General features: G+C 60.8%; 58 protein-coding genes, 2 tRNA genes and 1 pseudogene (2 of these 61 running past the window's edge). 43 read left to right on the top strand and 18 right to left on the bottom strand.

Annotated elements, in window-relative coordinates:
• Window positions 1–586, top strand: partial view of a mechanosensitive ion channel family protein gene (locus NPS46_RS02690; RefSeq protein ID WP_274104842.1) — the 3' portion only. It extends 257 nt beyond the left edge of the window; 586 of the gene's 843 nt are visible here — the last part of the coding sequence; the start codon falls outside the window, past its left edge; the stop codon is at window positions 584–586.
• Between the two features lie 269 nt (window positions 587–855).
• Here NPS46_RS02690 and NPS46_RS02685 read toward each other — a convergent pair whose 3' ends face one another.
• The gene (locus tag NPS46_RS02685; RefSeq protein ID WP_274104841.1) at window positions 856–2,202 is read right to left on the bottom strand and encodes an OprD family porin; all 1,347 of its coding nucleotides are present in this window, start codon (window positions 2,200–2,202) and stop codon (window positions 856–858) included.
• A gap of 943 nt (window positions 2,203–3,145) precedes the next feature.
• Here NPS46_RS02685 and NPS46_RS02680 point away from each other — a divergent pair.
• Both NPS46_RS02680 and NPS46_RS02675 read left to right on the top strand, forming a co-directional pair.
• A complete protein-coding gene (locus NPS46_RS02680) occupies window positions 3,146–3,577 on the top strand; it encodes an HIT domain-containing protein (protein ID WP_274104840.1) in 432 nt (143 codons plus the stop codon).
• A complete protein-coding gene (locus NPS46_RS02675; RefSeq protein ID WP_274104839.1) occupies window positions 3,574–3,780 on the top strand; it encodes a SlyX family protein in 207 nt (68 codons plus the stop codon). The genes NPS46_RS02680 and NPS46_RS02675 overlap by 4 nt, the downstream gene beginning before the upstream one ends.
• A gap of 70 nt (window positions 3,781–3,850) precedes the next feature.
• On the opposite strand, the gene NPS46_RS02670 is transcribed toward NPS46_RS02675, so the two are convergent.
• Complete coding sequence (locus NPS46_RS02670; protein WP_274104838.1) at window positions 3,851–4,450, bottom strand: cold-shock protein; 600 nt, start codon at window positions 4,448–4,450, stop codon at window positions 3,851–3,853.
• Between the two features lie 397 nt (window positions 4,451–4,847).
• Between NPS46_RS02670 and NPS46_RS02665 the strand changes: the two genes are divergently transcribed.
• From NPS46_RS02665 to NPS46_RS02585, 17 genes are all read left to right on the top strand, one after another.
• Window positions 4,848–5,321 carry a Dps family protein gene (locus tag NPS46_RS02665; protein ID WP_274104837.1) on the top strand — a complete coding sequence of 158 codons (474 nt, stop codon included), beginning with the start codon at window positions 4,848–4,850 and terminating at the stop codon, window positions 5,319–5,321.
• 175 nt (window positions 5,322–5,496) lie between these two features.
• Window positions 5,497–5,718: an FmdB family zinc ribbon protein gene (locus tag NPS46_RS02660; protein ID WP_274104836.1), complete on the top strand. Its 222-nt coding sequence runs from the start codon at window positions 5,497–5,499 to the stop codon at window positions 5,716–5,718.
• A gap of 97 nt (window positions 5,719–5,815) precedes the next feature.
• The gene (gene aspS / locus NPS46_RS02655; protein ID WP_274104835.1) at window positions 5,816–7,591 is read left to right on the top strand and encodes an aspartate--tRNA ligase; all 1,776 of its coding nucleotides are present in this window, start codon (window positions 5,816–5,818) and stop codon (window positions 7,589–7,591) included.
• A gap of 113 nt (window positions 7,592–7,704) precedes the next feature.
• The gene (locus NPS46_RS02650; protein ID WP_274104834.1) at window positions 7,705–8,451 is read left to right on the top strand and encodes a YebC/PmpR family DNA-binding transcriptional regulator; all 747 of its coding nucleotides are present in this window, start codon (window positions 7,705–7,707) and stop codon (window positions 8,449–8,451) included.
• A 141-nt stretch (window positions 8,452–8,592) separates the two neighbouring features.
• Window positions 8,593–9,117, top strand: a complete 525-nt coding sequence (ruvC, locus tag NPS46_RS02645) for a crossover junction endodeoxyribonuclease RuvC (protein ID WP_274104833.1) — start codon at window positions 8,593–8,595, stop codon at window positions 9,115–9,117.
• A gap of 89 nt (window positions 9,118–9,206) precedes the next feature.
• Complete coding sequence (gene ruvA / locus NPS46_RS02640) at window positions 9,207–9,821, top strand: Holliday junction branch migration protein RuvA (protein ID WP_274104832.1); 615 nt, start codon at window positions 9,207–9,209, stop codon at window positions 9,819–9,821.
• Window positions 9,822–10,883: a Holliday junction branch migration DNA helicase RuvB gene (ruvB, locus tag NPS46_RS02635; RefSeq protein ID WP_274104831.1), complete on the top strand. Its 1,062-nt coding sequence runs from the start codon at window positions 9,822–9,824 to the stop codon at window positions 10,881–10,883.
• A gap of 136 nt (window positions 10,884–11,019) precedes the next feature.
• The gene (ybgC, locus tag NPS46_RS02630) at window positions 11,020–11,487 is read left to right on the top strand and encodes a tol-pal system-associated acyl-CoA thioesterase (protein WP_274104830.1); all 468 of its coding nucleotides are present in this window, start codon (window positions 11,020–11,022) and stop codon (window positions 11,485–11,487) included.
• Window positions 11,477–12,172 (top strand): protein TolQ, encoded by a 696-nt coding sequence (gene tolQ, locus NPS46_RS02625; protein ID WP_274104829.1) that lies wholly within the window; start codon window positions 11,477–11,479, stop codon window positions 12,170–12,172. Before ybgC ends, tolQ begins: the two co-directional genes overlap by 11 nt.
• 13 nt (window positions 12,173–12,185) lie before the next feature.
• Entirely contained in the window at window positions 12,186–12,638 is a 453-nt protein-coding gene (gene tolR / locus NPS46_RS02620; protein ID WP_274104828.1) for a protein TolR, read from the top strand.
• Window positions 12,638–13,693: a cell envelope integrity protein TolA gene (tolA, locus tag NPS46_RS02615; RefSeq protein ID WP_274104827.1), complete on the top strand. Its 1,056-nt coding sequence runs from the start codon at window positions 12,638–12,640 to the stop codon at window positions 13,691–13,693. Before tolR ends, tolA begins: the two co-directional genes overlap by 1 nt.
• Before the next feature lie 17 nt (window positions 13,694–13,710).
• On the top strand, window positions 13,711–14,991 hold the full coding sequence (tolB, locus tag NPS46_RS02610) for a Tol-Pal system beta propeller repeat protein TolB (protein ID WP_274105379.1): 1,281 nt from the start codon (window positions 13,711–13,713) through the stop codon (window positions 14,989–14,991).
• A gap of 52 nt (window positions 14,992–15,043) precedes the next feature.
• On the top strand, window positions 15,044–15,541 hold the full coding sequence (gene pal, locus NPS46_RS02605) for a peptidoglycan-associated lipoprotein Pal (protein ID WP_274104826.1): 498 nt from the start codon (window positions 15,044–15,046) through the stop codon (window positions 15,539–15,541).
• A 6-nt stretch (window positions 15,542–15,547) separates the two neighbouring features.
• Complete coding sequence (gene ybgF / locus NPS46_RS02600) at window positions 15,548–16,369, top strand: tol-pal system protein YbgF (RefSeq protein WP_274104825.1); 822 nt, start codon at window positions 15,548–15,550, stop codon at window positions 16,367–16,369.
• A 164-nt stretch (window positions 16,370–16,533) separates the two neighbouring features.
• The gene (gene queE, locus NPS46_RS02595) at window positions 16,534–17,181 is read left to right on the top strand and encodes a 7-carboxy-7-deazaguanine synthase QueE (protein WP_274104824.1); all 648 of its coding nucleotides are present in this window, start codon (window positions 16,534–16,536) and stop codon (window positions 17,179–17,181) included.
• 1 nt (window position 17,182) lies between these two features.
• On the top strand, window positions 17,183–17,872 hold the full coding sequence (gene queC, locus NPS46_RS02590) for a 7-cyano-7-deazaguanine synthase QueC (protein WP_274104823.1): 690 nt from the start codon (window positions 17,183–17,185) through the stop codon (window positions 17,870–17,872).
• Between the two features lie 60 nt (window positions 17,873–17,932).
• Window positions 17,933–18,008 (top strand) — tRNA-Lys (locus NPS46_RS02585).
• A 538-nt stretch (window positions 18,009–18,546) separates the two neighbouring features.
• Here the strand turns inward: NPS46_RS02585 and NPS46_RS25230 are convergent.
• Window positions 18,547–19,335: a methyl-accepting chemotaxis protein gene (locus NPS46_RS25230; protein WP_425312689.1), complete on the bottom strand. Its 789-nt coding sequence runs from the start codon at window positions 19,333–19,335 to the stop codon at window positions 18,547–18,549.
• Window positions 19,336–19,401: 66 nt separating this feature from the next.
• Window positions 19,402–20,187, bottom strand: a pseudogene (locus tag NPS46_RS25225) (MCP four helix bundle domain-containing protein); the annotation flags it as partial.
• Window positions 20,188–20,746: 559 nt separating this feature from the next.
• Here NPS46_RS25225 and nadA point away from each other — a divergent pair.
• Window positions 20,747–21,805, top strand: coding sequence for a quinolinate synthase NadA (gene nadA / locus NPS46_RS02575; RefSeq protein ID WP_274104821.1), 1,059 nt, complete (start codon window positions 20,747–20,749; stop codon window positions 21,803–21,805).
• A gap of 82 nt (window positions 21,806–21,887) precedes the next feature.
• Here the strand turns inward: nadA and NPS46_RS02570 are convergent, their stop codons facing one another.
• Window positions 21,888–23,318 (bottom strand): M48 family metalloprotease, encoded by a 1,431-nt coding sequence (locus NPS46_RS02570; protein WP_274104820.1) that lies wholly within the window; start codon window positions 23,316–23,318, stop codon window positions 21,888–21,890.
• Window positions 23,319–23,444: 126 nt separating this feature from the next.
• On the opposite strand from NPS46_RS02570, the gene NPS46_RS02565 reads away from it, so the two are divergent.
• Together NPS46_RS02565 and NPS46_RS02560 are read left to right on the top strand one after the other, a co-directional pair.
• Complete coding sequence (locus NPS46_RS02565) at window positions 23,445–23,684, top strand: sulfurtransferase TusA family protein (RefSeq protein ID WP_274104819.1); 240 nt, start codon at window positions 23,445–23,447, stop codon at window positions 23,682–23,684.
• A gap of 30 nt (window positions 23,685–23,714) precedes the next feature.
• Window positions 23,715–24,785, top strand: coding sequence for an AI-2E family transporter (locus tag NPS46_RS02560; protein ID WP_274104818.1), 1,071 nt, complete (start codon window positions 23,715–23,717; stop codon window positions 24,783–24,785).
• A 45-nt stretch (window positions 24,786–24,830) separates the two neighbouring features.
• Here NPS46_RS02560 and NPS46_RS02555 read toward each other — a convergent pair whose 3' ends face one another.
• Window positions 24,831–25,304 (bottom strand): peroxiredoxin, encoded by a 474-nt coding sequence (locus tag NPS46_RS02555; protein WP_274104817.1) that lies wholly within the window; start codon window positions 25,302–25,304, stop codon window positions 24,831–24,833.
• 10 nt (window positions 25,305–25,314) lie between these two features.
• Window positions 25,315–25,875 carry a glycine cleavage system protein R gene (locus NPS46_RS02550; protein ID WP_274104816.1) on the bottom strand — a complete coding sequence of 187 codons (561 nt, stop codon included), beginning with the start codon at window positions 25,873–25,875 and terminating at the stop codon, window positions 25,315–25,317.
• Between the two features lie 329 nt (window positions 25,876–26,204).
• On the opposite strand from NPS46_RS02550, the gene dapA reads away from it, so the two are divergent.
• The 5 genes from dapA (at window position 26,205) to NPS46_RS02525 (ending at window position 29,892) form a co-directional block, all read left to right on the top strand.
• Window positions 26,205–27,083, top strand: coding sequence for a 4-hydroxy-tetrahydrodipicolinate synthase (gene dapA, locus NPS46_RS02545; RefSeq protein WP_274104815.1), 879 nt, complete (start codon window positions 26,205–26,207; stop codon window positions 27,081–27,083).
• Between the two features lie 17 nt (window positions 27,084–27,100).
• Window positions 27,101–28,213: an outer membrane protein assembly factor BamC gene (gene bamC, locus NPS46_RS02540; protein WP_274104814.1), complete on the top strand. Its 1,113-nt coding sequence runs from the start codon at window positions 27,101–27,103 to the stop codon at window positions 28,211–28,213.
• Between the two features lie 4 nt (window positions 28,214–28,217).
• Window positions 28,218–28,976, top strand: coding sequence for an MBL fold metallo-hydrolase (locus NPS46_RS02535; protein WP_274104813.1), 759 nt, complete (start codon window positions 28,218–28,220; stop codon window positions 28,974–28,976).
• 28 nt (window positions 28,977–29,004) lie between these two features.
• Window positions 29,005–29,718, top strand: a complete 714-nt coding sequence (purC, locus tag NPS46_RS02530; RefSeq protein WP_274104812.1) for a phosphoribosylaminoimidazolesuccinocarboxamide synthase — start codon at window positions 29,005–29,007, stop codon at window positions 29,716–29,718.
• 84 nt (window positions 29,719–29,802) lie between these two features.
• Window positions 29,803–29,892: transfer RNA gene (locus NPS46_RS02525), tRNA-Ser, on the top strand.
• Window positions 29,893–30,097: 205 nt separating this feature from the next.
• Here NPS46_RS02525 and NPS46_RS02520 read toward each other — a convergent pair.
• Entirely contained in the window at window positions 30,098–31,927 is a 1,830-nt protein-coding gene (locus NPS46_RS02520; RefSeq protein WP_274104811.1) for an SLC13 family permease, read from the bottom strand.
• Window positions 31,928–32,105: 178 nt separating this feature from the next.
• Between NPS46_RS02520 and NPS46_RS02515 the strand changes: the two genes are divergently transcribed.
• From NPS46_RS02515 to NPS46_RS02485, 7 genes are all read left to right on the top strand, one after another.
• Entirely contained in the window at window positions 32,106–33,278 is a 1,173-nt protein-coding gene (locus NPS46_RS02515; RefSeq protein ID WP_274104810.1) for a low temperature requirement protein A, read from the top strand.
• 69 nt (window positions 33,279–33,347) lie between these two features.
• Window positions 33,348–33,713: a 5-carboxymethyl-2-hydroxymuconate Delta-isomerase gene (locus NPS46_RS02510; protein WP_274104809.1), complete on the top strand. Its 366-nt coding sequence runs from the start codon at window positions 33,348–33,350 to the stop codon at window positions 33,711–33,713.
• Between the two features lie 445 nt (window positions 33,714–34,158).
• Window positions 34,159–35,541 carry a glutamine synthetase family protein gene (locus tag NPS46_RS02505; protein WP_274104808.1) on the top strand — a complete coding sequence of 461 codons (1,383 nt, stop codon included), beginning with the start codon at window positions 34,159–34,161 and terminating at the stop codon, window positions 35,539–35,541.
• Window positions 35,542–35,691: 150 nt separating this feature from the next.
• Window positions 35,692–37,341 (top strand): phosphoethanolamine transferase, encoded by a 1,650-nt coding sequence (locus NPS46_RS02500; protein ID WP_274104807.1) that lies wholly within the window; start codon window positions 35,692–35,694, stop codon window positions 37,339–37,341.
• Window positions 37,342–37,477: 136 nt separating this feature from the next.
• Window positions 37,478–38,611, top strand: a complete 1,134-nt coding sequence (gene rnd, locus NPS46_RS02495; RefSeq protein ID WP_274104806.1) for a ribonuclease D — start codon at window positions 37,478–37,480, stop codon at window positions 38,609–38,611.
• Entirely contained in the window at window positions 38,608–38,901 is a 294-nt protein-coding gene (locus tag NPS46_RS02490) for a YcgL domain-containing protein (RefSeq protein WP_274104805.1), read from the top strand. The genes rnd and NPS46_RS02490 overlap by 4 nt, the downstream gene beginning before the upstream one ends.
• Window positions 38,902–39,017: 116 nt before the next feature.
• Complete coding sequence (locus NPS46_RS02485; protein WP_274104804.1) at window positions 39,018–39,950, top strand: D-2-hydroxyacid dehydrogenase; 933 nt, start codon at window positions 39,018–39,020, stop codon at window positions 39,948–39,950.
• Window positions 39,951–40,005: 55 nt separating this feature from the next.
• Here NPS46_RS02485 and NPS46_RS02480 read toward each other — a convergent pair whose 3' ends face one another.
• Window positions 40,006–40,599: a nitroreductase family protein gene (locus NPS46_RS02480; RefSeq protein WP_274104803.1), complete on the bottom strand. Its 594-nt coding sequence runs from the start codon at window positions 40,597–40,599 to the stop codon at window positions 40,006–40,008.
• Between the two features lie 287 nt (window positions 40,600–40,886).
• Here NPS46_RS02480 and NPS46_RS02475 point away from each other — a divergent pair, with 287 nt between their 5' ends.
• Both NPS46_RS02475 and NPS46_RS02470 read left to right on the top strand, forming a co-directional pair.
• On the top strand, window positions 40,887–41,336 hold the full coding sequence (locus tag NPS46_RS02475; protein ID WP_274104802.1) for a YcgN family cysteine cluster protein: 450 nt from the start codon (window positions 40,887–40,889) through the stop codon (window positions 41,334–41,336).
• Between the two features lie 27 nt (window positions 41,337–41,363).
• Complete coding sequence (locus NPS46_RS02470; RefSeq protein ID WP_274104801.1) at window positions 41,364–42,602, top strand: hypothetical protein; 1,239 nt, start codon at window positions 41,364–41,366, stop codon at window positions 42,600–42,602.
• A 58-nt stretch (window positions 42,603–42,660) separates the two neighbouring features.
• Here NPS46_RS02470 and NPS46_RS02465 read toward each other — a convergent pair whose 3' ends face one another.
• The 4 genes from NPS46_RS02465 to NPS46_RS02450 form a co-directional block, all read right to left on the bottom strand.
• On the bottom strand, window positions 42,661–43,005 hold the full coding sequence (locus NPS46_RS02465) for a YgaP family membrane protein (protein WP_274104800.1): 345 nt from the start codon (window positions 43,003–43,005) through the stop codon (window positions 42,661–42,663).
• 65 nt (window positions 43,006–43,070) lie between these two features.
• Window positions 43,071–43,541, bottom strand: coding sequence for an RNA methyltransferase (locus NPS46_RS02460; RefSeq protein ID WP_274104799.1), 471 nt, complete (start codon window positions 43,539–43,541; stop codon window positions 43,071–43,073).
• A gap of 55 nt (window positions 43,542–43,596) precedes the next feature.
• Complete coding sequence (locus NPS46_RS02455; protein ID WP_274104798.1) at window positions 43,597–43,968, bottom strand: YajD family HNH nuclease; 372 nt, start codon at window positions 43,966–43,968, stop codon at window positions 43,597–43,599.
• Between the two features lie 50 nt (window positions 43,969–44,018).
• A complete protein-coding gene (locus NPS46_RS02450) occupies window positions 44,019–44,705 on the bottom strand; it encodes a spermidine synthase (protein WP_274104797.1) in 687 nt (228 codons plus the stop codon).
• Between the two features lie 79 nt (window positions 44,706–44,784).
• Between NPS46_RS02450 and NPS46_RS02445 the strand changes: the two genes are divergently transcribed.
• The gene (locus NPS46_RS02445; RefSeq protein WP_274104796.1) at window positions 44,785–45,087 is read left to right on the top strand and encodes a hypothetical protein; all 303 of its coding nucleotides are present in this window, start codon (window positions 44,785–44,787) and stop codon (window positions 45,085–45,087) included.
• Here NPS46_RS02445 and NPS46_RS02440 read toward each other — a convergent pair.
• Entirely contained in the window at window positions 45,084–45,557 is a 474-nt protein-coding gene (locus NPS46_RS02440) for a cyclic nucleotide-binding domain-containing protein (protein WP_274104795.1), read from the bottom strand. The two genes, NPS46_RS02445 and NPS46_RS02440, sit on opposite strands and share 4 nt — an antisense overlap.
• A 96-nt stretch (window positions 45,558–45,653) precedes the next feature.
• On the bottom strand, window positions 45,654–47,705 hold the full coding sequence (locus NPS46_RS02435; RefSeq protein ID WP_274104794.1) for a S9 family peptidase: 2,052 nt from the start codon (window positions 47,703–47,705) through the stop codon (window positions 45,654–45,656).
• Between the two features lie 89 nt (window positions 47,706–47,794).
• Here NPS46_RS02435 and NPS46_RS02430 point away from each other — a divergent pair, with 89 nt between their 5' ends.
• Genes NPS46_RS02430 through NPS46_RS02420 form a run of 3 tightly spaced genes read left to right on the top strand, consistent with a single transcriptional unit; the run spans window position 47,795 to window position 49,637 of the window.
• A complete protein-coding gene (locus NPS46_RS02430; RefSeq protein WP_274104793.1) occupies window positions 47,795–48,280 on the top strand; it encodes an MFS transporter in 486 nt (161 codons plus the stop codon).
• Window positions 48,281–48,315: 35 nt separating this feature from the next.
• On the top strand, window positions 48,316–49,092 hold the full coding sequence (locus tag NPS46_RS02425; protein WP_274104792.1) for a class II glutamine amidotransferase: 777 nt from the start codon (window positions 48,316–48,318) through the stop codon (window positions 49,090–49,092).
• Window positions 49,093–49,103: 11 nt separating this feature from the next.
• Complete coding sequence (locus NPS46_RS02420) at window positions 49,104–49,637, top strand: DUF2937 family protein (protein WP_274104791.1); 534 nt, start codon at window positions 49,104–49,106, stop codon at window positions 49,635–49,637.
• 58 nt (window positions 49,638–49,695) lie between these two features.
• Here the strand turns inward: NPS46_RS02420 and NPS46_RS02415 are convergent, their stop codons facing one another.
• Both NPS46_RS02415 and NPS46_RS02410 read right to left on the bottom strand, forming a co-directional pair.
• Window positions 49,696–50,874 carry a vWA domain-containing protein gene (locus NPS46_RS02415; protein ID WP_274104790.1) on the bottom strand — a complete coding sequence of 393 codons (1,179 nt, stop codon included), beginning with the start codon at window positions 50,872–50,874 and terminating at the stop codon, window positions 49,696–49,698.
• A gap of 49 nt (window positions 50,875–50,923) precedes the next feature.
• Window positions 50,924–51,769, bottom strand: coding sequence for an AAA family ATPase (locus NPS46_RS02410; RefSeq protein WP_274104789.1), 846 nt, complete (start codon window positions 51,767–51,769; stop codon window positions 50,924–50,926).
• Between the two features lie 256 nt (window positions 51,770–52,025).
• Here NPS46_RS02410 and cysK point away from each other — a divergent pair, with 256 nt between their 5' ends.
• Window positions 52,026–53,000 carry a cysteine synthase A gene (gene cysK, locus NPS46_RS02405; protein WP_274104788.1) on the top strand — a complete coding sequence of 325 codons (975 nt, stop codon included), beginning with the start codon at window positions 52,026–52,028 and terminating at the stop codon, window positions 52,998–53,000.
• Window positions 53,001–53,167: 167 nt separating this feature from the next.
• Window positions 53,168–54,106 carry an aspartyl/asparaginyl beta-hydroxylase domain-containing protein gene (locus NPS46_RS02400; protein WP_274104787.1) on the top strand — a complete coding sequence of 313 codons (939 nt, stop codon included), beginning with the start codon at window positions 53,168–53,170 and terminating at the stop codon, window positions 54,104–54,106.
• Here the strand turns inward: NPS46_RS02400 and NPS46_RS02395 are convergent.
• A protein-coding gene (locus NPS46_RS02395) for a LysR family transcriptional regulator (protein ID WP_274104786.1) crosses the window boundary here: on the bottom strand, window positions 54,088–55,030 show its 3' portion. Its footprint extends 26 nt past the window's final position; 943 of the gene's 969 nt are visible here — the last part of the coding sequence; its start codon lies off the right edge, out of view — the gene reads right to left on this strand; the stop codon is at window positions 54,088–54,090. The two genes, NPS46_RS02400 and NPS46_RS02395, sit on opposite strands and share 19 nt — an antisense overlap.

Genomic DNA, 55,030 nt, shown 5'->3' with positions numbered 1-55,030 from the left:
CGGTGTGGAGACCACTTCGTTCGTTGCCGCCATTGGTGCCGCCGGCCTGGCCATTGGCCTGGCCTTGCAGGGTAGCCTGGCGAACTTCGCCGGTGGGGTGTTGATCCTGTTGTTCCGCCCGTTTCGTATTGGCGACTTTATCGAGGCCCAGGGTATCAGCGGTACGGTCGATACCATCCAGATTTTCCACACCGTGCTGCGCACCGGTGATAACAAGACGGTCATTGTGCCTAACGGCAATCTATCGAACGGCATCATCACCAACTACAACCGCCAGCCGACCCGCAAGGTCGTGTTCGATGTGGGGGTGGATTACGAAGCGGACCTGCAGAAGGCCCGGGAAATTCTCTTGAACCTGGCCCAAGACCCGCGCGTTTTGGCCGATCCTGCGCCGGTTGCGGTGGTTTCGACCCTGGGTGACAGCTCGATCACTCTGTCGCTGCGAGTGTGGGTGAAAACCGCCGACTACTGGGATGTGCTGTTTATGTTCAATGAAAAGGCGCGTGACAGTCTGAAGGCGGCGGGTATTGATATTCCCTTTCCGCAGCGGGTGATACGTGTGGTTCAGGAAGCAGCAGCGAGCTAAATAGAAGTTCGATACCTGGCCGAGTGGTCAGGTATCGAACTTGTCAGTTGCAGGATTAATGGTAATGACGTTATTCCCTGGCCGACTGGCACTGTCTTTCATTCCAGTCTTGTTGCGTATCTTTCGTCATTGACACTTAACTCTTAGCTTGCGAATAAGTTGTTAGCTAGCTATTAAAAGCGTCCGTTGCAAGTTGGCATAAAAAAACCGCTTACCTGATACCAGGCAAGCGGTTTTTTGTTAGCGCGAACGCTAGATCGACAGCGGTATTACAAGATGCTCAGCGGGTACTCGACGATCAGACGCAGGTCGTTCAGGTCGTCGTAGTTGCTTTCGCTGTAGGCGCTGGTGGAGCGGTAATGAGCGTAACGAACGCGCATCGACAGATCCTTGGCCGGGCCTTCCTGGATTACGTACTTGGCTTCGGTATCCCACTCGTTTTCCTTGCCCTTGCGAGCGTCGGCCACGCCAGTGTCCACGTCATAGCCGCTGATGTAACGGGTCATGAAGCTCAGGCCCGGAACGCCGTAGGATGCCATGTTGATGTCGTAGCGAGCGCCCCAGGACTTCTCGTCCTTGCCCACGAAGTCGGAGATCTGTACCGAGTTGTTCAGGAACACGGTGCCACCGCCATCAACGCCATAGGCGTAGCCGGTATCGCCGCTCGAGCGCTGGTGGCTGAGGGTGAATTTGTGGGCGCCAATGCTATAGGCAGCTGCCAGGCTCCAGACCTTGTTGTCTACGTCGCCACCCAGCTTCTTGCCGTCGTCATTGGTGCGGTAGGCGTTCAGGTCGAAGTTCAGCGCCTGATCGTCAGTGATTGGCAGGGTGTAGTTGGCGTTGATGTACTGCTTCTTCCAGTAGTCTTGGACATCGGAAGCGTGCAAGCCCAGGCTCAGGTTCTCAACACCGGTGTAGGTGCCGCCAATGATGTTGGCGGAAGTCAGGCCCGGATTCTGGCGCAGGGAGCCATCGCGGGAGCGACCGTTGATGCTGTCGCGGCCCATGCCGGTTTGGCCGCTCATGGCGGTGAAACGGCCGCCAATCAGGTTCAGACCAGGGATTTCGTCAACGGTGATCAGGGTGCCGGTGGCCACTTCAGGCAGCAGGCGGCCGTCATCGGTCGAGAAGACCGGGCTGGCGACAACCTGGTTACCGTACTTGAGCACGGTGTTGGACAAACGCAGTTTGACTGCGGCGCCCGCCTTGGATTGGGTGTCGGCTGGCTCGCCGTCCTTGTTGTTGGCGAACAGGCCGTTACCGGCACGGCCCGAGCCGCCGTCGATACGGGCGGCGCCCATGGCCATGGCATCGATACCGAAGCCGACGGTGCCTTGGGTGAAGCCGGACTCGTAGTTGAGGAGGGTGCTGATGCCGCTGTCTTCACGGTAGCCGTTGATCGGGTTGTTATCGCCCGAGCCATTGGTGCCGTTGGCGCGGCGCGTGTTGCCTGCACCGTTCTTGAAGTCACGGTTCATGTACATGGCGCGGGTTTTCAGGTCCAGCTTGCTGTCTTCGAGAAAGCCCTTGGATTCGTCCTGGGCGGACGCCATAGCGTACTGCGAGGTGCCTGCTGCTACAGCCAGGGCGATCATGCTCCACTTCATCACGCGCATCGTGATTTGCTCCTTTGGTTTTAGGAAGAGTACTGCCGTCCCACCTGTTTTATTATCTGGGCGGCTCTTTCTTTTTGTGTCGGCGCAAACTTATATCACGCTGACAATGTTGGCGATACTTACCAATCTTTCCTTTCAGCTTCTTTACGAGCATGTCGCAAAATGCGTGGCCCATGTCGCAATTCACAACCCTGATGTATAGGGTTGATCAACTTCGGCACTCTTTATTCATGTGCGTTGGATAGAGTAAGGCGCTCTTCTGTCCAGCCCTTGAATATTCCCTTCGGTGCCTCAGCCCGCTTTTATTTTTTTTGCCTTAGCGGACCTTCATCCAGATAGGTCTGTTATGACGTGCTGTGTAGGAATGCAACAAGCGTGCACAAATTCACTACTCGCAACTTTTTTTTTCAAAGTCGCCGTCTGGTCAGCACCAAACCTCATGAACGCTTGGTTTTAAGAGCGTTTTGTTTGGCCTTGACGTGGCGTTTTTTCTGGCGGGCTTTGCTGTTTCTACGCTGATCGAGGCCCAAACGTTACCGGTTAACACCGTTTGTGGAGCGGTAGCGGGTAGTTTGTGCACCTGCTTTAGTCCTAATGGACTAATTTGGTGCGCAGGGCGGCGCAATGGGGAGCGGCTTTCTTTGTCTGGTTTTTCCGTAGCTTGTGCTGTTTGGAATGACTCATTCCTGGCGCTAGAGCGCTTGGGTCGGTTCTTCGATGATCGAAAATGGTGCGTCTGGTCATTTTTTTGACTGCGCGGCTATTGAGGGTCTAGCGCGGTGCGCATCCTCCTTTGGTGGGATATTTTGGGGCGCGAGGCGGATTGAACGGTTCACGATGAATCCGCTGGCTTTCGCGAGTATCCTTGCGCCATGGGGTTCATTGCGGCGCTTTTGAGCGGTCCGGGAACCGAAGGCTGAATCGTGGTGCAGGAGAAATCGCGGTGTTCGTTTTAGATGCGCGTTTGCAACAAGATACTTTGCAGATCGGAGATTTCCCCCTCTCCCGATTGTTGTTATCCAATGACGCCAATTACCCTTGGTTTATCCTGGTGCCCCGGCGCGCTGATATCAGTGAGTTGTTCGAACTCGATGCTCGTGACCAGGATCAGTTATGGCGCGAGACGACATTTCTGGCCCAGGCGCTCAAGTCGGTATTTGCCGCCGACAAGATGAATGTCGCGACGTTGGGCAATGTGGTGAGTCAGCTGCATATGCATGTCATCGTCCGCCAGGCAGACGATATCGCCTGGCCTGCTCCGGTCTGGGGGCGCCATCCGGCCCAGCCTTATACCGCTGAGCAGTGGGTGGCTGTGATTGAGCGCCTGCGGGGCAAGCTGGGCGATGATTTCGTTTTTGCGGAGGCTAAGGCATGACGCTCGAAGCGCGTGTGACCGAGCTGGAGACTCGCCTGGCCTTTCAGGATGACACCATTCAGGCGCTCAATGATGTGCTGGTCGAGCAGCAGCGAGTGGTCGAGCGCCTGCAACTGCAAATGGCGGCGCTGATCAAGCGGCATGAGGAGATGGTCGGTCAGTTCGGCTCGTTCGAAGAAGATGCGCCGCCGCCGCACTACTGAGCGCCAAGGGGCAGGCAAGAAAAAACCGCGATGCAGCCAGGCTGCAGCGCGGTTTTTTTAGCGCTGCGAATCAGCGGCGAGGCAGGGCGGCAATTACATCTTCAGCCTGCAATCCCTTGTCCCGGTTCATCACCGAGAACTCAACGCGCTGGCCTTCGACCAGAACGCGATGACCTTCGCCACGGATAGCGCGGAAGTGGACGAAAATATCGTCACCGGAGTCGCGGGAAATAAAGCCGAACCCCTTGGAGGTGTTGAACCACTTCACGGTGCCGGTATCGCGGTTGGTCATGTCATAGCTTTGGTTGATGGCCGGGGATGACTTGTAGAAGCTGACGGCCAGGTGTAGCAAAACCGCGATGACTGCTGCGCCGAGGCTCAGGAGGATCGCCGGTTGGCCGCCGATCAATGGCAGCGGAGCCAGCAGGACCAGGGTTTGCAGGACGACTGACAGCACCAGTAGCGCGCTGACAAGGTTTTGCAGTTGATGTCGCGTGCCTTTGTTCCAGTAAGGGATGACAGGCGCGAGGACCAGGTTGAGCAGTCCAAAGAACGCCAGGTACAGCGCGTCGGGTTGTTGCAGGTAAGGAACGGCTTCTGAATGCAGGCTCGGGATAAAGGACAGCAGCAGGGCGGCTACGCCCGTTAGCAGATGGACGATTTTCAACATTTCAATTGACTCGCATTTAAGATGGATCGCAAGAGAAGAGCTGATTGCGCACGGTTCGCTTCTGAACAGTTGGAGGCGGTAGGCACGTGCTCGGGATCAGCCTATGCGCGGTCTTCAAGGTTTTGATGACGACGACACGTTGTCTATTTAACAGCAAAGCCTGGGCCTACTCAAATCAGCCTTACGTGCGTCGCGCGTGGGGTGGCGCGGTGCTAACGGTAAAAATCGAGCAAAGCCCCGGGGCAGAGCGCTACAACCCGTATTGGCCGACTTTTTTCGAGTGTATTGGCGTATTCGGGCAATTTGCCGCGGAGCTTGGGCTGCAGGGGCACCCCACTCTTGCTAGAGTGACGTTGGCCCGCATGGGGTGTAGTCCAATCGACGCAAGGAGATGACCATGGCAATTGATATCGGTATCAGTGAAGAAGATCGCAAGTCGATCGTGGACGGGCTCTCCCGGCTCCTTTCCGATACGTATGTGCTTTACCTCAAGACCCATAACTTTCATTGGAATGTCAGCGGCCCGATGTTCCGCACCTTGCACCTGATGTTCGAGGAGCAATACAACGAGCTGGCCCTGGCGGTCGATCTGATCGCCGAGCGTATCCGTGCTCTCGGATTCCCTGCGCCGGGGACCTATTCGACCTACGCCCGTTTGTCTTCGATCAAGGAAGAGGAGGGCGTGCCGGCGGCCGAGGACATGATCCGGCAACTGGTCCAGGGCCAGGAAGCCGTGGTGCGCACGGCACGGGGCATCTTCCCGCTACTGGACAAGGTCAGTGACGAACCGACCGCCGATCTGTTGACCCAGCGTATGCAGGTCCATGAAAAGACCGCCTGGATGCTGCGTTCCATGCTCGAACAGCATTAAGACATGGGCGTGAAGAAGGCCGTTGGTCTTCTTCACGCCGTGGCGACCCGTGCAGGCGCTCGACGGCACCGGCTGCACAGGGGCGATTTACCAGATATAATCGCGCTCTTTGCTGCGTAGCCCTGCCGGGTTCGCGCTGTATCGATGTAGTTATCTGGTTGCCGAGACAATCCCAATGCCGATGTACGACTATCAATGCGCTTCCTGTGGTCATCAATTGGAAGCCATTCAAAAGATCAGCGCTCCCGCGTTGGTTGACTGCCCTGCCTGCCAGGCGCCAGAGCTGAAGAAAATGTTGTCGATGCCGGGCTTTCGCCTCAGTGGCAATGGCTGGTACGAGACTGACTTCAAGACCGGTACAAAGAAGAATCTGGCCGGTGGCGACAAAGCCGACTGAATGAGTGACACACGCGTAGGCTCTTGCTACGACCCCGACACCCTGGGTGCGCAAGGCCTCTACCGAATTCCGAATTACGAGAAGTGAAAACACGACCATGATGCGCAGCCATTATTGCGGCCAACTGAACGAGAGCCTGGACGGCCAGGAAATTACCCTTTGCGGCTGGGTTCACCGTCGCCGTGACCACGGTGGGGTTATCTTCCTCGATATCCGTGACCGTGAAGGCCTGGCGCAGGTAGTGTTCGACCCGGATCGCGCCGATACCTTCGCCGCTGCCGACCGGGTGCGCAGTGAATATGTGGTCAAGATCACCGGCAAGGTGCGGTTGCGTCCTGCTGGCGCGGTCAATGCCAACATGGCTTCCGGTGGCATCGAAGTCCTGGGTTATGAGCTGGAAGTCCTGAACGAAGCGGAAACCCCGCCGTTCCCGCTCAATGAATACTCCGACGTTGGCGAAGAAACCCGCCTGCGCTATCGCTTTATCGACCTGCGTCGTCCGGAAATGGCGGAAAAGCTGCGTCTGCGTTCGCGCATGACCACCAGCATCCGTCGTTTCCTGGACGAGAATGGTTTCCTCGATGTCGAAACGCCAATCCTGACCCGGGCCACCCCGGAAGGTGCGCGTGACTACCTGGTGCCGAGCCGTACCCACGCCGGTAGCTTCTTTGCCCTGCCGCAGTCGCCGCAACTGTTCAAGCAACTGCTGATGGTTGCCGGCTTTGATCGCTACTACCAGATCGCCAAGTGCTTCCGCGATGAAGACCTGCGCGCTGACCGCCAGCCGGAATTCACCCAGATCGACATCGAGACCAGCTTCCTCGATGAAAAAGACATCATGGGCCTGACCGAAGGCATGATCCGCAACCTGTTCAAGGAAGTGTTGGATCTGGAGTTCGGCGAATTCCCGCACATGACCTGGGAAGAGGCCATGCGCCGCTACGGTTCGGACAAGCCGGACCTGCGCAACCCGCTGGAACTGGTGGACGTTGCCGACCAGCTTAAGGACGTGGAATTCAAAGTGTTCAGCGGCCCGGCCAATGATCCGAACAGCCGCGTTGCCGCCTTGCGCGTACCGGGTGGGGCGAGCATGCCGCGCAGTCGCATCGACGACTACACCAAGTTCGTTGGCATCTACGGTGCCAAGGGCCTGGCCTACATCAAGGTCAACGAGCGCGCCAAGGGCGTGGAAGGCCTGCAGTCGCCTATCGTCAAGAACATCCCGGAAGCGGCGCTGAACGTGATCCTCGATCGCGTGGGTGCAGTCGACGGCGATATCGTGTTCTTCGGCGCCGACAAGGCGAAGATTGTCAGCGAAGCCCTGGGCGCGCTGCGGATCAAGGTTGGCAACGATCTCGAGCTGCTGACCTGCCAGTGGGCACCGCTGTGGGTCGTCGACTTCCCGATGTTCGAGCAGAACGACGATGGTAGCTTCACCGCACTGCACCACCCGTTCACCGCGCCTAAGTGCTCGCCGCAAGAGCTGGAGGCCAACCCGGCCACCGCGCTGTCGCGTGCCTATGACATGGTGCTCAACGGTACCGAGCTGGGTGGCGGTTCGATCCGTATCCACCGCAAGGACATGCAGCAAGCCGTCTTCCGCCTGTTGGGCATCACTGAGGCAGAACAGGAAGAGAAATTCGGCTTCCTGCTCGACGCCCTGAAATATGGTGCTCCGCCCCACGGTGGTCTGGCCTTTGGTCTGGATCGTCTGGTGATGTTGATGACCGGTGCCCAGTCGATCCGTGAAGTGATTGCCTTCCCGAAAACCCAGAGCGCGGCCTGCGTCATGACCCAGGCGCCGGGGTTGGTGGACAACAAGGCACTGCGCGAACTGCATATCCGTTTGCGCGAACAGCCCAAGGCTGAGTAAGTGACCGAGGCGCATCCCAGGATGCGCCTTTGTATTTGGTCGAGATTTTTCCTTGTTCGCAGCGCTGCTTCAGGGGTGCGGGCAATGTTTCAAGAGAAGGGTTGGAGCGAGTTATGGCGGGTCATTCCAAGTGGGCGAACATCAAGCACCGCAAAGAGCGTCAGGATGCCAAGAAAGGCAAGATTTTCACCAAGTGGATTCGTGAGCTGACGGTCGCTGCTCGCCAGGGCGGCGGCGATCCGGCGTCCAACCCACGCTTGCGCTTGGCTCAGGACAAGGCGCTGAGCGCGAACATGAGCCGCGATATCATCGACCGGGCAATCGCCCGGGGCGCCGGCGCTGCCGATGGCGACGATGTCGAGGAGCTGGGCTACGAGGGCTACGGCCCAGGTGGCGTGGCGATCATGGTCGAAACCATGACCGACAACCGTAACCGTACTGCGGCAGCCGTGCGTCATGCTTTCAGCAAGTGTGGCGGCAACCTGGGGACTGACGGTTCGGTGGCCTACCTGTTCGAGCGCAAGGGGCAGATTTCCTTCGCCGCGGGCGTCGACGAGGACGCGCTGATCGAGGCGGCAATGGAGGCCGATGCCGACGATGTGGTGACCAACGAGGATGGCTCCATCGATGTGTTCACCTCGTTCGCCGGCTTCTATGCCGTGCGCAATGCCTTGGAGGCGGCGGGGTTCAAGGCTGACGACGCAGAGATCGTGATGTTGCCCACGACCACCGCGGAGCTGGATCTGGAGGGTGCGGAAAAGGTCTTGAAGCTGATCGACATGCTTGAAGACCTGGACGATGTGCAAAACGTCTATTCCAACGCCGAAATTCCTGAAGCGGTCCTGGAACAACTCGGCTGACTGCACGCGAGTCGTTGCGCGGTACTATCCTGAAGCCGCAAGCCCCCTGCGCTGATCGAGCGCGTTGGGGGCTTGCGGCTTCTGTCTTCAAACCGGTGCGCGGTATGTGCGCAAGGTATTCATTTTCAAGCTGCAGGCGCTATGACTCTTATTCTAGGTATCGACCCCGGTTCGCGGATTACCGGTTATGGCGTGGTACGCGACACCGGTCGGGGCTGTATTTATGTGGCGTCGGGCTGTATCCGCACCGGTAGCGGCGAGTTGCACGATCGCTTGCAGGCGGTGTACCGGGGCGTGCGCGAGGTTATCCAGACCTACGAGCCGATCACCATGGGGATCGAGAAGGTCTTTATGGCCAAGAACGCTGATTCGGCCCTGAAGTTGGGTCAGGCGCGTGGCGCTGCCATCGTCGCGGGCGCGGAGGAAAACCTGGAGATTGCCGAGTACACCGCGACCCAGGTCAAGCAGGCGGTCGCCGGAACTGGCGGGGCGAACAAGGACCAGGTCATGCTGATGGTGATGCATTTGCTCAAGCTCACCAGCAAGCCCCAGGTCGATGCCTCGGATGCCCTGGCCATCGCCCTGTGCCATGCTCATACCCGCTCCAGCTTGCTACCCCATGGCCTGGGCATGGCACGCAGTCGTGGCGGCCGTCTGCGTCTCTGATAGCATCGACGCCCGTACCGCTGCTCAATAGTCCAGGTCCGCTCTGGCGCCTGATGCCGGGGAGCTGACCGAAATTTAAGGATTTGAACGTGATTGGACGCTTGCGCGGCACCTTGGCTGAGAAACAGCCGCCGCACCTGATTCTGGATGTGAATGGCCTCGGCTACGAGCTGGAAGTGCCCATGACCACCCTCTACCGTTTACCGTCGGTCGGTGAGCCGCTGACGCTGCACACGCACCTGGTCGTGCGTGAAGACGCCCAGCTACTCTACGGCTTTGTCGGCAAGCGTGAGCGCGACTTTTTTCGCGAGCTGATCCGCCTCAATGGCGTAGGTCCCAAACTGGCGCTGGCCTTGATGTCGAGTCTTGAGGTCGATGAGTTGGTACGTTGTGTCCAGGCCCAGGATACGTCGGCGCTGGTCAAGGTGCCGGGCGTTGGCAAAAAGACCGCTGAACGGTTGTTGGTCGAACTCAAGGACCGTTTCAAGGCCTGGGAAACGGTGCCGAGCATGTTCGCCCTGGTGCCGAACCAGCCTGATGGAGCTGCGCCGGCTGCCCAGCCGAGCGCCGAGACCGATGCGGTCAGCGCGCTGATCTCCCTGGGCTACAAGCCCCAGGAAGCGAGCAAGGCGGTTTCGGCCATCAAGGACAAGAACCTGAGCAGTGAAGACATGATCCGCCGTGCCCTGAAGGGAATGATTTAAGTGATTGAAGCTGACCGTCTGATAACCGCCTCCAGTGGGCGCGACCGCGAAGAGATTCAGGATCGCGCGATCCGGCCCCTGAGCCTGGCCGAGTACATTGGCCAGCCCAAGGTGAAGGAGCAGATGGAGCTGTTTATCCAGGCCGCTCGCGGGCGTAATGAGTCCCTGGATCACACGCTGATCTTTGGTCCGCCCGGGCTGGGCAAGACAACCCTGGCCAATATCATTGCCCAGGAAATGGGGGTGTCGATCAAAAGCACTTCGGGCCCGGTGCTTGAGCGCCCCGGCGACCTGGCGGCGCTACTGACCAATCTTGAGCCGCACGATGTGCTGTTTATCGATGAAATCCATCGTCTTTCGCCGATTGTCGAGGAAGTGCTGTACCCCGCGATGGAGGATTTCCAGCTCGATATCATGATCGGCGAAGGGCCGGCGGCGCGTTCGATCAAGCTCGACCTGCCGCCCTTCACCCTGGTCGGTGCCACGACCCGCGCCGGCATGCTGACCAATCCGCTGCGCGACCGTTTCGGCATCGTGCAGCGCCTGGAGTTCTACAGCACGGACGACCTGGCAACGATTGTCAGCCGTTCGGGCGGGATTCTCGGGCTGCCCATCGAGGCGGCAGGTGCCTACGAGGTGGCTCGCCGGGCCCGTGGTACGCCACGGATCGCCAATCGGCTGCTGCGCCGCGTGCGTGACTTTGCCGAGGTTCGGGCGAAGGGGCAGATCACCAAGGCGGTGGCAGACCTGGCATTGAACCTGCTGGATGTGGACGAACATGGTTTCGACCATCAGGACCGACGGCTACTGCTGACCATGATCGAGAAGTTCGACGGCGGCCCGGTGGGGGTCGACAGCCTGGCAGCGGCGATCAGCGAAGAGCGCCACACCATTGAAGATGTGCTGGAGCCGTACCTGATCCAGCAGGGCTATATCATGCGTACACCGCGCGGGCGGGTAGTGACGCGACATGCTTATTTACATTTCGGGTTGAATATTCCTTCGCGGTTGGGGGAAATGCCTGTAGTAGACGAATTTCTGGACGCGTTGGACGAGTCATGATCTCTGGGGGGCGTCAATTTTTTTGTCTTTGTGCTGTCCTATAGGCTGGCGTGATCGTTCCTGCTGAATAAAGTCGTCGAACAATGAAAAACAGTTGTCTGGCCGGATTGGCAACCTGAGGAGTAAGCACTAGAGTATGCGCGCGCAAAACGGGCTCCAGTCGTTCGCACATCGTTGTCGCGTTTATTACGAGGACACCGATGCTGGCGGCATCGTGTATTACGTCAATTACTTAAAGTTTATGGAACGGGCTCGAACCGAGCGGTTGCGGGATCTGGGGTTTGCCCAGTCCGAGCTGGTGGGGGAGAACCTGTTGTTTGTCGTGCATTCCAGCGAGGCCCGTTATCACGTGCCGGCGCGGCTGGACGACGAGCTGCTGGTAAGTGCCGAAGTGATCGAATTGAACCGTGCCAGCCTGCGCTTCAAGCAGCAGGTCAGGCGGGCAACGGATAACGTGCTGCTCTGTGAAGGGCAGTTTCTGGTGGCCTGTGTGCGCGCCGATAGTTTGAAACCCCGGGCCATTCCCGAAGCTTTGCGTGCGGCCTTTGCCGCCGCGAGCGGCGCGGGTACACACTCAGAGCAGGAGATAAAGCGTGGAAGCTAACGTCGTCGACCATTCCTCCATGTGGAGCTTGGTCAGCAATGCCAGTGTCGTTGTGCAGTTGGTAATGCTGATCCTGGTGGCCGCATCGGTGACCTCATGGGTCATGATTTTTCAGCGCAGCAACCTGCTGCGCGCTGGCCGCCGTGCCCTGGAGAGCTTCGAGGAGCGTTTCTGGTCGGGTATCGACCTGTCGAAACTCTATCGCCAGGCGGGTAGCAATCCTGATCCGGACTCCGGTGTCGAGCAGATCTTTCGTGCCGGCTTCAAGGAATTCTCCCGCCTGCGTCAGCAGCCGGGCGTTGAGCCTGAAGCGGTAATGGAAGGTGTTGCTCGCGCCATGCGCGTTGCGATTTCCCGCGAAGAAGAGAAGCTTGAACAGAGCTTGCCATTTCTTGCGACTGTCGGCTCCGTCAGCCCGTATATCGGCCTGTTCGGTACCGTCTGGGGGATCATGAACTCCTTCCGCGGTCTGGCGACTGCCCAGCAAGCGACCCTGGCCACTGTGGCCCCGGGTATTGCCGAAGCGCTGATCGCCACGGCGATCGGTCTGTTCGCGGCCATCCCGGCGGTGATCGCCTACAACCGTTTTGCCGCACGCGGTGAAACGCTGATCAGCCGTTACTACACCTTCGCCGACGAGTTCCAGGCGATCCTGCACCGTAAAGTGCACACCAGCGAAGAGTGAGCAGGTAATTCCCATGGCCCGAGTTCGCCACAAACGCAAGCCGGTCGCCGAGATGAACGTGGTGCCCTACATCGACGTGATGTTGGTACTGCTGGTTATCTTCATGGTTACCGCGCCCATGCTCAATCAGGGTGTGAAGGTCGATCTGCCCAAGGTTTCCAGTGAAGCCCTGCCGCAGGACAACAACACCCAGGTCCTGACCATTTCGATCAAGGCCGACAAGACCTATTACTGGAACCTTGGCAGCGAAGTCGATACCGACAAGCAGCAAGACAGGGCCATGACCCTGCCTCAGATGACGGATGCGGTGACCAAGATCATCCGTGCCGGCAACGAAGGCGGCAAACACACCCAGGTCTTTATCCGGGGCGACAAGAGTGTCGACTACGGATCGGTCATGGGTGCCATGGGGGGCCTGCAGCAAGCCGGGGTCGGTAACGTTGGCCTGATTACCGAGGCGCCCTGATGCAGCAACAGCGAGAGCCGTCCGCCTCGGAAAGCTACTTCTGGCCCAGTGTCTGGGCCATTGCTCTGCATGTCCTGGTATTTGGCCTGCTGTTCGTCAGCTTTGCCATGACGCCTGAGCTGCCGCCTGCCAAGCCGTTTGTGCAGGCGACCTTGTACCAGTTGAAGTCCAAGAGCCCGGCGACGACCCAGACCAACAAGAAAATTGCTGGAGAGGCGAAGAAGACTGCCGCGCGCCAGACTGAAGAAGAGCAGCTGGAGCAGAAGAAGGTCGAGCAGGAAGCCATAAAGGCTGCGGAACAAAAGAAAGAAGACGCGGCTCAAAAAGCCGAGGAATCCAAGAAGGCCGACGAAGCCAAAAAAGCGGATGAGGCCAAAAAGGCTGATGAAGCCAAGAAAGCCGATGATGCCAAGAAGGCAGCCGAAGCGAAAAAGGCCGAAGAGAAAAAGCTAGCCGATATCGCCAAGAAAAAGTCTGAGGAAGAGGCCAAGAAGGCTGCTGAAGAAGAGGCCAAGAAAAAGGCCGCTGAAGAAGCGAAGAAAAAGATCGTCGAGGACGCGAAGAAGAAAGCGGCCGAAGACGCCAAGAAAAAGACTGCAGCCGAAGAAGCGAAGAAAAAGGCCGCTGCCGATGCCGCCAAGAAAAAGGCTCAGGACGCGGCGCGTAAAGCGACCGAGGACAAAAAGGCCCAGGCCCTGGCGGACTTGCTGTCCGACAAGCCCGAGCGCGAAGCGGCGATGGCGGACGAGGTGGGTGAGCAGGTTTCAGGGAATTTCGATGACCTGATTCGCTTGCGCACTGCCGAAGGCTGGAATCGTCCGCCGTCGGCTCGCAAAGGCATGAAAGTTGAGTTGCAGGTCGGCATGCTGCCGGACGGCACGATAACCACGGTGAGCGTGTCTCACTCAAGCGGTGATGGCCCGTTCGATGCTTCGGCGGTAGCGGCAGTCAAGAATATTGGGCGTTTGACGGAAATGCAGGGGTTGAGTGCGAAGGAATTCGCTCCCTATCGTTCGTTCAAAGTTACATTCACACCTGAGGATCTAGCCTTGTGAGAAACCTTCTTCGAGGAATGCTTGTCGTTATTTGCTGTATGGCAGGGATAGCGGCTGCGGATGAAAAGAACATCCTGGTTACCAGTGGTAGCGACCGGGCAACGCCGATCGCGGTGGTGCCTTTTGGCTGGCAGGGTGGCAGCGTGCTGCCGGACGACATGGCCGAGATCATTGGCAATGACCTGCGCAACTCGGGTTATTACGGGCCGATTCCACGCCAGAACATGATCAGCCTGCCGACTCAGGCCAGCGAAATCATCTACCGTGATTGGAAGGCCCTGGGCGCTCAGTACATCATGGTCGGCAATATTGTTCCGGCGGGCGGTCGCCTGCAGGTGCAGTACGCGCTGTTCAACGTCGCGACCGAGCAGCAGGTGCTGACCGGCAGCGTGTCGGGCAGTGTCGATCAGTTGCGCGATATGGCGCACTACATCGCCGATCAGTCGTTCGAAAAACTCACCGGTATTAAAGGCGCGTTTTCGACACGCATCCTGTATGTGACGGCTGAGCGTTTCTCGACCAATAGCACGCGTTACACCTTGCAGCGCTCGGACTATGACGGTGCTCGCGCCGTGACCCTGCTGCAATCGCGCGAGCCGATCCTGTCGCCACGCTTCGCGCCGGATGGCAAGCGTATTGCCTATGTGTCGTTCGAGCAGAAGCGTCCGCGCATTTTCGTGCAGCACATCGACACCGGTCGTCGTGAGCAGATCACCAACTTCGAAGGCCTCAACGGTGCACCCGCCTGGTCTCCGGATGGTTCGCGCCTGGCGTTCGTGCTGTCCAAGGACGGCAACCCGGACATCTACATCATGACGCTGGCGACTCGGCAGATCTCGCGCGTTACCAGCGGCCCGGGCATCAATACCGAGCCGTTCTTCGGCAAGGACGGCTCGACGCTTTATTTCACGTCCGACCGTGGCGGCAAACCGCAGATCTACAAATCATCGGTAGGCGGTGGTGGTGCCGAGCGTGTGACGTTCGTGGGTAACTACAATGCGAATCCGAAGCTTTCGGCGGATGAAAAAACCCTGGTGATGATCCATCGTCAGGACGGTTTCACCAACTTCAAGGTCGCGGCTCAGGATTTGCAGCGTGGCAGCGTAAAAATTCTTACAGATAGCACTCTTGACGAGTCGCCTACTGTTGCGCCCAACGGCACCATGGTAATCTACGCCACCCGCCAGCAGGGCCGGGGAGTCTTGATGCTCGTGTCCATAAATGGACGCGTAAGGCTCCCGCTTCCTACCGCTCAAGGCGAAGTCAGAGAACCGTCCTGGTCCCCTTTCCTGAACTGACGCGGCGCTACACGTTTTACTTAACACACTGGGGTTCATTAGGAGTTTCACGATGGAAATGCTGAAGTTTGGTAAATTCGCTGCGCTGGCCCTGGCCATGGCTGTAGCTGTAGGTTGCTCGTCCAAAGGCGGCGACAACGCCGGTGAAGGCGCTGTTGATCCAAACGCTGGTTACGGCGCTAACACTGGTGCTGTTGACGGCTCCCTGAGCGAAGAAGCTGCTCTGCGCGCAATCACCACCTTCTACTTCGAATACGACAGCTCGGACCTGAAGCCAGAAGCCATGCGCGCTCTGGACGTTCACGCCAAAGACCTGAAAGCCGCTGGCAACCGCGTCGTTCTGGAAGGCAACACCGACGAACGTGGTACTCGCGAGTACAACATGGCACTGGGCGAGCGTCGTGCTAAAGCCGTTCAACGCTACCTGGTTCTGCAGGGCGTTTCCCCTGCACAGCTGGAATTGGTTTCCTACGGTGAAGAGCGTCCAGTTGCTACCGGCAACGACGAGCAATCCTGGGCTCAAAACCGTCGCGTCGAACTGCGTAAGTAATTCGTCATGCGAACGTGCCGTCGTGCTGTAACTGTTCTGGCTCTCAGCCTCGCCCCGCTTGCGGTGTGGGCTGCGGTTCCTGTGGTCGATGACAACTCTGGCTATAACAATGGCGGGGGCAGTTATCCTCCAGCGGGTTACGGTACGAACGGCGCCTATGCCGGGGGAGGGGCTACGGCCCCGACTTCGGCACAGGGCGAGCTGTTTATGCAACTGCAGCAAATGCAGGAACAGATCGCACGCCAACAAGGTGTGATCGAAGTTCTGCAAAATGATGTTCAGCGCATGAAGCAAGAAAACCTGGAGCGTTATCAGGATCTTGATCGGCGCCTGGCGGCCGGCACTGCTCCCGCAGCTGCAGCCCCTGACAATTCATCTTCTGCTGGTGGTGATACTGCCGGCAATAGCGCAGCCCCTGCACCTCAGGCGGCTGCCAGTAGCGAACCGGGTGATCCGGCGAAGGAAAAGCTCTATTACGATGCTGCCTTCGACCTGATCAAAGCCAAGGATTTTGACAAGGCTGCCCTGGCTTTCGCGGCGTTTCTGCGTAAGTACCCCAATAGTCAGTACGCGGGCAATGCCCAGTACTGGCTGGGTGAAGTAAACCTGGCCAAAGGCGACCTGCAAGGTGCTGGCCAGGCCTTCGCCAAGGTGAGCCAGCTTTATCCAAAGCATGCCAAGGTGCCGGATTCGTTGTACAAGCTGGCCGATGTCGAGCGTCGCTTGGGTCATACCGACAAGGTGAAGGGTATTTTGCAGCAGGTGATTGCCCAGTATCCGGGTACTTCGGCTGCTCAGCTTGCCCAGCGTGACCTGCAGCGCATGTGATGTGCCGTTGGCTGATTGGAAGAAACCCGCGCTTGTCGCGGGTTTTTTCGTTAGAATTACTGCCCTTTTTATGCAACACGCTGCTTTGGACTGCGCGATAGCGGGTTCATTGTGGTGCCTGACGGAGGCGGACAGCCTGTTTAGCTGTTACGCCCGTGGCGGATATGCAAGACACATTGAGAATTACCGAAGTTTTTTACTCGTTGCAGGGTGAAACGCGTACTGCTGGCTTGCCCACAGTATTTGTTCGTCTGACGGGTTGCCCGCTGCGCTGCCAGTATTGCGACAGCGCCTACGCCTTCAGTGGCGGCTCGATCATGTCTCTGGAGAGTATTCTGGAGCAGGTCGCGGCCTATCGCCCGCGCTATGTCTGCGTGACCGGCGGCGAGCCGCTGGCCCAGCCCAATGCCATTCCTCTGCTCAAGCAGCTCTGTGATGCCGGTTACGAGGTGTCCCTGGAGACCAGTGGCTCTCTGGACATCTCGCCGGTTGACCTGCGCGTCAGCCGGGTGCTCGACCTGAAGACCCCGGGGTCCAAGGAAGCGCACCGCAATCGCTATGAAAATATTCCGTTGCTGACCGCCAACGACCAGGTCAAGTTCGTGATCTGCTCGCGCGAAGACTACGATTGGTCGGTTTCCAAGCTGATTGAGTACGGTCTGGAGCGTCGGGCGGGCGAGGTGCTGTTTTCACCGAGCCATCACGACCTGCAGGCGCGAGACCTGGCTGACTGGATCGTGGCCGATAATCTGCCGGTACGCCTGCAGATGCAGTTGCACAAATATCTTTGGAACGACGAGCCGGGGCGCTGATATGACCGAACAACACACTGCGGTAAAGAAAGCCGTCATCCTGCTGTCCGGTGGCCTGGACTCGGCCACTGTCGTGGCACTCGCGAAAGCAGATGGTTTTACCTGCTACACCATGAGTTTCGACTATGGCCAGCGTCATCGTTCCGAGCTGGAGGCCGCTGCGCGCGTGGCGCGCGATCTGGGGGCGGTTGAGCACAAGGTGATCGGCCTGAATCTGGACGGTATCGGTGGCTCGGCGCTGACTGACAGTAGCATCGATGTGCCGGAGACGCCAGGCGAGGGGATTCCAGTGACCTACGTGCCGGCACGCAATACGGTGTTTCTGTCGCTGGCGCTGGGTTGGGCTGAGGTGCTTGAAGCGCGGGATATTTTTATCGGTGTGAATGCGGTGGACTACTCCGGTTATCCGGATTGCCGCCCGGAGTTCGTCGAGTCCTTCGAGCGTATGGCCAACCTGGCCACCAAGGCCGGTGTCGAGGGGCGAGGGTTTCGTATCCAGGCGCCGCTGCAGAACTTGAGCAAGGCCGATATCGTCAAGGCCGGGACACGGCTTGGGGTTGATTACAGCCTGACGGTTTCCTGCTATCAGGCCGATGGTGAGGGGCGTGCATGTGGCAAGTGCGATAGCTGCCGCCTGCGCGCAGAAGGGTTCAAGGCGGCCGGAATTGCCGATCCAACGCGTTATTTTTGATTTTTTTGCTTTGGGGTATTGAATTCCCGTTAGAAATCAGTATTATACGCGCCACACAACGGGTCGTTAGCTCAGTTGGTAGAGCAGTTGGCTTTTAACCAATTGGTCGTAGGTTCGAATCCCACACGACCCACCATACGTTGTTGAAAAACCTGGAAGGCCCACGCAAGTGAGGTGTTCCAGGTTTTTTTTCGTCTGGGGAAAAGTTCGATCTCGGGGTGAGTGCCAGGACGTGCCCCGCCATGAAGCCCGCGTCGGACTCACCAGCGGATCCCTCGGCGCCGATGGGGCTCAATGGCCTGGATGGGGGGGGCTGGTTCGGTTTGCAGGAAGCTGAGGCGCGAATAGGTGTATTTCTGCGCGCCGAAGCAAAAAGCGTTATGCGGGGACTCAAGTCGCTCGTTCTATTCGCTCAGCCGATCGACCGCATGCCTCTCTAGATTTCGGCAGGTTTATGGCGTGAAACTATCGATGGGCTAGCGGCCTGAAAACAGCGCGTTGCTTTGTCAATATAAGTGGGTTGTTTTAATAGAGTTGGCGCGGGGGCAGCGCTAGGTTTCAAAGGCGTTGGATTTAATCTTCAACTCAACGTCCCTGCATTTAAGTGCAGGGAACATGCTGAGTAGTTGTTTTGCCCGAGTATTTGGGTTTTTGCTGAGTAAGAAAGTTTGTAGTTATAGCCGAAAACGTGCAATGACTTGACCCAGTGTCAGGGTGACGTGATTAAGTTGGCTACTGGCAGACTCTATCTGTACGGCACTTTGTGCCGAAGTATTCGAGAGGTCGCGAATTTGCAGGAGATTGCGATCAATCTCCCGCGCAACACCGGTCTGCTCTTCGGCGGCCCTGGCAATGACTCGGTTGCGCTCTGAGATGGCCAGTACCGCCGAGTTGATGTCATCCAGGGTGACACCGGCCGAGTTGGCGATTTCCAGGCTGATGCTGCCCTGGCGCGAGCATTGCTCGACTGACAGTACGGCTTCGTCGACTTGATGCTGGACATTGCCGATCATCTGTTCGATTTCCAGTGTCGATTGCTGGGTTCGGTGAGCCAGGGCGCGAACTTCGTCGGCGACAACCGCAAAGCCCCGACCGGCATCGCCGGCACGCGCCGCCTCGATGGCCGCATTGAGCGCCAGTAGGTTGGTTTGTTCCGCAATCATCCGGATCACATCCAGGACCTTGCCAATGGCCTGACTCTCCTCGGCCAGGGTACGGATAAGCTGCGAAGTCTGCTGCAGCTGATGCTCCATGTTTTGGATGGCCGCGACGGTGTCGCGCACCCGCTCCTGGCCATGTTGCGAGGTCTGACTGGCCTGGTCCGACGATTCTGCGGTCAGGGAGGCGTTGTCGGAGACCGACGAAATGGCCCCGGTCAGTTGCGTGATGGCCGAGGCGGCCTGGTCCAGTTGGGTGTTTTGGCAGCTCAGGTCGTCGGCCGAGTCGCGGGTGATCTGGGTCATCTGCTCGGTGGAGTTGGTCAGTGTGTGGGAGACGCTGGAGATTTCCTGGACGGTCTGGCGCAGGCGCTCTTGCATCAGTAGCAGGGCCTGTAGCAGGCGTCCGAACTCGTCGTTGCCGGTATTGCCGCTGAGCCCGCTAGGGGCCACCAGTTCGCCGCTGGCCACCGCCTCCGCCAGCCCCAGGGCCTGACGCAGTGGGACCAGGGTGCTGCGGCTCAGCAGCCAGGTGGCGAAGACGCCCACTGCGATCGCGAGCAGCGTCATCAGCAACAACTGCAGGGCGAAGTTGTCCGCGACGGCCCTGGCGTCTGCCGTAGCGGCATGGCTCATGCGTTCTTGCATATCGATCAGGGCATTGATACTTGCCAGCCAATCGATAAACGCCGGTCTGGCCTGCTCCAGTAGCAGCTTGACGGCCTGGTCGTGTGCGCCATTGCTGCGCAGTTCGATGACTTTCTCCGCGAGGGGCAGGGTGCGGGCTTCCACCGCTTTGATGCGCGCCAGTGCGTCACGTTCTTGCGCACTGACCTCGGGGTGCTCAGCGAACAAGGCATCGAGTTTTTGTGCCGATTGCGCATAGGCCTTGGCGAGTGTGGCGATGTTTTCCAGTTCGGGTGGCAGCGCTCTGTCGTCTTCGATCAGCAGCAGGTCGCGCAGGATAATCGCCCGATCATGCACGCTGCCGCGAAAGTTGACGGCATAGCGGGCCTTAACATTATTGAAGTCGTTGATAACCGCCAGCGTCGTCTTGATGTGGTCGACTCGGCTGATCGACAGCAGGCTCAGCATCATCATGGTAATTAGAATGACCGCAACGCTTGTTATTAATTTGGTGCTGAATTTCCATGTCATGGGGGAGTCCTTAATGCTTTGAATGTCGGGAGAAATAGCGTGAGGTCGAAGTTTCTGGGGCTTAGGTGTTTAACGTGATCGGCAAGCGTTACGCGAACTTTAATGTGCTGGTATCAGTGCTGTAGTTGTATTGGTAGTTGGTGTTTAGGTCTCGATTTGATGCTGGATGTAAGCGAGTGTTGCAATAAGTGACAGTTCGATTGGTTGTTGTTTTTTAATCTATTAGTTGCGATTTGTTGCGTTGTTGCTGGGTTTAATTCGCCTGTGGATCAGGGTGGGTTGAGGTTTACCTGTGACCGTTTGACTTTTTCCGCCAGGCCAGTGCGCACGGGGTTTCACCTGGGAAGAGTCGTCGGTGATATGAGGGAGGGGGAGCGCCAAGAATAAACTTTTGAAATCGTGGGTTATTCGGTAGCCTTGCGACCCTTAAACGCTATCTACGCCTGATGGCTTCACTTTCCCGGCCTGCACCGCTGTATCGAATATCCGGCTTCGGAAAGGAGCCGGGGCCGGGGGTATACTCGACTTTCGCGCTCAAGCGCCTGCAGGTCTTGCGAACATGACCCACATTTCCGAACGCCTTCTGGTTCAAGCCCATCTCGATGCCAAGCAGCCCAAGCCCTTGAGCGCTGACGAAGAAGCGCGCTATCGCGCCGACATCGCGGCCGAGCTCAAGGCTCAGGACGCCGTACTGGTGGCTCACTACTATTGCGATCCGGTGATCCAGGCGCTGGCCGAGGAAACCGGTGGCTGTGTTTCCGACTCGCTGGAAATGGCGCGTTTTGGCAATGCTCATCCGGCCAAGACGGTGCTGGTCGCCGGTGTCCGTTTCATGGGTGAAACGGCCAAAATCCTCAACCCGGAAAAGCGTGTGCTGATGCCGACGCTGGAAGCGACGTGCTCGCTGGATCTGGGCTGCCCGGTGGAGGAGTTTTCGGCGTTTTGTGATCAGCATCCCGAGCGCACCGTGGTGGTCTATGCCAACACCTCGGCAGCGGTCAAGGCGCGCGCAGACTGGGTGGTGACATCGAGCTGCGCCCTGGAAATCGTTGAAAGCCTGATGGACAACGGCGAGAAGATTATCTGGGCACCGGACAAGCACCTGGGGCGTTATATCCAGAAGCAGACCGGTGCCGACATGCTGCTTTGGGACGGTGCGTGCATCGTCCATGAGGAGTTCAAGTCCAAACAGCTGGAAGATATGAAGGCGCTGTATCCGGATGCTGCGATCCTGGTGCACCCGGAGTCGCCGGAGTCGGTGATCGACCTGGCCGATGCGGTTGGGTCCACCAGCCAGCTGATTGCCGCAGCGCAGCGGATGCCGAACAAGACGTTTATCGTCGCCACTGATCGCGGCATTTTCTACAAGATGCAGCAGCTGTGCCCGGACAAGATCTTCGTCGAGGCGCCTACCGCCGGTAACGGCGCGGCCTGCCGTAGCTGCGCCCATTGCCCATGGATGGCGATGAATACCCTGGAGCGCACGCTGCAGTGCCTGCGTGAGGGCAGTAACGAGATCTTCGTTGATCCGGCGCTGGTGCCTCACGCCGTTCGACCGCTCAAGCGCATGCTGGATTTCACCCAGGCGGCCCGTCTGAAGCTGGCGGGTAATGCCTGATCGATGACGGAATGCGAGCACGCTCGCTCCTACCTTGAATCTTCCAGTTCTGTAGGAGCGAGCGTGCTCGCGACATTCCGGTTTAGCGCATCATGTCCTTGACCATGCGCTCCTGATCCATCAATTCCCGTTGCCGCGCATCGAGTCGTGAGGCCAGCTGGAAGTTGTTCGCCTTGCGCTTGGCGAAGTCCAGTTGCTGGATCGCCTGGCTGAAATCGCCGACCAGGGCGAAGTATTCGGCGCGAGCCTGATGCAGGCCGATGATATTGCCGGACAGGCCGCGGGTCTCGGCCACCATGTACCAGACATCCGGATCGTCGGGGCGGCTCTTGAGTAGCGCTTCCAGGGCCTTCTCGGCCTCGGCTGCGCGATTCTGCTTGAGCAGCAGGTCGACCCGCACCTGGTTCAGCGGGTAGTTGCCGGGGTACTGGGTCAGCATCCGGTCGACGCGCTGTTGGGCATCGGCCAGGCGGTTGTTGGTGATGTCCAGGTCAATCAGCGCTAGGTTGTAGGTAATGTCATTGGGTGACTTGGCCAGCAGCGGCTTGAGGTTTTCCCGTGCTTCGTTCAGTTGGCCACCCTTGATCTGGGCGATAGCCAGGCCGTAGCGCGCGACATCGTTATTGGGGTTTTCCTCGAGCTGTGCGCGAAAGCGTTTGGCGGCCAGCCCCGGGGTTCCTTCATAAGTCAGCTGGACCCGTGCGCGTACGAGTTGGTAGCGCAAGCCATCTTCAACGCCGCCCGGCTTGGCTTGTTCAGCACGGTTGCGGGTGTCGGCGATCCGCGATTCGGTCACTGGGTGAGTCAACAGGAATTCCGGTGGCTTGGCATCGAAGCGGTACTGACGCATCAGGCGTTCGAACATGGTGGGCATCGAGCGTGGGTCGTAGCCGGCTTTTTCCAGGTTGAGGATGCCGATACGGTCGGCTTCCTGCTCGTTCTGGCGGGAGAAGCGCCGTTGCTCCTGGATGGCGGCGGCTTGGGTGCCGGCAATGGCGGCGATCCCCGCGTCACCCGCGCCCGAGGCCGCGATCACGATCCCGGCGAGCAGCGCGGCCATCATCGGGATTTGCATGCGTTGCTGGGCTTCGACTCCCCGGGCAAAGTGCCGCTGCGACAAGTGGGCCAGTTCGTGGGCGAGTACCGAGGCGTATTCGCCTTCGGTCTGGGCATTGAGAAAGAGCCCGCCGTTGACCCCGATAATCCCGCCCGGTGCGGCGAAGGCGTTGAGTTGCGGGCTGTTGATCAGGATGAACTCCAGGCGCCGATCCTGCACCTGGCTGGTTTCCACCAGGCGATAGACGCTGGTTTCAACGTAGTCCTTGAGCTGCGGGTCATTGAGCTGCGAGACCTGGCCGCGTAGCAGGCTCAGCCAGGCGCGGCCCAGTTGGTATTCCTGCTGTGGCGAAACAATCGAAGAACTGGCGTCGCCGAGTGACGGCAGATCGTCGGCGAAGCCCGGCGAAGCGAGCAGGCAAGCGAGCGTCAGCAGGGTAGGGCGCAGAAATGTCATGCACAGGGCTCTAGTCGGCAAAGCAGCTACTGTAGCCGCACACTCGGCGCACGGCCAGAGGGGCGCGTGCTTGGGGTATTCTTGGCCGCTGACGCAAACGCTTAACCAATGATCAGGAGTGAAGTCATGACCGACGCTGTAGAGTACGACGCCGAGTTGGATGCCAGCGGACTAAACTGCCCGCTACCCTTGCTCAAGGCCAAGCTGGAGCTCAATCGCCTGGCCAGTGGCGCGGTACTCAAGGTGTTGGCGACGGATGCGGGGTCCCAGCGCGACTTTCGCACGTTTGCCCGGCTAGCCGGGCATACCTTGTTGCATGAAGACGTCGAAGCGGGTGTCTACCGCTATTGGTTGCGCAAGGCCTGAATATTTCTACCCGATTGTTAAGGATGTCTGATGTTCAAAGTGTTGCGCGACTGGGTTCAACGCTACTTCTCCGATGAGGAGGCGGTGGTGCTGGCCGTTTTGCTGGCGTTGGCATTCGCCGGTGTCCTGACCCTGGGGGGGATGCTCGCGCCCGTGCTGGCCGGTATGGTCCTGGCCTATCTGATGCAGGGGCTGGTCGGGGCGCTGGAGCGCTTGCGCCTACCGGGCTCGGTGGCCGTGGGGCTGGTCTTCGCCTTGTTCATGGGGCTGTTGCTGGTGTTTATCGTGGTCGTGGTGCCGTTGCTCTGGCATCAACTGATCACGTTGTTCAACGAGTTGCCGGGGATGTTGGCCAAGTGGCAGTCGCTTTTGCTGCTGTTGCCCGAGCGCTATCCCCATCTGGTTTCCGATGAGCAGGTGCTGCAGGCGATCGAGGTTGCGCGTGGTGAAATTGGCAAGTTTGGCCAGTGGGCACTGACGTTCTCGCTGTCCAGCCTGCCGCTGCTGGTCAATATCATGATCTACCTGGTGCTGGTGCCGATCCTGGTGTTTTTCTTCCTCAAGGACCGCGTAATGATCGGTCGCTGGGTGCGTGGCTATCTGCCGCGAGAGCGGGCGCTGATCACGCGCGTGGCCGAGGAAATGAACCGCCAGATCGCCAACTACATTCGCGGCAAGGTCATCGAGATCTTTATCTGCGGCGGGGTGACGTATGTCGCGTTCGTGGCGCTGGACCTCAACTACGCAGCGCTGCTGGCTTTATTGGTCGGGGTGTCGGTGGTCGTGCCCTATGTCGGCGCGGTGGTGGTCACGGTGCCGGTGGCGCTGATTGCGCTGTTCCAGTGGGGCTGGAGCGATCAGTTCATCTACCTGATGGCGGTCTACGGGATTATCCAGACCCTGGATGGCAACGTGCTGGTGCCGCTGCTGTTCTCCGAGGCGGTCAACCTGCACCCGGTCGCGATCATTTGCGCGGTGCTGCTCTTTGGCGGGTTGTGGGGGTTCTGGGGGGTGTTCTTTGCGATCCCACTGGCCACGCTGTTCAAGGCCGTGCTGGATGCCTGGCCGCGCAAGGAGCCGGTGGTAGCGCCGCTGCTGTAGATCGGCTTGCAGGAGCGAGTGGGCTCGCTCCTGCGCAAGGGGCGATCAGGCCTGGTTCAGGGCCTGGGCGGCCGCCAGGACTGCGTCGACATGGCCTGGGACCTTCACGCCGCGCCATTCCTGGCGCAATACGCCGTCCTTGTCGATCAGGAAGGTGCTGCGGTCGACACCCAGGTATTCCTTGCCATAGAGCTTTTTCAGCTTGATCACGTCAAACAGCTGGCAGATGGCTTCGTCCTTGTCGCTGATCAGCTCGAACGGGAATTCTTGCTTGCACTTGAAGTTCTCGTGGGATTTCAGGCTGTCGCGCGAGACACCGAAAATTTCGGTGTTGGCTGCCTTGAAGGCCGCGTACTGGTCGCGAAAGCCTTGCCCTTCAGTGGTGCAGCCCGGGGTGCTGTCCTTCGGGTAGAAGTAGATCACCACCTGCCGGCCTTTCAGGTCGGCGAGGTTGACGGTCTGCCCGCTGGTGGCAGGCGCTTCGAACAATGCAACGGGTTGATCGATGGCTACGGCCATGGAGTGTTCCTTACATAGGGTTCTGTGGGCGCCACGGCTCGATCAGCGCATCCAGGTTCAGTGCGTCGGCAAAGTCCAGGAACTGGTCGCGCAGCCAACTGATCTGCACGCCGGCCGGCAGGGTCACGGTAAAGGTAGCGTTGAGCATGGTGCCGCCGGTCTGTGGGGCCTGGTAGGTGTCGCAGGTCAGGTTTTCCAGCTCGACGTTGTGGTCGATAAAGAACTGGCACAGCTCGTTGATGATGTCCGAGCGATAGGCCGAGCTGACATAGGCCACGTACGGCAGGGCTTGCGGGCGGTTTTCCAGGGAGCCGCTGCGCACGACGTTGAGGATGAGGTCATGCTTTTTAGCCAGGCCCGGCAGGCTGGCTTCCAGGCGCGCCAGGGCATCCCAGTTGCCGGAAACCTGAAGGACCAGCGCACTGTAGTCGCCATGGCGGGTCAGGCGGGAAGTGACCACCGCGCAGCGACTTTCATGGCTGGCGCGGCACAGGACGTTGGTCAGCTCCATGGGGTTGGCGCCGAGCGCACTGATGACAAGGAATTGTTCGCGAACTGTGGGGGTGGACATGCAGCATTCCTAAAGCGATGAGCGGTCGAGTTGGCACGGGGCTGACGGGCCGGATCCAGGCGTTGCGGGGCGCTTGCAAATCCCCCGGGCAAGGCGGCCGGCGCGGGCTCCGGCAAGGCAGGAGGGGCGCGCGACAGCGCGTGATCAGGGGTTCGAACGCCGACAAAGGCACGCGCGAATCCGCCTGACAGGCCAGGCGGTATCGATCAAAGTCTGAAGGGTAGCGAAAAGCAACGCTCAGGGGAATGATCAGAGCACGGTACTTCGCTTGTGCAAGCATGATGGCGCCAGTACCATTACCGCTCTCTTTTTCCGGCAGGAGCGGTTGCATGATTGCGGGCAGTATGGTGGCACTGGTCACACCCATGGATGCACAGGGTCGTCTCGACTGGGACAGCCTGAGCAAACTGGTGGACTTCCACCTGCAAGAGGGCACCAACGCCATTGTGGCGGTCGGCACCACAGGTGAGTCGGCCACGCTGGATGTGAACGAACATATCGAAGTGATTCGTCGCGTGGTAGCCCAGGTTGCAGGGCGCATTCCGGTGATTGCCGGCACGGGCGCCAACTCGACGCGTGAAGCGATCGAACTGACCACCAATGCGAAGAATGCCGGCGCCGATGCGTGCCTGCTGGTCACGCCGTATTACAACAAGCCGACCCAGGAAGGCTTGTATCAGCACTTCCGGACTATCGCCGAAGCCGTCGATATCCCGCAGATTCTCTACAACGTGCCGGGGCGTACTGCCTGCGACATGCTGGCCGAGACCGTAATTCGCCTGTCCGCTGTGCCGAATATCATTGGCGTCAAGGAAGCCACTGGCGACCTGCAGCGCGCCAAGGACATCCTGGCCGGCGTGAGCAGCGACTTCCTGGTTTATTCCGGCGATGACGCCACGGCGGTCGAGCTGATCCTGCTCGGCGGCAAGGGCAATATCTCGGTGACCGCCAACGTCGCCCCGCGCGACATGAGCGAACTGTGTGCTGCCGCCATGGCCGGTGATGCCGCCAAGGCCCGGGCGATTCACGAAAAACTGATGCCGCTGAACAAGACCCTGTTCATCGAATCCAATCCTATCCCCGTGAAATGGGCGTTGCATGAGATGGGCCTGATGCCGGACGGTATCCGTCTGCCGCTCACCTGGCTCAGCGCTGCCTGTCACGAACCGCTGCGGCAGGCCATGCGCCAGTCCGGCGTCTTGGTTTAATTGAGGAAGTATTACGCATGAAGCGAATTGCCGGACTTTCCGCGCTTGCCTTGATTATCTCCAGCACCAGCGGCTGCGGTTGGCTCTGGGGCCCGGAAGGCTATTTCCGCGACCGCGGCAGCGACTATCTCGAAGCGCAGCAGACTCCGGTCATGCAGTTGCCGCCGGATGTCACTCACGCCAAGCGCCTTGATCCGCTGCTGCCGATTCCGCGCAACGTCGCCGACGACAACGTCAAGGGCGAATTCGAAGTGCCGCGTCCGTTGCCGTTGCAGGCCACCGCCGATGCCAGTGATTTCACCCTGCAGCGCAGCGGCGATTCGCGTTGGGTCCTGGCACAGCGCGCACCGGCCGAAGTCTGGCCGCTGGCCCTGCAGTTCTTCCAGGACAACGGTTTCCGCATCGACGAGCAGCGTCCACAGACGGGTGAGTTCACGACCACCTGGCAGCGCAGCGACGAATTGTCCGCGTCCATGGCCAAGCGCCTGGGCAGCACAGGCACGGCTGATAGCGAGACCCGCGTGCGGGTTCGTATCGAGCCGGGCGTGCAGCGCAACACCAGCGAAATCTACGTGGTCAGCGCCGAGCGTTCCGCCGGCAGCACCGCCAATGTCGATTTCAGCAACCGTTCGGTCAACACCGGCCTGGACTCGATGCTGACCGACGAACTGCTCGCCAGCATGACCCGCAGCGCCGAGAAGGGCGGTTCGGTTTCCCTGCTGGCCGCGCGTGATTTCGATACGCCAAGCCGCGTCAGCCTGAGCGAAGACGGCAGCGGCAACCCGGTACTCAACCTGGGCGCCGATCTTGATCGCGCCTGGTCGAGCGTGGGCCGTGCCCTGGAGCAGGGTGAGTGGCGCGTGGAAGACATCAACCGCAGTCTGGGCCTGTACTACATCAACCTTGCCGAGAAAGCCGAGCGCAAGGACCAGGAGCCTGGCTTCTTCGGCAAGCTGTTCGGCAGCAAGCCGGCCAAGGAAGAAATCGAAGCCCGTGCCGAGCGCTATCAGGTTCGCCTGAGCAAGGTCGGGGAGAGCGTGCAGGTTACCGTCGAGAAGAACATCAACACCGTTGCGCCAGCCGATGTGGCGCGCAAAGTGTTGAGCGTGATTCAAGACAACCTGGGCTGACCGGGTGCGTTTTGCCGTTCTCGGCAGTGGTAGCCAAGGGAATGGCACGCTGATAGCCAGCGACGACACCTACATCCTGGTCGATTGTGGTTTCTCCCTGCGTGAAACCGAGCGGCGCCTGCTGCGCCTGGGTATCAGCCCGGCGCAGTTGAGCGCGATTCTAGTGACCCACGAACATGCCGATCACGTGCATGGCGTGGGTTTGCTGTCTCGGCGCTACAATTTGCCGGTGTATCTGAGCCGCGGCACCCTGCGCGGGATGCGCAAGCCCGTGGAACCGAGCGGCTTTGTGAGGGGGGGCGAGACGCTGCAGATTGGCGGCCTGAGCATCAAGGTGGTCGCGGTTGCCCACGATGCCCAGGAACCGACTCAGTACGTCTTCAGCGACGGTCAGCGGCGCTTCGGCCTGTTGACCGACCTGGGCTCCTACTGCGCCACGGTGCTGGACAGCTATAGCGGGCTGGATGCCTTGATGGTCGAGGCCAATCACTGCCGCGACCTGCTGGCGCGCGGACATTACCCGTACTTTCTCAAGCAGCGGGTCGGTGGCGAACTGGGACATTTGAACAACCATCAGGCCGCAAGCCTGGTGAGCGAGCTGGGCTGGCAGGATTTGCAACACCTGGTGCTGGCCCACCTCAGCGGCAAGAACAATCTGCCGCAGCTGGCCCGGCAATGTTTTGTCGACACCCTTGGGTGCGACCCGGACTGGCTGCAACTGGCCGATCAAGATTCAGGGCTCGACTGGCGACATATCGCCTAGCCCATCTACTTAGCAAGCGGAGCCCATCATGGAAAAACGTGAAGAACTCTACCGCGGCAAAGCCAAGTCGGTTTACAAGACCGACGACGCTGACCGCCTGATCCTGCTGTTTCGCAACGACACTTCGGCGTTCGACGGCAAGCGCATCGAGCAACTGGATCGCAAGGGCATGGTGAACAACAAGTTCAACGCGTTCATCATGCAAAAGCTCGAAGCGGCAGGCGTGCCGACCCAGTTCGACAAACTGCTGGGCGACAACGAGTGCCTGGTGAAGAAGCTCGACATGATCCCCGTCGAGTGCGTCGTGCGTAACTACGCCGCCGGTAGCCTGGTCAAGCGCCTGGGTGTGGAAGAGGGCCTGAAGCTCGAACCCTACACCTTCGAACTCTTCCTGAAGGACGACGCCAAGGGTGACCCGTTCATCAACGAATCCCACGTTGTGGCATTCGGCTGGGGCACCGCTGAGCAACTGGCGCGCATGAAGGAGTTGTCCCTCAAGGTCAACGACGTGCTGAGCAAGCTGTTCGACGACGCCGGCCTGCTGCTGGTGGACTTCAAGCTGGAATTCGGCGTGTTCCGCGACGGTTCCATCGTCCTGGGTGACGAGTTCAGTCCGGACGGTTGCCGCCTGTGGGACAAGGACACCAAGAAGAAGATGGACAAAGACCGCTTCCGCCAAGGCCTCGGTGATGTGATCGAAGCCTACGAAGAAGTCGCCAATCGCCTCGGCGTACCGCTGTAATCGACGCAAGCATCTGATAGCACGGAAAAATTTTGCTCAGGGGGCTTCGCTTCGGGCAAAGGTGCTGTTATGATGCGCGCCGTTGGAGAGATGCCAGAGTGGCCGAATGGGACGGATTCGAAATCCGTTGTACTGGCGACAGTACCTAGGGTTCGAATCCCTATCTCTCCGCCATTATTGAACAAGACGAAGCCCCGTAATCCTTGCCGATTACGGGGCTTTTTCGTTTCTGCCGTTAATTTTCTGGCTGACATCGCCCTTCTGCGTTTCAGTCCGGGGTCTGTAGCCGTGGCCCCGGCAGCGCCTGTTCGCCGATCCTCTCCAGGCCTGCCTTTGCGGTCTTTTACCCCTGCAGTTAGCGTGGCGCCGGGCGCTCGCTTCACAGCGGCGCGATCCACGGCACCATCACCACGCTGACCAGCATCACCAGCACCGTAAACGGCACGCCAACACGCACGAAATCCGCGAAGCGGTACTGCCCCGGGCCCAGCACCAGGGTGTTCACCGGCGAGGAAATCGGCGTCATAAAGGCGGCCGATGCCGCGAGGGCGACGATCATTGCAAACGGGTAGGGCGAGGCATCGAGCGCTTGGGCGGTAGCAATGGCCACCGGAGCCATCAGCACGGCTGTGGCGGTGTTGGAAATAAACAGGCCGATCACGGCCGTCACGGCGAACAGCGCGGCCAGGATAAGCCGCGGGTGGGCGCCATCGAGCACGCTGACCAGGCCTTTGACCGCGAGGTCGATCCCGCCGGTCTGTTGCAGCGCATGGGCGAAGGGCAGCATGCCGACAATCAGGATCAGGGTCGGCCAGTGGATCGCGCGGTAGGCGCTGTCCATATCGATGCAGCGAAACGCGCCCATCAGCAGGCAGCCAATCAGCGCGGCCATGACATTGGGCACCAGGCCGCTGACCATCAGCGCCACCATCACCGCCAGGCTGAACAGGGCATAAGGCGCCTTGCGTGCGGCGGGAGCGACTTCGTCGACTTCCGCCGGCAGGCTGAGCACCAGAAAGTCGCGGCTCTGGCTTTGCAGGTGGTGAATGTTTTTCCAGTTGCCAGCGACCAGCAGGGTGTCCGAGGGTTTGAGTTTTTCATCGACCAGAACCCCTTGCAGGGCCTGGCCGTTGCGGCGCAGGCCGACCACATTGAGCTTGTGCCGGCTGCGAAAGGCCAGTTCCTGGATGGTCTTGCCCGGCAGTTGCGACTCCGGTGGCAGCGCAACCTCGGCCAGCCCCAGTTCATGGGCGTACACGCTGAAGTAGGAGTTTGGCAGCGGCATGGGCTCCAGGCCCAGGGCCAGATAGGTATCGAGCAGGCCGATGGCCGGGCTGGCAAGGTCGACCAGCAGCACATCGCCGGGTTCCAGCTGGGTGTTACCGGTGGCCGTCAGCAGCAGGGTGCGGAACTTGCGTTGGCGTTCCACGGCAATCACGTTGATGCCGTATTGCTGGCGCAGTTCCAGCTCATTCAGGGCTTGGTTGGCGAGTATCGAATCGGCCCGGACCTTCAGGCGTCGCTCCCGTTCATCGAGGCGATAGGCCTGGGCCAGGTCGGCGAGGGTCAGGCGGGGAGCGCCGGTGTTGTCCTGCGGGGCGCGGCGTGCGAGCCCGTTGCGGGTCAGCAGCATGTAGACGATGCCCAGCAACAGCACGGTCAGGCCGATGGGGGTCAGGCTGAAGAAGCTGAAGCCCTCCAGGCCGGCGCGGCGCAGTTCTGCATGAACGACCATGTTCGGCGGCGTGGCGACCAGCGTCAGCATGCCGCTGATCAGCCCGGCGAAGGCCAGTGGCATCATCAGCCGGCCCGGGGGAATGCGCATGCGCGCGGATACGCCCAGCACCACGGGAATAAAAATCGCCACCACCCCGGTAGAACTCATCAGCGAGCCCAGGCCCGCGACGGCCAGCATCAGCAGGATCAGCAGGCGGGTCTCGCTGTTGCCGGCCCTGGCGGTCAGCCAATCGCCGAGGCGGTAGACAATACCGGTGCGGACCAGGCCGTCGCCGATCACGAACAGCGCGGCAATCAAAACCACGCTGGCGTCGCTGAAGCCGGCCAGCGTCTGCTGGATATCCAGAACGCCGGTCAACGGCAGGGCGAGGATCATCAACAGGGCGACCACATCCACGCGCGGCTTGTTGATGACAAAAAGCGTAATGGCGCCTGCCAGCAGGCCGAGCACCCAAAGTAGATCGGGATTCATCGCAACTTCCAAGACGGTGAGACGGCGATTGTCTCAGGGTTCGGCGGTGAGGGTCTTGATCTATTGCAAATGGACTTTGCCCCGGTGGCTGGAGGCGCCTATGAGTAAGCTGAATTCGGCTTTACTGTAGATGCGAGCGTGTTCGCGATCTTCTCCCCACCCCACTGGAGAGCCCCCAATGCCGCACTCAGTTTCCCTGCTCCGCAGCCGCGGCAGTCACGACAGTGGCAAGGTCGGCATGATCGAGTTGTTTTTCGATCTGGTGTTTGTCTTTGCCGTGACGCAGTTGTCCCACTCGCTGCTCGCTCATCTGAGCCTGGCGGGCGCGTTGCAGGCGACCTTGCTGCTGGTGGCAGTCTGGTGGGTGTGGATCTTCACCTCCTGGGTCACCAACTGGCTCGACCCGGAACGGACCCCGGTGCGGCTCGGCCTGTTTGTGCTGATGCTGGCGGGGCTGCTGCTGTCGGTGTCGATTCCCAAGGCGTTTACCGAGCGTGGCCTGTTGTTTGCCGGGGCCTATGTCTTTATGCAGGTGGGGCGCACGTTGTTCGCGCTGTGGGCGGTGCGCACGGAGTCGCGGAGTCTGTCGCGCAACTTCCTGCGGATCCTGGTCTGGATGCTGTTTTCGGGGCTGTTCTGGATCGGCGGCGCCTTGCTCGAAGGGCCGCAGCGCCTCGCTTGCTGGACCCTGGCGCTGGTGATTGAACTGGTCTCGCCTTCGCTGTTTTTCTGGGTGCCGGGGTTGGGGCGTTCGACGCTTGCCGACTGGAATGTCGAGGGCAACCATATGGCCGAGCGCTGCGGGCTGTTTGTGATTATTGCCCTGGGCGAGTCGCTGCTGGTCACCGGGGCGACCTTTGCCGAACTGCCGTTCAGCGCCGAAGGGCTGGCGGCATTCCTGGTCGCGGTGTTGGGGAGCATCGCGTTGTGGTGGATTTATTTCGACACGGGCGCGGAGCGTGCCCACCATCGCATCGCCCAGGCCAGCGATCCCGGGCGTCAGGCGCGGCTGGCGTACACCTATCTGCATGTGCTGATTATCGCCGGGGTGATTGTCAGCGCCGTGGCCGATGAGCTGGTGCTGGTTCATCCCGGGCACGCGAGTACGGCGGGTATCGCGGCGATCATTGGCGGCCCGCTGCTCTATCTGCTGGGTAATGCCTTGTTCAAATGGGTGACCAGCGAGCGGATCCTGCCGCCGCTGTCCCACCTGATCGGGCTGGCGTTGCTGTTGGGGTTATGGCCGCTGGCGCAGAGCCAGGTGTTTTCGGCGCTGGCGCTGGGGACGCTGACCACCGCTGTCCTGTTGCTGGTGGCGGCCTGGGAGACCCGCGCCCTGCACGTGCGTTGACGCTGCGAGAGGGCAGAGTGCTGTGGTATATCTGTAACACTTTTCGTCGGTCGACCCTGGAGCTTGCTTGTGCCTCATCTACTCGTGGAATACACCCCCAACCTGCCGGAACTGGATGCCGATAAAGCGCTGTTGCGCCTTAACCATGCGTTGGTAGCGTCCGGGCAGTTTGCGGCGGAGTTCGATATCAAGAGCCGGGCGCTTCGGATGGATGCATTTCGGGTGGGCACCGGGTTGGGTGAGCGGGCTTTTGTGCATGTGAAGCTGGCCTTGCTGAGCGGTCGCTCGCCCGAGATCAAGCGCCAATTGTCCGAGAGCCTGCTGGCGGTACTCAAGGACCTGTGCGCCTGGCCTGCCGGGGTGCAGGTGCAGTTGTCCGTCGAGGTGGTCGACCTGGACCGCGACGCCTATGCCAAGGTTGCGATTGGGGTCTGACCCTGATCGAGTGGCCCGGACGACGAGCACTGCGCGCGCTGATGCCGCCGGGCAGCGGCTGCAGGCGGTTTGCATGGGCGCTGATTGTTTAGTCAGTTCATAACCAAACTCCGTAAATGCGCGATTGAATGACCTGTCGCTGGCGTGTGACGCTTTCAGCTTCTCGTCTGCTGCGACCCTTCCATGGATTGTCGACCCCGTCATAACCCCGTCCAAGCGCCTGCCGGCGCCTGGCTGCGTGGTGTGTTGCCTGGTGTCGCCCCCAGCTTCTGTGCACTCCCTTCGGAACTGGCCTTCTGGGCCCTCTGGCATTGCCGCCATGCCCGCCCGCCAGATATCGCGATTGCTCCTTAAGTGATGCAACGGTCGAGTTGCACACCGGCAGCGGTGTCGGCTCGAAATCGCAGGCCCGTGCCTGTGCGATCTGCCCTGAAGAGAATTGCCCATGAGTGCTGCATCCCCGTCCTTCGCTACCCGCCAGGAAGCCCTGGCGTTTCTTGAGCTCAACCCGGATATCGAGATGTTCGAGTTGTTTATCCTCGATAACAACGGCGTGCCCCGAGGCAAGCTGCTGCACCGCGATGAACTGCTGGCGGTCTATGACAGCGGCCGGCCACTGCCCAGTACGATCCTGGGGCTGACGGTCAATGGCGATGACGTGGAGAACTCCGGGCTGGTCTGGGACGTGGGCGATATCGACTGTCGCGCCTACCCCCTGAGCGGCAGCCTGCAGCGCATGCCCTGGCGGCTGATCCCTACCGCGGCGGTGCAGGTCAGCATGCACCCTACGCAAGGGTTGCCGGCGACGATCGCCGATCCCCGGCATCTGCTGGTCCAGGTGGTCGAGGGGCTCAAGGCCGACGGCTATTACCCGGTGATGGCGGCGGAACTGGAGTTCTATTTGCTTGATCAGCAGCGCGACAGCCAGGGGCGCCCGCAGCCGGCCCGGGATCTCGATGGCGGGCGCCCGCGCACGACCCAGGTCTACGGTCTGCGTGAACTGGAGCAGATCGAACCGTTCCTGGCCGACCTCTACAGCGCCTGCAAGCTGCAAGGCATTCCGGCCCGCACAGCCATTTCCGAATACGCGCCAGGGCAGGTGGAAATCACCCTGGAGCACCGCGCCTGCGCCTTGCAGGCCATGGACGAGGCGGTGCGCTACAAACGCTTGGTCAAGGGCGTGGCCCACAAGCACGGGATGCTCGCCTGCTTTATGGCCAAGCCCTTCGATGACCTGGCCGGCACCGGCATGCATATGCATGTGAGCCTGGCCGATGCCGAGGGCAATAATCTGTTTGCCAGTGAGGCCGCGGACGGTACGCCGCTGCTGCGCCACGCCGTGGGCGGGATGCTCGACAGCCTGCTCGATTCGCTGCTGCTGTTCTGCCCCAACGCCAACTCCTACCGCCGCTTTCAAACCAACAGCTATGCGCCCCTGGCTGCGACCTGGGGGGTCGACAACCGCACGGTGAGCCTGCGGGTGCCGGGTGGGCCGGCGTTCTCGCGGCATATCGAGCATCGTATCTGTGGTGCGGACGCCAACCCCTATCTGGCGGCCGCGGCGATCCTGGCCGGGATTCATCGCGGGATTCGCCAGCAGCGTGATCCCGGTGCGCCGGTCGAAGGCAATGGCTATGCCCAGGCCGGCGCATTGCTGCCGACCGACTGGCTGACCACCCTGAACGCCCTGGAGCGTTCCGAATGGGCGCGCGAGGCGTTTGGCGAGCCGTTCCTGGGAGTCTACCTGGCGGTAAAACGGGCCGAGTATCGCCAGTTCATGGGCGAAGTCGGCGAGCAGGACTGGCGCTGGTACCTGCACCAGGCATAGAGGCTTGCGCAACGTTTTGGCAAAAAGCCATATACGACTTTTCGTTGGCTTATTTTTCACGAAACGTTGATGGCTGCCTGACTAACGTTCGGGCTGTCGCGCGGTCGCTCCAGATCCGCACAGTCCTTACCTTGGTTCAAGCAGATCACTATGTTGAAGATAAAACCCGTGCGCCCCGAATGGCTGACGCTGATTGCCAGCGGATTTCTCTTGTTCGGATTCAACTCGGTGCTCTGGGAACACCTGTTCAGTATTACCGCCGCCGACGGTAAAGGCTTAATGCTGCGGGTGGCGTTCGCCGTGATGGTGTTCTGTGCCTTCAATCTGGTGCTGACGTTAGTGGCGTTTCGACGGGTGTTTAAACCGGTGCTGATCAGCCTGTTCTTTATCAGCGCCGGGGTTGCCTATTTCATGAGCCAGTACGGCGCCCTGATCGACGTGGGCATGTTTCGCAACTTCGCCGAAACCAATGCCACGGAAGTGCGTGATCTGCTCTCCTTCAAGTTATTCGCCTACCTTCTGCTGTTGGGCGCCTTGCCGTCCTGGCTGTTGTATAAAGTGCCGGTCAACTATCGGCGCTGGCCTCGTGAAGTGCTGAGCAAGTGCCTGGTGACCGGCCTTTGCAGCCTGGCCATTGGTGCGGTGGCAATCACGAACTACCAGGGCCTGGCTTCGCTGTTTCGCAATCACCACGAACTGCGCATGATGGTGGTCCCCAGCAACTACATCGGTGCCTCGATCAGCTATGTGCGCGAGCAGGTGGTTTCGTCGCAGAAACCCTTCGTGGCCATTGGCGAAGACGCCCGGCGCAACCCCAGCTGGCAGGGGCATGCCCGCAAATCCCTGACGGTGTTGGTGGTGGGGGAAAGTGCGCGGGCGGAAAACTTCGGCATCCTGGGCTATGACCGCGATACCACGCCCAAGCTGAGCCAGGAAAGCGGCCTGATTGCCTACACCAATGTGCACTCCTGCGGCACCGAAACGGCCGTGTCGGTGCCGTGCATGTTCTCCAATATGGGGCGCAAGAACTACGACGCCACCCAGGCCAAGAATCAGGAAGGCTTGCTCGATATCCTCAAGCGTGCCGGGCTGGATGTGATCTGGCGGGACAACCAGTCGGGCTGCAAGGGCACCTGTGACCGGGTGACCCTGCAGGATGTCAGCAACCTCAAGGACCCGCAGTTGTGCGCCAACAGTGAGTGTCGCGATGAGATCCTGCTGCAGGGCCTGCAGGCGCTGATCGACAATCTGGACCACGACACCGTGCTGGTCCTGCACCAGATGGGCAGCCACGGCCCCGAGTACTTCAAGCGCTACCCCAAGGAGTACGAGCATTTCACCCCGGTCTGCCAAAGCAATGCGCTGAACAATTGCAGCCGCGAAAGCATCGTCAATGGCTACGACAACACCCTGGTCTATACCGACCATGTGCTCTCCAGCCTGATCGATGTGCTGCGTGCCAATCAGGACAAGGCCGATACCGCGATGCTCTATCTGTCGGACCACGGTGAATCGCTGGGTGAGTACAACCTCTTTCTCCACGGCACGCCTTACATGCTCGCGCCTGAGCAGCAAAAGCACGTGGCGATGCTGGCCTGGTTCTCCGATCGCTACCAGCAGGCGTTCTCGGTGGATGCCCACTGCCTGCAACAGAGCCGCGACAAGCCCCTGAGCCAGGACAACCTGTTCCATTCCATGCTCGGTCTGCTGGACATTGACAGCAAGGTCTACAACCCGGCGCTGGATATGTTCGCCGGCTGTCGCGCGAGTGTGGTCGATGGGGTGTTGGCCAAGCACTAGGCCTAAGACGTTACATACAGCAAAAGTGAGATGAATCTTAAATTCACTACTATTTTGCTCAAGCTCTTGAAGGGCGAATGCTCAGCAAGCGTCCTCGGCGATATATACTGCGCGCCATTCTTCAAGGGAGAGCCGTGTGGCCATCGATATTCACTGGATTCGCGACAACGATAGCCTCGCTCAGCACTGTGCTCAGTGGCAGCATCTGCCCTTTGTGGTCCTCGACACCGAATTTATGCGGGTCGACACCTTTTACCCCATTGCCGGCCTGATCCAGATCGGTGATGGGGCGCGTGCCTATTTGATCGACCCCCTGACCGTCGATGCCTGGAAGCCCCTGGCCGAACTGCTGGAAAACCCGGCAGTGATCAAGGTCGTGCATGCCTGCAGCGAAGACCTCGAGGTGCTGCTGCGCCTGACCGGCAGCCTGCCGGTGCCCTTGTTCGATACCCAATTGGCGGCCGCCTACCTGAACCTGGGGTTCTCCATGGGCTACTCGCGGCTGGTGCAGGAGGTCCTGGGTATTGAATTGCCCAAGGGCGAAACCCGCTCCGACTGGCTACAACGCCCCCTGTCGCAAACCCAGATCAGCTACGCCGCCGAAGATGTCGTGCACCTGGCCGAGGTCTATACGCGCCTGCGCGAACGGCTGTCAGACGAAAAATTTGCCTGGGTCTTGGAAGACGGCGCCGAGCTGGTTGCCAACCTGCGCCGCGAGATCGACCCCTACGAGGTCTATCGCGATGCCAAGCTGGCCTGGAAACTCTCCCGTGCCCAGTTGGCGGTCTTGCGCGAGCTGTGCGCCTGGCGGGAACGCGAGGCCCGTGCCCGCGACCTGCCGCGCAACCGGATCCTGCGCGAACATTCGCTCTGGCCGCTGGCCAAGTCGCAGCCGGACAACCTGGTCGCCCTGGCGCGTATCGAAGACATGCACCCGCGTACCGTACGTCAGGACGGCGAGTTTTTGCTTGATCTGATCAAGCGTGCTGGCAGTGTATCTGCCGATCAGTGGCCGCCGGCGGTGCCCGAGCCGTTGCCGATCGAAGCCGCAGCGCTGGTCAAGCGCCTGCGGGCCTTGGGCCAGGCCGAAGCCGAGCGCCTGGGGATCGCGCCGGAACTGATGCTGCGCAAGAAAACCCTCGAAGCCTTGCTCAAGAGCGGCTTTCCCGAGGGCCCTTATCAATTGCCCGAGTCGCTGCGTGGCTGGCGCCGCGAGCGGATGGGGCAGGCCTTGCTCGATAGCCTGGCCGCTGCTGGAGAACAGCCATGAAACGTATCTGCTCGATTTACCGCAGCCTGCGCAAGAACGAAATGTACCTCTATGTACTCAAGAGCGATGCGCTGGAGCGCGTGCCGGAAAACCTGCTGACGGCATTCGGCAAACCGCACCATGCCTTCGACCTGGTGCTTAGCCCGGAGCGCAAGCTGTCGCGCGAAGACATCGAGGTGGTTCTGGACAACCTCGACAAGCAGGGCTACCACCTGCAAATGCCACCGGCCGAAGACGAGTACATCGAGCATTTGCCCGAAGAGTTGCTGCGTCGCAACGACCCGGTCTAGTTCCCGGTTGCCCGGTTCCGGGCGCTTGTCTCAATGAAATGTTGGTCGCGGTGCCAGCCGATCGCGGGGTTATCCACCCTGCGGTGGTGGCCGCCGTGTTTGCGAAAGGTTGATCCATGCGCGTTCTGATTGCTGAACACGACTACTCCCGCTACACCCGTCTGCTGCAAGACGCAGCCCCCGAGCTTGAGGTGCTGACCAGCGGCGACTCGGCCGAACTTTCGGCGATGGCGGCCGACTGCCCGATCTGGCTCGGCCAGCCGGATCTGCTCGCCACCCTCTTGCGCCAGGGCCACCGCCCCGAGTGGGTGCAGTCGACCTGGGCGGGGATTACGCCGCTGCTTGCCGATGGCCTGAGCCGCGATTACCGCCTGACCCGTGCGGTGGGGATTTTTGGCCAGGTCATGGCCGAGTACGTGCTGACCTATATCCTCGGCCATGAGCGCGAGGTGCTGGCCCGGCTGGTCAGCCAGGTCGAGCGCAAGTGGGACAATCGCCTGGGCCAGAGCCTGGAAGGGCGCAAGGTGTTGATCGTCGGCACGGGCGATATCGGTCAGAGCGTGGCGCAGTTCTTGCGACCGTTCGGTGTCGAGTTGTATGGCATTGCCAGCAGCGCCCGCGAACTGGCGCCGTTTATCGAAGTGGCGGCCATGGACGCACTGCCGCGCCTGGTGGGCGAGGTGGACTATGTGGTCAACCTGCTGCCCGATACCGCCGATACCCATGACGTGTACGATGCCGCGCTGTTTCGTGCCTTCAAGCCCAGCGGCCTGTTTATCAATGCCGGGCGTGGCGTGGCGGTGGTCGATGCCGATCTGGTGGCGGCCTTGAAGGAAGGGCATCTGGCCGGCGCGGTCATCGACGTCTGCCGCCAGGAGCCGTTGCCGCAACGCCATCCATTCTGGACCGCCTGGGGCCTGCTGCTGACCGGGCACAGCTCGGCGCCGACCTCACCAGCGAAGATGGTCGGGTTGTTTGTCGAGAACTTGCGGGCCTATCAGGCGGGTGAGGTACTACGCGGGGACGTGGACTTCGAGCGCGGCTACTGAGCGCTGAGCGGTTGCAGGCGCGAGCCTGCTCGCGCCTGCAGATTGAAGCCTGTCCTTACAGCGCGAAATCGCCTTCGGCAACCAGTGCGCTCAGCGGCTCACGCGGGCTCGGTACTTCCCGGGCCTGCAGGTAGTCCGCCAGGGTGGCCTTGTCGCCCAGCTTGCCGACCGCCACCGCCGCGTGCAGTGCGTAGCCTTCGGGGATCTGCAGCTCCTTGCGGGTCAGTTCCTGGTCGAAGCCGGCCATGCCGTGGGTGTACCAGCCGCTGATGCTCGCCTGCAACGCCAGGTGGCCCCAGGCCGAACCGGTGTCGAAGGTATGCCACAGGGCCGGGGTTTCCTCGCTGGCGCCGGGTACGGTGAAGGTGGTCTTGGAGATCACGATCACCAGTGCCGAGGCGTGTTGTGCCCAGCTGCGGTTGAACTCGTTGAGCAGGCCCAGGTAGCGCGCCCAGTTTGGCGTGTCGCGGCGCGCATAGAGAAAACGCCAGGGTTGCGAGTTGTAGGCGGAGGGGGCCCAGCGCGCGGCTTCGAAAAAGCTCAGCAGGGTTTCTTCGGGAATGCTTTCGCCCGTAAAGGCGCGGGGCGACCAGCGATTGGTGAACTGCGGGTCAATGGCGTATTCGGCGACGCGAGGATTGGCGCTCATGGCGGATTCCTGACTAGAGTTTGACAGCGATAGATTGACGTAACACGCAGATCGGTTAGCCGGTCTGAAAAGTGATCCTGGCCCGCCAGGCGCTGCGTTCAAGCAGCAATGGCTTTTTGGCATAGGGCGCAGCAGCCGATAAAACTACTGCGCGTCACGCCGGCTGACAAGTCCCGTTCTACCGCTAGTCGCCAGCCCTGGTAGGGCAAGGCGTGCAGCCGTGGCAATAAAGCCTGGCAGCGCCTAGACTGGCGGCCTTTTCACTACCTGATATTGATGTGCGAACCATGGCCGCAAAAGTTGAACCCTTCTGGATCCGCAAGACCCTTGAACACATGGATCAGGAGGAGTGGGAGTCGCTGTGCGATGGCTGCGGCCTGTGCTGCCTGCAAAAGCTTGAGGACGAGGACGACAACGCGGTCTACTACACGCGTATCGCCTGCAAGCTGCTGGACCTCAAGACCTGTCAGTGCAGCGACTACGCCAACCGCCGGGCGTCGGTGCCCGATTGCATCCAACTGACGCCCGGCAAGGCCGATCAGTTCAAGTGGCTGCCGCCGACCTGCGGTTACCGCCTCGTCAGTGAGGGCAAGGACCTGCCGCTCTGGCATCACCTGGTCTGCGGCGACCGGGACGCGGTGCACCATGAACGTATTTCCCAGTCCGGGCGCATGCTCGCCGAAGGCAGCGTGCCGGAAGAAGACTGGGAAGATCATCTGATTTTTCGCGCCGGCTGATTCGCAGGCGAACACAAGGGAGTGTCTATGCCGGTGCGTCGTCAATGGTCGTTGGCCCTGTTGCTGGTGCTGCTGAGTCCGTCGTCCTGGGCGGCGAAGAAAGTCGATCTCGATTACCACGTACAGCTGTTGCCCCAGAGCGACCAGGCCGAAGTGCGGGTGACTCTGGCTGAAGGGAGTGCGGTGCGCAGCCTGAATTTCGATCTGGGCACCGAGTCGCGATACAGCGACTTCAGCGCCGACGGCCACTGGCAACTGACGCCGGCCAACGGCGAACAGGATGCCCGCGGCCTCTGGCAGCCGGGCAGCGGCAAGTCCAGCCTCAGCTATCGGGTGCGAATCAGCCAGGTGCGCAAGAGCGGCAGCTTCGATACCCGCATGACCCCAACCTGGGCGCTGATGCGCGGTGAGGATCTGGTGCCGCCGGCGCGTCTTGACCAGCAGGACGGTATCGAACTGGTCGCGCGCCTGGAGTTCCAGTTGCCGGCGGGCTGGAAGAGCGTGGAAACCGCCTGGCCGCGGATCGGTAAGCAACGTTTTCGGATCGACAATGTATCGCGCCTGTTCGATCGCCCAACCGGCTGGATGCTGGCCGGTAACCTGGGAAGCCGGCGCACGCGCCTGGGCGAGACCGAGGTCAGTGTCGTCGCCCCCCAGGGGCAGGCGCTGCATCGGATGGATGTGCTGACACTGCTGACGTTCGTCTGGCCCAAAGTCCAGGAAGTCTTTCCGCGCAACCCGCCCAAGCTGCTGGTGGTGGGCGCGGGCGATCCGTTGTGGCGCGGCAGCCTGGCCGCCCATGATTCGATCTACCTGCACAGCGGCCGGCCACTGGTCAACGAGAGCGGTTCCAGCCCCTTGGTACGTGAGCTGGTGCATGTCTTCGGGCGTATCAGCGGGCGCCAGCACAGCGACTGGATCGGCGAAGGGCTGGCCGAGTACTACGCCATCGAGCTGGTCCGCCGGGCGGGCGGGATGAGTGAGGAACGCTATCGCAACCTGCAGTTGCGCCTGACCCATTCAAGCCGCAAGGTCACGACCTTGCGCGGCGATCAGGTCAGCGGGGCGACGGTGGCGCGGGCGGTATTGCTGTTGCAGGAACTGGATCGCGAGATTCGCCAGCAGACCCGCGACCAGCGCTCGCTGGATGATGTCAGTCGAGCGCTGATGCGCTTGGATCGGGTGACGACCCGCGAGTTTGTCCAACTGGCCGAGAGCGTGATCGGCGGACCGTCGAAAGTGCTGGCGAGCAAGCTGTTGCAGTGATCGCCGCACTTTCCCGGCCTTTTTCGGCGCCAGCCAGCGGGCGTCTACAAGCGAGTGCTCAGGCCTTGGGCGTGTCGTTGGGGCTGCCGGCCTGGGCGCTGTTGTTCATTTGGTTCAATTGCTCTCCCGCGCGTTCGATCCGCCCGCGCACGCGGCTCATGTCCTGGCGCGCTTTCTCCAGCAGGCTCTTCGCCGAGCTATGGCCGGTAATGCCACGGGCCAGGGCAACGCCGCCAATCGCGACCTGAATCAGGCCGAACACACCGCCACGGCGCAGGCCCTTGCCGACCATCACCACGCCGCCGGCCACGGAGCCGATGCGCTCCCAGCCCTGGACATTCTGCTCGTCGCTGCCCGGTACAGGGCTCGATTGGATACGTTGGACAGGGTTGCGCTCGTTCATGGCGTTCTCCGCGAGGATGGGGGATACAGGGCTGACTGTCGGGATGGGCCAGTCGTTCCCTGCGTTTATCGGAACTTGGGCCCGGAGCGGGTGTTATTGCCTTTGGCGAGGCGGTCGTATAGCACCACGTTGACGGTGGCGGCGAGGTTCATGCAGCCGGTCGTCGGGATATACACCACGTCCTCGCACCAGTCGCGAATCTCCTGGTCCAGCGAGCCATCCTCGGGGCCGAAGATGTACAGCGCGCGGTCCGGGTGGGTGTATTCGGGCAGGGCGCGGGCGCCTTCGACCAGTTCCACGGCAACAGGGACACAGCCCAGGGGGAGGATTTTCTTCAGGTCGTCGATGCCGATCAGCGGAATGTCCTGGTGGACCTTCTTGGTGTCGGTGACGAAATCGCGGGCGCGCTCATAGCGTTTGCCGGTGTAGAACACCGAGGCGACGCCATAGCAGCCAGCTGCGCGCATCACCGAACCAACGTTTTCCGGTGATTTTGGGTTGTACAAACCAATGCAGCTGTACCGTTTGTTCGCCACGAGCCGGTGCCTTCCAGAAAAAAGAGCCGATTATACCGGCAGCTTCGGCGGGCTATTAGTCTTTCTTCATCAGCCCGGCCAGGGCGGCGAACGGGTTATGGGTTGCCTTGGCGATGGTCGGCGAACTGGTGGAGCCTTCGGCGTAGTACTGCTGGTCGGTGTAGCGCGAGTGCTCGTTATCGTGGCAGTACAAGCAGAGCAGCTCCCAATTGGAACCGTCCTGGGGGTTGTTGTCGTGGTTGTGGTCGCGGTGGTGCACGGTCAGTTCGCTCAGGCGCTTGCCGGCAAACTCGCGTGCGCAGCGGCCGCAGACGTGCGGGTACATCTTCAGGGCCTTGTCGCGGTAGCCCATTTCACGGTCGCGCTGGGCGTCGGCAAGGATACGGTCCAGTTTGGCGGTGTTGGACGGTGTGGTTGACGAACTCATGGGTTCACCTTGGTAGAAGACTGAATGACGGTTATGACGGGCAGTTTAGCTCAGCCCTTGAGCTTCTCGGCAATCCAGATGGTGTGTCGGGTGCCTTTATTGCCATGGGCAAAGACCTGGACTTCTTCGGCCTTGAAGCCAGCCTTGCGCAGTTTGTCGGAAAACTGCCGATCAGCGCTGGCCGACCAGACTGCCAGCACGCCCTTGGGCCGCAAGGCCTTGGCGCAGGCACTCAGGCCACCGGCGGAATAGAGCCAGCTATTGGCTTTCTGGGTCAGGCCTTCGGGGCCGTTGTCGACGTCGAGCATGATTGCGTCGAAGCCATTGGGTTCGGCTTGCAGGACCTTGGCCACGTCTTCCAGGCGAATGACCGTGCGCGGGTCTTGCAACGGGCGGCCGGACTTTTCACCCAGGGCGCCGCGATTCCACTCGACCACGCCGGGCACCAGTTCGGCGACGACCACCTCGGCCTGTTTGCCCAGGTGCTTGAGCGCCGAGGCCAGGGTGAAGCCCATGCCCAGCCCGCCGATCAGCACCCGCGACCCCGGCCGGCCGGCGACCTTGCGGCAGGGAATCTCGGCCAGGGCATCTTCGGAGCCGTGCATGCGGGTGTTCATCAGTTGCCCGCCGTCGCCGCCCTGGATCTTGATCACGAAGTCTTCGCCATACTCGAACAGGCACAGGGCGCCGCCATTGTCCGGAATCGGGGTGGTGTCGAGCAGAACGAAACGTTTCATGGAGATCTCATTGGAGAAGGCAAAGCCGCCAGGTTGCGAGTAGCCTTGGAAGCCGGCACCTGGAGCGGATGATGGCACGATGGACAGAGCAAGCGGGATCAAAGGCGGCATTGTAACGGCCATTGCGCTGGGCATGCTCTCGTTAAGTGCACAGGCGGCGCAGGATTTGCTGGCGGTGCCGGGGGCAGCCGTGCCTGGCTCGCCGGGAACCGCGACGCCCAACCCCTATCCGCCGGTGGTGCCCTCGGCGGTGCCGCTGCCCCGGGGTTCAAGTGGCAGTGTGCTGCCGCTGCCACCGATCAATCTGCCCAAACCGCCGACCGATCAGCCGCTGCCGGGTCTGCAACAGAGTGCCCCGAAGACGTCCGGCAACGGCAGCTAGACTTGCTGGGCCAGCAACTGGCCGTCGGCCATGCGCAAGCGCCTGGACAGGGAGATGGCGATGGCACGAATGATCTGTGCGGCGATTCGCGGCGCATTGTTGAGCATTTTCTCCAGGGAGTCCTTGCCCAGGTTGAGCAACTGGCAATCGCTGGCCGCGACGCAACTGGCCGAGCGCCGCTCGCCATCGAGCACCGCCATTTCGCCGAAGGCCCGGCCGCTGCGCAGGGTGGCGATATCGACCTGCTGGCCGTCGTCATTGCGTTTGCGCACTGCCACGCTGCCACTGTGGATGATGCACATAAATGTGCCGGCATCGCCTTCGTGAAAGATCTCTTCGCCCTGGGCAATGCTGCTGATGCTGAAGTAGCCCGCCGCGATTTTAACGTCGGCGGGTAATAGGGTGTCGAATAGCCCGCAGTCCATCAGCCGGTCACTGATTTCATTATTGAGCAGGGTGGCTTTTGTCATGGCGCCTCGCTGAGTGGCTGAGTGAGTCGATCGCGCGAATGCCTGGGGATTCGCGCGTGCGGCATGGGGTAAGACCGGGATGCTGGCAGGAGTTCCTCACGCCACCCCGAGTGTCCTGAACACAAAGGCATATTCGAGGGCTACGTCACGTAATCCCTGGTAGCGGCCGCTCATGCCGCCATGACCGGCACCCAGCTCGGTCTTGAGCAGCAGGAGGTTGTCGTCGGTCTTGGTGGCGCGCAGGCGGGCGACCCACTTCGCGGCTTCCCAATACTGCACGCGGCTGTCGTTGTAACCAGCGATTACCAGCATGGCCGGGTAGGCCTGGGCCTGTACATTCTCGTACGGTGCATAGGCCTTGATCCGTGCATGAACCTGCGGCTCCTCGGGGTTGCCCCACTCATCGTACTCGGTCACGGTCAGCGGCAGATCGGGGTCGAGCATGGTGTTGAGGACATCGACAAAGGGCACCTCGGCAATCGCCACCTTGAACAGCTCCGGGCGCTGATTGAGCACCGCACCGATCAGCAAGCCGCCGGCGCTGCCGCCGCTGATCGCCAGTTGGTCGGCCCGGGTGTGCCCCGTGGCGATCAGGTGCTCGGCACAGGCGATAAAGTCGCTGAAGGTATTGTGCTTGTGTTCCTGCTTGCCGGCGCGATACCAGGCTTCTCCCAGCTCGCCGCCGCCGCGTACATGGGCGATGGCGAAGGCCACGCCACGGTCGAGCAGGCTAAGGCGGGCATGGGAGAACCACGGGTCGAGGCTTTCGCCATAGGCGCCGTAGCCATACAGGTAGAGCGGGGTCGGCTGGCCCAGGGCGTCGCGCTTGACCACCAGGCTGATCGGCACCTGGGTGCCGTCCAGTGCTGTTGCCCAAAGGCGCTGGCTGATATAGGCATCGGGGTCGAACGGGCCGAGTACCGGGGTTTCCTTGAGCACCTGCTGGGTGCCGTCGGCCAGTGTCAACTGGCGGACCTGGGCCGGGCGATTCAAGGCCTCGTAACGCAGGCGAATCCGGTCGCTGTTGAATTCCAGCCCATCCTGTACATAGAGGCTGTAGGCCGCATCGGGCAACTGCACGCGGTAGGCGGGTTGGCCGTGGGGATGGACCTCGATGATCGGCAGGCCGCCTTCACGCAGGCTCAGGGTCATGGCCGAGGCGTTCAGGTTGAGGCCTTCGAGCATCACGCTGTCGCTATGGGGGATCAGTACCTGCCAGTCCTGGCGCTGGGGGATGCCCTGGTCGAGGGCCTGGTAGAGCGCAAAGTTGATGCCGGCCTGGTTGCTGCGGATAAACCAGCACCACTGCCCGTCCCGGCGGCCGTGGTCAATGGCGTACTCATGGCCCTCGACCCGGGGCGCCAGGCAGGTGAACGGCTGATGCGGGGTCTCGGCGTCCAGCACCCAGGCTTCGCTGGTGGTCTTGCTGTCGAGCAGCAGGACCAGGTGCCGTTCGGAGCTGGTGCGGTAGCAGTGCAGGAAGAAGCGTCCGTCGCTTTCTTCGAAGACCTGGCTGGCCTGCGACTCGCCCAGGCGATGGCGGTGCAGTCGATGGGGGCGGTGGGTATCGTCCAAGGTAGCGAAGAACAGGGTCTGGCTGTCATTGGCCCAGGTCATGCTGCCGTCGCAGTCCTCGAAGGGCAGGGCGTGTACGTCGCCGCTGGCCAGCTCCTTGACATAGAGCTGGTAGATTTCTTCGCCACTGGTGTCGAGGCTGTAGGCCAGGCGCTGGTGGTCCGGGCTGATATTGAAGGCGCCCAGAGCGAAGAAACCGCCATTGGCCAGGGCGTTGGGGTCGAGCAGCAGTTCCTCGGCCTGTTCGTCGATCTGCTGGCTGTCGTCGGCCGGGCGCGGGCAGCGGTAGTGGCGTGGGTATTCATCGCCCGCCGTGGTCCGCGTGTAATACAGGTAAGGCCCCCAAGGGGAAGGCAGCGAGAGGTCGGTTTCGCGGATGCGGCCCTTGATCTCTTCGAACAGCGTTTCGCGCAGCGGTGCCTGGTCGGCTAGTTGGGCGTCCACATAGGCATTTTCGGCCTTGAGGTAGTCGAGGACCTCGTCGCTGTCGCGTTCCTGCAGCCAGGCGTACGGATCTGGGCCGTCGGCCCGGCGGGCCAGTGGGGCACTGTGGGGGAGGGAAGTGCGAGTCATGGGCGATAGTCCGGTCGTGGGACGCTCAAGCCGGTGCAGCCTGGCTGGCGAAAAGCCGTTATGATAAGCGCCAATTTGCTTGCCTTGCCATGGACACCATGACCGAGAACGACTATCTGATCGCCTGGGGGCTGTATGCCTTCGCCGCCCTGGGTTGCCTGCTGGTGTGGTTTCGCCTGACCCGCTGGACCTGGCGCTGGTTGCGCGAGCCCTTGCGGCTGCTGGTGGCCGTGCTGCTGTTCAGCCCGACCATCATTGATCCGGTGAAGGAAAAGTTCGCCCCCGCTGTGGCCATTACCGCCCTGGACATGCTGTTCAAGGTCGGCAACAACGCCTGGCGGGCGATTTCCGATCTGTTTATGTACGCCATCATCGTCTTTGCGCTCTACCTGCTCTTTGTCCTGATTCGCTGGCCCCTGGAGCGTGCGGGCAAGGCGCGCCGCTTGCAGGCCGAACAGGCCCGCAGTGAGGCCGCCCGTCAGGCCGAGGAAGATGAACCCTTTGCCAGCGACCACCGTTACGGTCGGCCCGAACCGCTGTCGGCCAACCGTCCACGGGTCGAGCCGCGGCTGTAAGCCTTTTGCCCCTGCACTGAAGCGAGAGTCCAAGCATGTGTGAATTACTGGGCATGAGCGCCAATGTGCCGACCGACATTGTGTTCAGCTTTACCGGGCTGATGCAGCGCGGTGGCCGGACCGGCCCCCACCGCGATGGCTGGGGCATCGGTTTCTACGAGGGGCGCGGGTTGCGCCTGTTCCAGGACCCGGCGGCGAGCTGCGAGTCCCAGGTGGCGCAACTGGTCCAGCGCTACCCGATCAAGAGCGAAGTGGTGATCGGCCATATTCGCCAGGCCAATGTCGGCAAGGTCTGCCTGGCCAATACCCATCCTTTTGTACGCGAACTGTGGGGCCGCAACTGGTGCTTTGCCCATAACGGCCAGTTGGCCGGCTTTGCGCCCGCCATGAGCTTTTACCGCCCGGTTGGCGATACCGACAGCGAGGCGGCGTTCTGTGATCTGCTGAACCGGGTGCGTGAGCATTTTCCGGAGCCGGTGGAGATCGAGCAACTGCTGCCGATTCTGTTGCAGGCCTGCGCCGAGTACCGCGGCAAGGGCGTTTTCAACGGCCTGCTCAGCGATGGCGACTGGCTGTTTTGCTACTGCTCGACCAAGCTGGCACAGATTACTCGGCGGGCGCCATTTGGCCCGGCCCGCTTGAAGGACGTCGATGTGATCGTCGACTTCCAGGCCGAAACCACGCCCAATGACGTGGTGACGGTGATTGCCACCGAACCCCTGACCGAAAACGAAACCTGGACCCGCTACCAGCCGGGCCAATGGAGCCTGTGGCGACGCGGTGAATGCGTCAGCCAGGGCATGACTGAATAAGGACGCCGGCAATGTGGCTGAGTTATCTGCGATTGATCCTGTTTGCCCTGGGCCTGCTGATCGGCGTTCAGGTGCCGGGGTTTATCAGCGACTACACCAAGCGGGTCGAGGCCCATATGCTCGAGGCGCAAAATGGCCTGACGGGCTTTCAGAAGACAGCCGAGCAGTTTTTTAATGGCGACCTGCAAGCGCTGGTGGCCCATTACCGCGCCAGCGAGGATCCGGTGTTTCGCAGTGATGCCGACAGCCTTGGGCACCTGCTGACCCGCCAGCGTCTGCTCGATGACCAGTGGCAGGCGTTGCAGGGCCCCTGGTATATGCGGGCGCTGCAGGTGGCCTACGCCGCCGACCCGGCGATTCGCGAGGAAACCTACAAGGGCTATACCTACCAGGTCTTGCTGTCGCCCGAGGCGATTGGCTGGGGCATGGCGTTCGCCCTGCTGTTCTCGTTTGTGGTCGAGGGTTTTTTCCGCCTGGTGGACTGGGTGGTCCTGGGCGGCAAACGCCAGCGCGAGCGGCTGGCCCGGCGCGAGCGGGGCTGGTAAGCCTTCGTCCCCTGGCACTGTCAGAGCCGGCTTGCTCCGACAGTGGCAAGGGCAACGGTTACTTGGACAGGAAGCGCATGCCTTCTTCCAGCCCGCGCAAGGTCAGCGGGTACATCTGGTCTTCGATCAGGTCGCGCACTAGAGTGGTCGAGGCGGTGTAGTGCCAGGTGTCCTTGGGGTAAGGGTTTATCCAGATCAGTTTCTTGTATTTGGCCATAAAGCGTTGCATCCACACATAGCCCGGCTCTTCGTTCCAGTGCTCGACGCTGCCGCCGGCCTGGGTGATCTCGTAGGGCGCCATGGCCGCGTCGCCGATAAAGATCACTTTGTAGTCGGCACCGTACTTGTGCAGCAGGTCCTGGGTTGACGTGCGTTCCGAGCCCCGGCGCAGGTTGTTCTTCCACACCGACTCATAGATGAAGTTGTGGAAGTAGAAGTACTCCAGGTGCTTGAACTCGGTCTTGCAGGCCGAAAACAACTCTTCGCAGATCTTGACGTGGGCATCCATCGAACCGCCGATATCGAATAACAGCAGCAGTTTGATGGTGTTGCGCCGCTCCGGACGCATCTGGATGTTGAGCAGGCCGGCATCGCGCGCGGTATGGTCGATGGTGCCGTCGATATCCAGCTCTTCGGCGGCACCCTGGCGCGCGAACTTGCGCAGGCGCCGCAGGGCGATCTTGATATTGCGCGTGCCGAGCTCGACCTGATCGTCGAGGTTCTTGTATTCGCGTTGGTCCCAGACCTTGACCGCCTTGCCCTGGCGCTTGCCGGCATCGCCGACGCGAATCCCTTCCGGGTTGAAACCGCCGGAGCCGAAGGGGCTGGTGCCGCCGGTACCAATCCACTTGTTGCCGCCGGCATGGCGTTCCTTCTGCTCTTCGAGGCGTTTCTTGAACTCTTCGATCAGCTTGTCCAGGCCACCCAGTGACTGGATCTGCGCGCGCTCTTCGGCCGTCAGCGAGCGTTCGAACTCCTTGCGCAGCCAGTCTTCGGGAATCAACGCCTGGAGATGATCGTCGAGTTTTTCCAGGCCTTTGAAGTAGGCCGAGAACGCCCGGTCGAACTTGTCGAAATGGCGCTCGTCCTTGACCAGGATCGCCCGGGCCAGATAGTAGAACTCGTCCATGTCGGCAAAGATCACCCGCTGTTTGAGCGCGTTGATCAGGTCGAGCAGTTCGCGGACCGAGACCGGCACCTTGGCGGCGCGCATTTCATTGAACAGATTGAGCAGCATGGCAGTCGCCCTTGTCGGCACTTACTTGTCGGTACTTACTTATCAGGGCTTAGCGGGTGCCGCGCCGGCTCATGAAGGCCAGGCGTTCTAGCAGCTGTACATCCTGTTCGTTCTTGACCAGGGCACCGGCCAGTGGCGGGATGGCCTTGGTCGGATCGCGTTCGCGCAGTACCGCTTCGCCGATATTGTCGGCCATCAGCAGCTTGAGCCAGTCCACCAGTTCGGAGGTCGAGGGCTTTTTCTTCAGGCCCGGGACCTTGCGCACATCGAAGAACACGTCGAGGGCTTCGCTGACCAGGTCCTTCTTGATATCGGGGAAGTGCACGTCGACGATTTTCTGCAGCGTGACGCGGTCCGGGAAGGCGATGTAATGGAAGAAGCAGCGGCGCAGGAAGGCGTCCGGCAGTTCTTTCTCGTTGTTGGAGGTAATGATGATGATCGGGCGCTGCTTGGCCTTGATGGTTTCGTCGATCTCGTAGACATAGAACTCCATCTTGTCGAGTTCTTGCAGCAAGTCGTTGGGAAACTCGATATCGGCCTTGTCGATTTCATCGATCAGCAGAATGACCCGCTCCTCGGACTCGAAAGCCTCCCAGAGCTTGCCTTTCTTCAGGTAGTTGCGCACGTCGTGGACCTTGTCCACGCCCAGTTGGGAGTCGCGCAGGCGGCTGACCGCATCGTATTCATACAGGCCCTGGTGGGCCTTGGTGGTGGACTTGATGTGCCAGGTGATCAGGCGGGCGCCAAAGGATTCGGCCAATTGCTCGGCCAGCATGGTCTTGCCGGTCCCCGGCTCGCCCTTGACCAGCAACGGCCGCTCCAGGGTGATGGCGGCGTTGACCGCGAGCTTGAGGTCGTCGGTGGCGACATAGGCCTGGGTGCCTTCGAATTTCATCGGTAATTCCTCGAACGATAACGCCTGGATTCAGGACAGGCAGGCGGAAAAGCATGCCCGACTATAACGCGGCGCCCGGCCGACTGTGAACGCAGACGGCTTATTCAGTCTCTGAATGGACCGTCACACCGTGACCGGTCAGCAATGGCTCGCCCCTGGGCCGACTGTGGCGCGACGCCGCAGCGCCCGACTGGACGCCTGCGGGTGCGAGGCATACCCTTGAGGGCTTCTTCAACGGTGCACAAGGACCCCCGCCATGAGCCGCATTTTCTCCGACAACGCGCACTCCATCGGCAATACGCCCCTGGTTCAGATCAATCGCATTGCGCCCCGGGGCGTGACCATCCTGGCCAAGATCGAAGGGCGCAACCCCGGTTATTCGGTGAAGTGCCGGATCGGCGCGAACATGATCTGGGACGCCGAAAGCAGTGGCAAGCTCAAGCCGGGCATGACCATCGTCGAACCCACCTCGGGCAATACCGGTATTGGCCTGGCCTTTGTCGCCGCGGCCCGGGGCTACAAGTTGATGCTGACCATGCCGGCGTCCATGAGCATCGAGCGGCGCAAGGTCCTCAAGGCCCTCGGGGCCGAGCTGGTCCTGACCGAACCGGCCAAGGGCATGAAGGGCGCCATCGAAAAGGCCGCGCAAATTCTGGCCAGCGATCCGTCGCTGTACTTTATGCCGCAGCAGTTCGATAACCCGGCGAACCCGGCTATCCATGAAAAAACCACCGGTCCGGAAATCTGGAACGACACCGATGGTGCGGTGGATGTGTTGGTGGCGGGCGTCGGGACCGGTGGCACCATCAGCGGCATCTCGCGCTATATCAAGCACACCCAGGGCAAGCCGATCCTCTCGGTGGCGGTCGAGCCCGCCACGTCGCCGGTGATCACCCAGGCCCTGGCCGGTGAAGAAATCAAACCCAGCCCGCACAAGATCCAGGGCATTGGCGCCGGTTTCGTGCCCAAGAACCTCGACCTGTCGATTGTCGACCGGGTCGAACTGGTCAGCGACGACGAATCCAAGGCCATGGCACTGCGCCTGATGCAGGAGGAGGGGATTCTGTGCGGGATTTCCTGTGGTGCGGCGATGGCTGTGGCGGTACGTCTGGCTGAAACCCCGGAAATGCAGGGTAAGACTATCGTGGTCATCCTGCCGGATTCCGGCGAGCGCTACCTGTCGAGCATGTTGTTCAGCGATCTGTTCTCCGACCAGGAAAACCAGCAGTAACGCCGCTCGATCGGATGGGGGCGGGCTTTATTGCCCGATTCCCAACATTGAATATTGATCTGCACGGGTTTTTCCCGAGCTCACAAAGGTTGATAATCGCCGGCTGATCGATTCACCGAGCACGCTGCACAGGCCGTTCGCCTGCCTATTTTTCAAGGAGTTGTTGAATGACCGTTTCCTTTGCCGCCAAGGCTGCAGTGCTGTTGCTGTTCGTTGGCAGCATCCTCTACGTGCATCTGCGCGGCAAGGCGCGCCTGCCGGTGTTGCGCCAGTTCGTCAACCATTCCGCCTTATTTGCGCCGTACAACGCCTTGATGTACCTGTTTTCCGCCGTGCCGTCCAAACCCTACCTGGACCGCAGCAAGTTTCCCGAGCTCGATGTGCTCAAGGACAACTGGCAGGTGATCCGCGAAGAAGCCATGCACCTGTTCGACGAGGGCTATATCCGCGCCGCCGAAAAGAACAACGACGCGGGTTTCGGTTCGTTCTTCAAGAAGGGCTGGAAGCGTTTCTACCTCAAGTGGTATGACAAACCACTGCCATCGGCCGAGCAGCTGTGCCCCAAGACGGTGGCCCTGGTCAGCGCGATTCCCAACGTCAAGGGCGCAATGTTTGCGCTGCTACCCGGTGGCAGCCACCTCAACCCGCATCGCGACCCGTTTGCCGGTTCGTTGCGCTACCACCTGGGCCTGTCGACGCCCAACTCCGACGCCTGCCGGATCTTTGTCGATGGCCAGGAATATGCTTGGCGCGATGGCGAGGACGTGATGTTCGACGAAACCTACGTGCACTGGGTCAAGAACGAGACCGAGCAGACGCGGGTCATTCTGTTCTGCGATATCGAACGCCCGCTGAGCAATCGCTTCATGACGTCGATCAACCGGGCCGTCAGTGCCTGGCTGGGCCGCGCGACCGCGCCGCAGAACCTGGACGACGAGCGCGTCGGCGGGATCAACCAGGCTTATGCCTGGAGCAAACGCTTCAGTGATCGCACCAGTGGTGTGGTCAAGCAGTGGAAGCGCCGTCATCCCAAGGCTTACCGGGTCATGCGGCCGGTGCTGGCTGCTGTGGTCCTGGTCTTGCTGGGCTACTGGCTGTTTGGTTGAGGTGACTCCTGCGCGGTCAGGGCCTGTTCGGCCTTGACCGCCGCCAGAAAGGCCTGCATGGCCGAAGAGAGCAGGCGCTGGCGCCGGCGTATCAGCCCATAGGGTGGCAGGCGCGACTCAAAGTTGATGGGCAGCACCGCCAGCAGGTGGCGCCCGGGGTACTCCTCGACGACCGACACCGGGATCGAGCCGATCATGTCGGTCTTCTGCACCAGTGACAGCAGCGTCATCATCGAGGTGGTTTCGACGATACTGCCCGGGATATCGACCCGGGCATCGTCGAACACCTGGTTGATGATTGCCCGCATCGGGCTGGGATGCTGCTGCAGGACCCAGGTCATGCTCTGCAGGTCGGCCCACTCCAGTCGTTCGGCTTTTGCCAGTGGGTGCTGGGCGCCGGCGATCACGCACAGGGCTTCCTCGCCCAGACCGTCGAACAGTAGCTCCTCGCCCCTGGCTCCGGCAGGGATGCGGCCTAGCACGATATCCAGTTGATCCTGCAACAGGGCCTGGACCAGCACATCGCTGGTGTCCACCTGGATACTCATCGAGAGCCGTGGATGGCTGCGCTTGAGCGTCGCAATGGTGCGCGTCAGCAGGCCCGAGGCCAGCGCTGGAATCACCCCGACCGTCACCCTGCCCAGATTGCCCGACTCGAGTGACACCAACTCTTCGCGCATGCCGCTGATTTCGGCGAAGACCATGCGTGCGTAATAGATCACCGTCTCGCCGAATGGCGTCGCACGCATTCCCCGGGGCAGGCGCTCGAACAGTTCGACACCCAGCAGGTCTTCAGCCTCGTGGAGCATTTTTGTCGCCGCCGGCTGCGTCATGCCGATATGGTCGGCGGCTCGACGCAACGATCCAAGCTCGGCCAGCGCCAGCATCAGGCGCAACTGGCGCAGCCGCAGGCGACTCTGGATG

The organism is Pseudomonas putida (assembly GCF_028682395.1).
Lineage (GTDB): Bacteria > Pseudomonadota > Gammaproteobacteria > Pseudomonadales > Pseudomonadaceae > Aquipseudomonas > Aquipseudomonas putida_AB.
This window is presented reverse-complemented; position numbering and strand designations above follow the sequence as displayed.

Bases quoted from the DNA above. Each gene is read 5' to 3' on its own strand.
- NPS46_RS02425 (WP_274104792.1), top strand. From the start codon at position 48,316: ATGTGTGAATTACTGGGCATGAGCGCCAATGTGCCGACCGACATTGTG.
- NPS46_RS02470 (WP_274104801.1), top strand. From the start codon at position 41,364: ATGCCGGTGCGTCGTCAATGGTCGTTGGCCCTGTTGCTGGTGCTGCTG.
- NPS46_RS02420 (WP_274104791.1), top strand. From the start codon at position 49,104: ATGTGGCTGAGTTATCTGCGATTGATCCTGTTTGCCCTGGGCCTGCTG.
- NPS46_RS02685 (WP_274104841.1), bottom strand. From the start codon at position 2,202: ATGCGCGTGATGAAGTGGAGCATGATCGCCCTGGCTGTAGCAGCAGGC.
- bamC (WP_274104814.1), top strand. From the start codon at position 27,101: ATGAAGCGAATTGCCGGACTTTCCGCGCTTGCCTTGATTATCTCCAGC.
- NPS46_RS02415 (WP_274104790.1), bottom strand. From the start codon at position 50,874: ATGCTGCTCAATCTGTTCAATGAAATGCGCGCCGCCAAGGTGCCGGTC.
- NPS46_RS25230 (WP_425312689.1), bottom strand. From the start codon at position 19,335: ATGACCCAGATCACCCGCGACTCGGCCGACGACCTGAGCTGCCAAAAC.
- NPS46_RS02560 (WP_274104818.1), top strand. From the start codon at position 23,715: ATGTTCAAAGTGTTGCGCGACTGGGTTCAACGCTACTTCTCCGATGAG.
- NPS46_RS02435 (WP_274104794.1), bottom strand. From the start codon at position 47,705: ATGACTCGCACTTCCCTCCCCCACAGTGCCCCACTGGCCCGCCGGGCC.
- queE (WP_274104824.1), top strand. From the start codon at position 16,534: ATGCAAGACACATTGAGAATTACCGAAGTTTTTTACTCGTTGCAGGGT.
- ybgF (WP_274104825.1), top strand. From the start codon at position 15,548: ATGCGAACGTGCCGTCGTGCTGTAACTGTTCTGGCTCTCAGCCTCGCC.
- NPS46_RS02450 (WP_274104797.1), bottom strand. From the start codon at position 44,705: ATGAAACGTTTCGTTCTGCTCGACACCACCCCGATTCCGGACAATGGC.
- NPS46_RS02485 (WP_274104804.1), top strand. From the start codon at position 39,018: ATGCGCGTTCTGATTGCTGAACACGACTACTCCCGCTACACCCGTCTG.
- NPS46_RS02650 (WP_274104834.1), top strand. From the start codon at position 7,705: ATGGCGGGTCATTCCAAGTGGGCGAACATCAAGCACCGCAAAGAGCGT.
- pal (WP_274104826.1), top strand. From the start codon at position 15,044: ATGGAAATGCTGAAGTTTGGTAAATTCGCTGCGCTGGCCCTGGCCATG.
- dapA (WP_274104815.1), top strand. From the start codon at position 26,205: ATGATTGCGGGCAGTATGGTGGCACTGGTCACACCCATGGATGCACAG.
- tolB (WP_274105379.1), top strand. From the start codon at position 13,711: ATGCTTGTCGTTATTTGCTGTATGGCAGGGATAGCGGCTGCGGATGAA.
- NPS46_RS02475 (WP_274104802.1), top strand. From the start codon at position 40,887: ATGGCCGCAAAAGTTGAACCCTTCTGGATCCGCAAGACCCTTGAACAC.
- NPS46_RS02670 (WP_274104838.1), bottom strand. From the start codon at position 4,450: ATGTTGAAAATCGTCCATCTGCTAACGGGCGTAGCCGCCCTGCTGCTG.
- NPS46_RS02660 (WP_274104836.1), top strand. From the start codon at position 5,497: ATGCCGATGTACGACTATCAATGCGCTTCCTGTGGTCATCAATTGGAA.
- queC (WP_274104823.1), top strand. From the start codon at position 17,183: ATGACCGAACAACACACTGCGGTAAAGAAAGCCGTCATCCTGCTGTCC.
- NPS46_RS02400 (WP_274104787.1), top strand. From the start codon at position 53,168: ATGACCGTTTCCTTTGCCGCCAAGGCTGCAGTGCTGTTGCTGTTCGTT.
- NPS46_RS02500 (WP_274104807.1), top strand. From the start codon at position 35,692: ATGTTGAAGATAAAACCCGTGCGCCCCGAATGGCTGACGCTGATTGCC.
- NPS46_RS02570 (WP_274104820.1), bottom strand. From the start codon at position 23,318: ATGACATTTCTGCGCCCTACCCTGCTGACGCTCGCTTGCCTGCTCGCT.
- NPS46_RS02445 (WP_274104796.1), top strand. From the start codon at position 44,785: ATGGACAGAGCAAGCGGGATCAAAGGCGGCATTGTAACGGCCATTGCG.
- NPS46_RS02455 (WP_274104798.1), bottom strand. From the start codon at position 43,968: ATGAGTTCGTCAACCACACCGTCCAACACCGCCAAACTGGACCGTATC.
- NPS46_RS02675 (WP_274104839.1), top strand. From the start codon at position 3,574: ATGACGCTCGAAGCGCGTGTGACCGAGCTGGAGACTCGCCTGGCCTTT.
- tolA (WP_274104827.1), top strand. From the start codon at position 12,638: ATGCAGCAACAGCGAGAGCCGTCCGCCTCGGAAAGCTACTTCTGGCCC.
- ybgC (WP_274104830.1), top strand. From the start codon at position 11,020: ATGCGCGCGCAAAACGGGCTCCAGTCGTTCGCACATCGTTGTCGCGTT.
- NPS46_RS02480 (WP_274104803.1), bottom strand. From the start codon at position 40,599: ATGAGCGCCAATCCTCGCGTCGCCGAATACGCCATTGACCCGCAGTTC.
- cysK (WP_274104788.1), top strand. From the start codon at position 52,026: ATGAGCCGCATTTTCTCCGACAACGCGCACTCCATCGGCAATACGCCC.
- NPS46_RS02515 (WP_274104810.1), top strand. From the start codon at position 32,106: ATGCCGCACTCAGTTTCCCTGCTCCGCAGCCGCGGCAGTCACGACAGT.
- NPS46_RS02520 (WP_274104811.1), bottom strand. From the start codon at position 31,927: ATGAATCCCGATCTACTTTGGGTGCTCGGCCTGCTGGCAGGCGCCATT.
- tolR (WP_274104828.1), top strand. From the start codon at position 12,186: ATGGCCCGAGTTCGCCACAAACGCAAGCCGGTCGCCGAGATGAACGTG.
- NPS46_RS02430 (WP_274104793.1), top strand. From the start codon at position 47,795: ATGGACACCATGACCGAGAACGACTATCTGATCGCCTGGGGGCTGTAT.
- NPS46_RS02565 (WP_274104819.1), top strand. From the start codon at position 23,445: ATGACCGACGCTGTAGAGTACGACGCCGAGTTGGATGCCAGCGGACTA.
- nadA (WP_274104821.1), top strand. From the start codon at position 20,747: ATGACCCACATTTCCGAACGCCTTCTGGTTCAAGCCCATCTCGATGCC.
- NPS46_RS02410 (WP_274104789.1), bottom strand. From the start codon at position 51,769: ATGAAATTCGAAGGCACCCAGGCCTATGTCGCCACCGACGACCTCAAG.
- NPS46_RS02555 (WP_274104817.1), bottom strand. From the start codon at position 25,304: ATGGCCGTAGCCATCGATCAACCCGTTGCATTGTTCGAAGCGCCTGCC.
- NPS46_RS02665 (WP_274104837.1), top strand. From the start codon at position 4,848: ATGGCAATTGATATCGGTATCAGTGAAGAAGATCGCAAGTCGATCGTG.
- NPS46_RS02490 (WP_274104805.1), top strand. From the start codon at position 38,608: ATGAAACGTATCTGCTCGATTTACCGCAGCCTGCGCAAGAACGAAATG.
- NPS46_RS02550 (WP_274104816.1), bottom strand. From the start codon at position 25,875: ATGTCCACCCCCACAGTTCGCGAACAATTCCTTGTCATCAGTGCGCTC.
- purC (WP_274104812.1), top strand. From the start codon at position 29,005: ATGGAAAAACGTGAAGAACTCTACCGCGGCAAAGCCAAGTCGGTTTAC.
- NPS46_RS02505 (WP_274104808.1), top strand. From the start codon at position 34,159: ATGAGTGCTGCATCCCCGTCCTTCGCTACCCGCCAGGAAGCCCTGGCG.
- NPS46_RS02440 (WP_274104795.1), bottom strand. From the start codon at position 45,557: ATGACAAAAGCCACCCTGCTCAATAATGAAATCAGTGACCGGCTGATG.
- ruvC (WP_274104833.1), top strand. From the start codon at position 8,593: ATGACTCTTATTCTAGGTATCGACCCCGGTTCGCGGATTACCGGTTAT.
- aspS (WP_274104835.1), top strand. From the start codon at position 5,816: ATGATGCGCAGCCATTATTGCGGCCAACTGAACGAGAGCCTGGACGGC.
- NPS46_RS02465 (WP_274104800.1), bottom strand. From the start codon at position 43,005: ATGAACGAGCGCAACCCTGTCCAACGTATCCAATCGAGCCCTGTACCG.